Genomic DNA, 57,671 nt, shown 5'->3' with positions numbered 1-57,671 from the left:
CAGCGCGAGCTGTCTCAGCAGCTAGGCCGTAGCCCCAATGCCAACGAGATTGGTGAGGCGTTGGAGCTAGAGCCTAAGCAAATTCGCGAGTTTTTGGTGCTGGCGCGGCAGCCGATTTCGCTGGATGTGCGCATTGGCGACAACCAGGATACTGAGCTGCAAGAGTTGCTAGAAGACGACGGTATTTCGCCCGAAACCTTCACTGCTCAGGAGTCGCTGAAACAGGACATTCGCAATTTGCTGTCTGAGCTTACCCCTCAGCAGAAAGAGGTGATTACCTTACGCTACGGCCTTGAGGATGGCAACGAGCTGTCGCTGGCCAAGGTGGGCAACCGCATGAATATCAGCCGCGAGCGGGTGCGTCAGCTAGAGCAACAGGCTCTTAAACACCTGCGCCGCCGCAAATCTACCATGCATGGTTACATCGCCAGCTAGGTGATTGCGCCAACTACTTACCGCCCCTTGTTTAGGACAGGCTTTCCTAAGCAAGGGGCGGTTTTTGCTCTATGCAATTTGGCTATTCACGGTAGAACCAAGCTACGCCACATGCACCCATAGGTAGTGCCCAATGGGGAGTGCGATCCGCCATTTTTGAGGGGTTGGGTGGTCGTAGGCAGCGGCAGCAGCTCTGTTAAAACTCACCAGTGACGCGCTTCTCAAACTCTTGCCGCACGTCCTCAGCAATTTCTAACGCCTTAGGATAAGTGTCAGCGTGAGACTCCTTGAGCCAGGCGAGCAGGCGGCTGAACTGAGCGTTGCGCAATTCTAAATCGGCCTGAAAAATAGAAGCGGTAGCCATGTGCTGAGCATAGCTAGGGGGATGACCCTGCTTAACAAACTGGGCCGTTAGAGCCACAAGGGCTTCCTTGCGAACATCGGGCTGGCTAGAGGCCATTGGAAAGTCCATGTGCAATCTCTCCCTGGGTACAGAAGCCCGCGGCCGTTAGTCAAGCCTGTGACCCGAGCAATGGGCTTAGGATGCCCATCCTTCAGCTACTACCCCGATGTGCAAGAAAATGTAACTTGGCGGCCCAGCACTTAAGGCAGCGGCTATGCCACTGTTTTAGCGACGTTTAGAGAGGACTGAGCTCCGAAGAATCACAGCCAATCGCTAATCGTCTCCAATTCGATAGGATTTGCGTTAGACCCTAGTGATGGTTATTTTTTGAAGTCCTGGCTTCTTGACGACCTCAGAAGTTACACAACTTTACAAAGATGCCGCGGTTCGTTGACGGAGTTGAAGCAAATCAGAAGTTTCTTAAGCCAGACTAGATCTGACCTTTAGCATGCGAAGAGACATGGCTGATGGTTTTTTAGCCCTGGTAGTTAATTCACGTTCCAGGTGCACATCCTCATTAGGCTGAGGTTTGCATCTTTCGCAACATCTCCTTAGGAGAGTAGCCATGAAACAAATTCCCGCCCCCTTTTGGACGCTGGTTCTCGGTATCGTTGTCACCCTGGTCAGTCTTTGGGTGGGGCAAAACCACAATCTACTGCCGGAGCAGGCATCTGAGCAGGCCCCTTTGGTAGATGACCTGTTTAACGTCATGATGACTATTGGTACGGCCCTGTTCATTGTGGTGCAGGGGGCGATCGTCTATTCGCTAATTCGCTTTCGCCAGCCCAAGGGCGATGAGACTGATGGTCTGCCCATCGAGGGCAACCTTCCCCTAGAGGCATTTTGGACCGCCATTCCTGCTGTGATTGTTGTGGGTTTGGGCCTATATAGCGTTGTGGTCTTTCAAGAGATGGGCGGTTTTTCGCCCGGTGGTCACCATGGACACGGGGCTATGGTAGCTATGGCTCCACAGCAGTCGGTGATCGATATTGCCCCACTAGTTGCTCAAGCGGCGGCGGCTGACGAAGACATTTTCTCTAAAACCCAGGTCTATGGCTTTGGTGCTAGCCCCTTGGTGCAGATGAATCAGCCCGATGTGACGGTGAACGTCACAGGTATGCAATTCGCCTGGATTTTTCGCTACCCCGATACGGGCATTACCGACGGAGAACTGCATATTCCCGTAGGCAAAGATGTGCAGCTCAAAATTGAAGCCCAGGATGTAATTCACTCTTTTTGGGTGCCTCAGTTTCGCCTGAAGCAGGACGCCCTGCCCGGTGAACCTGGTGAACTGCGTTTTGTGGCAACCCGTGAGGGCACCTATCCAGTGGTCTGTGCTGAACTGTGTGGGTCTTACCACGGCGCGATGCGGACCCAAGTGATCGTGCACTCCCCCAAAGATTACGCCGACTGGGTAGCTAGTCGTGTAGCTGAAGCGACGCCCACCACCACTGTGGCTCAACCCGCTGAGACTGCTACCGATGCCGAATATTTGGCGGGAATCGCCCCAGATTTGGCAAAATCCCCAGTCCAGATCGCCCAGATGACCTCGATGAGCCACTAAATTCATCTCTGCTGAACGTCTCTCTGGGAGATTGCTTCCCCAAATTTTCCACAGTTTTTATAGCCGTTTAGACAACCCCAATTCATGGCTCAAGCAGATATTTCGATCAAGCCCACGGAGCTTCAGGGTGGCCACGGCCATCCGGATAAGTGGAAGTGGTACGACTACTTCACCTTTAACGTCGATCACAAGGTAATTGGTATTCAGTACCTGGTGACGTCGTTTTTGTTCTACCTAGTGGGCGGCTTTATGGCGGTGCTGATGCGCACTGAGCTGGCCACACCCAACTCTGACTTTCTGAGCCCCGAGCTTTACAACGCCTTTTTGACCAACCACGGCACAATCATGATCTTTTTGTGGATTGTGCCGGCGGCGATCGGGGGGTTTGGCAACTTCCTGATTCCGTTGATGATTGGAGCACGGGACATGGCATTCCCTAAGCTCAATGCCATAGCCTTTTGGCTTAACCCACCTGCAGGTGCGGTACTGGCCGCCAGCTTTTTCCTGGGCGGTGGTGCCCAGTCGGGGTGGACCTCGTATCCGCCTTTGAGCGAGATTACCGCCAACCTGCCCCAGACCCTGTGGTGCGTGGCCTTAATTATGGTGGGTACTTCCTCCATTTTGGGATCGGTGAACTTCTTGGTCACGATCTGGAAGATGCGGGTGCCCAGCATGGCCTGGGATCAGATGCCGCTGTTTTGCTGGGCCATGGTAGCCACCTCAGTTTTGGCACTGTTTGCCACCCCGGTACTGGCTGCAGCTATGGTGCTGCTGCTGTTTGACATTAACTTCGGCACCTCGTTCTTTAAGCCTGATGCGGGCGGCAACGTCGTGGTGTATCAGCACCTGTTTTGGTTTTATTCGCACCCGGCGGTGTACCTGATGATTTTGCCGATTTTCGGCATTATGTCGGAGGTGATCCCGGTGCATGCTCGCAAGCCGATTTTTGGTTACAAGGCGATCGCCTATTCGTCCCTCACCATCTGCCTAGTGGGGCTATTTGTGTGGGTGCACCACATGTTCACCAGCGGCACTGCCCCCTGGATGCGGATTTTCTTTACCATCTCGACGCTGATTGTGGCGGTGCCTACGGGGATCAAAATCTTTAGCTGGGTAGCGACTCTGTGGGGCGGCAAAATTCGCTATACAACCGCCATGCTGTTTGCGGTAGGGCTGCTGTCGATGTTTGTGTTTGGCGGCCTCAGCGGCGTCACCCTAGGCGCAGCTCCCTTCGACATTCACGTGCACGATACCTACTACGTAGTAGGCCACTTCCACTACGTGCTGTACGGCGGCTCAGTGTTTGGCATCTACTCAGGGATCTACCACTGGTTCCCCAAAATCACCGGGCGCATGCTGAATGAGCCCTTGGGCAAGGTGCACTTTGTGCTGACCTTCATCGGCACTATTCTCACTTTTACCCCAATGCACAACCTGGGGATGCAGGGAATGCCCCGCCGGGTAGCCATGTATGACCCGCAGTTTGCTCACTTAAACCAGCTAGTGACGGTAGGAGCCTACATTCTGGCGGTGTCGGTAATTCCCTTTTACTTCAACGTGATTTGGAGCTGGATGAAAGGTAAGGAAGCTGGCCCTAACCCCTGGAATGCGATGACGATGGAGTGGACCACCGATTCGCCGCCGATCATTGAGAACTGGGAGGTATTGCCGGTGCTCACCCACGGCCCCTACGCCTACGGTATGGAGAGATCTGACGAGGTGGGACCAGCGGGCGAGCCGCTGCCCGCGTCGCGATCCTAGGGAGGTTGTAGCCCAGCGTTGACCTCGGATTTGGGAGATCTAACTTTGGTAAGTTTTCTCACAGCGATCGCCCCAGTACCCTGCCAGTCATAGGCGATCGGGTTAGGCTTTATGACAAGTCAAGCGGGGGCAATCGCTTTGAGACCGCCGCACTCCACCTCCTTCTCTCCTCATTTCCCCATCTTCCCCACCCATCCTCTGCCCTTTACTCCCGGATAACCCTATGCAAGGCTCAATTGACTCTACCCCCGTGGTCACTGGCCATGAGGTGGCGGCCCACGAAGAGCACCAGGATTTGCGAGTGCTGGGCCTGATTACCTTCTTGGCCTCAGAATTTTTGATGTTTGCCGGCTTCTTTGCCGTCTTTCTCGTCTTTCGCGGCAGCCACGTGCAGTGGCCACCAGAAGAGACCGAGGTTGAGCTGCTGCTACCGGCGGTGAACACCTTGATTCTGGTGTCGAGCAGCTGGGTGATTAATCTAGGCACCAAGGCGATTAAGAAGAATGACCTAGCGGGCATGCGCAAGTGGTTTGGCATTACCGCTGCCATGGGCGCAATCTTTCTGGCTGGTCAGGTGTATGAGTATATGAACCTGGGCTACGGTCTCAAGACCAACCTGTTTAGCAACTGCTTTTATCTGACGACTGGCTTCCACGGAGCCCACGTGTTCATTGGACTGGTGCTAATTTTGGGGGTGCTGTGGCGATCGCGCCGCGCTAACCACTACACCGACATCACCCACACTGGCCCTGAGATGGCCGAGATCTACTGGCACTTTGTGGACGTAGTGTGGATTGTGCTGTTTAGCCTGATCTACCTGCTAACGCTGATTTAGGCCTATTGTCTCTAAGACGAAGAACCCCGGTTTCTCACGAAACCGGGGTTCTTTTTGCGCTACAGCCCTATCGTTCGGGTTGATTTAGTAAGCACTACTTCTCTAGCGCGGTGAAGCGTTCCTTGGGGATCACTCCGTGGATGCCTTTGACGATATCCACGACCTGAGACACCTCAAAGTCGATGTCGGCACTGCCGTAGAGCAGGGCATCAGCTTTGGTCAGACCGTACTTTTCCTCCATGATGCGCAGGTATTCACGCACCGACTTCTTCATCGCTTCGTTCAGGTCGGTGTCGAGGCCCACAGCAATCCAGGCGTCGGCGGTTTCACCCATGGGGGCAGGCAGCTCCATATCTTTGTGGAGCACTAGCTCAAAGGTCGGTAAGAGAGAACATTCGATCGCCGTCAACGCTACCTCTCCATTGCCCTGGGCACAGTGGGGGTCGCCGGAGTAAAACAGCGCGCCAGGCACCTGCACCGGCAGGTAGAGGCTGCTGCCTCGACCCAGGTGCTTGATGTCTACGTTGCCGCCATAAAGACCAGGCGGTACGGAGTTGGCTGCGTCTTCCACTGCCGCTGGTACCACACCCATCAGACCCATAAACGGTTTGAGGGGAATCTCGAGATCGGGTAGCCCGTTGGAGGGCTTAAAGATACCAATTTCTCGCTCGGCGTCGATGGGAATGATTTTGGTGTAAATCGGCGCATCGTTTTCGGGATATTCGCCGGGCAGAGAGCCTTTGCCGTGGCGGTTTGAGATCACGCCGTAGGGTGCCCGATACTCGATGTCGACGGTTCTAATTTCCAACACGTCGCCGGGTTCTGCCCCTTCGACGTAGATCGGCCCAGTAATGACGTGGGGACCTGGCCCAGACTTGGGCACGGTGCCCTTAATAGAGAGCTGATCGGGCAGAATGTCGTCTTCTTTGATGCCACCGCCAGTGAGAAACTCAACGGTGTCGCCCTGGTCAGCCAGAATACCTTCGTGGGAGACGGTTTCCATGCGGATGCGATCGCCCGACTTGACCGTCAAAATCGGCTCGCTGTCAGGTTTGAACAGCTCACCCCAGATCACATTGCCAGGAACCGACTTGACCTCATAGGTCTCATACTGAGCAGCAGCGGGTGAGAACAACGACGACCAGACTGTCGCCACCAGCAGGCAAGCTCCAACTCCACTCACAACCTGTAACAGCCGTTTGGACGCTTTCAGGGAGGGCTGGCGCTTAATTCGCTTAAACAATTTCATCGGCTTAACTGACCATAAACGCCTAATTGACCAGATCTAGTGAACAGGGTTCTAGGCACTGCCGTTGTAATGTTTATTACCTAAATTTAGACAAAAACCACCTTTGGACCGATCTTTAGGTCAAAGCAGAATAAGTAGCCGCTTTTGTGAGGCGCACCTCTGCAAGAACAGAAATTCTGTCGGTCCTTAGCGCTGAGTAGCCATCCGACTGGACCATGAAAAGCCAGATTCAGTACAAAGCACTAGAATTTGGGGTTCAAGACCTCCCGCGAACCCTGTACCCTGCACCTTGTATCTGAAACCCTTCCCACTTCGGATTGTCTGAAGCGCTAAATCCCCAATCGGCCTTTAAGCACCTCGTAGAGCACGCGAGAGAGTTCACGGCGCTGGAGGTTTTGGCGATCGATGGGGGTGCGGCCAAAGGCTTTGTCGTAGACCTCGGGCATGGCTCGCTTAACCAAAAACGAGAGCTGTTCGCGGGTGATCGGGGCATCAGGGGCAAAGCGGTCATGGCCGACCCCGGCGATCATGCCGTGGGCGTAGAGGGTTTCGATAGGCATGTAGGCCCAGTGCTTGCCGGGGAGCACATCTCTAAACGTTGGCCCTGAGGTGGATGGGTCAGGCAGCTTAGTGGGTAGCTTGAGCACGTTGACCAGAGCCGTAGCTACCACCGCCCGGTTGACCGGGGCATGGGGTCTAAAGCTGAGATTCTTCGGGTTTTCGCTGCGGATAATATCCGCCGCCGCCAGCACCTGGATGGCCTCAAAATCGGCGTCATCGTGGCTGACGTCGTTGAACCAGAAGATGGGAATGCCGTTGCGGGCCATGAAGCCCTGAATCTTGCGAATGTGCTGCTCTTCGGTGGCCAACACTCTGGGATCCAACCCTGTCCACACGGCAAACACCGCGAGGAAGCCGCTGGCTTCACCGATCGCCCACTCCATTGGGTGCATGCGATAGGCAGCGTTGGTGATGTGGGTGGTGCCCAGGCTCTTGGCCGATAGCACTAAGCCATCGGTGTCCCTGGGCACTAGGGAGCCTAGGGGCAGGCTAAAGGGCAAGGCCACCACATCTTTGCCCCGAGGGCTGACGTGACCCTTGGCGTCGTTGCCGTGCAGATCCATGTAGTGATACTGACCGATGCCCACAGAATCGTCGAAGCACCGCGCCCGCGCCTGGTCAGGGAAGAAGGTTTCGGCCACATCCTCATGGCGAACGGTGGCCAGGGCGATGCCGCGGCGGGCTTCGCGAATGTAGGGTTCGAGGGCGATGCCGTCGCTGGTCCAGGTGAGGTCGCCCCGGGGTTTGAGGTCGGCGGCCCCGTGGGTTTGCAGATAGTGAACATAGGCCCGTGCCCGCTGCCGCGCCCGCTGGATGTGCAGCTGCCGCTCTTCGCGGCTAACACCCACTAGCCGCCCAGGTCGGTAGTCGTTGCCGCAGCAAAAAGCGCGATCGGGCTCGCTAGAGGTGCCCCAGTTGAGCACGGCAACATCGCCGGGAACGACCTTTTTCTCGTTGGCTTGCGACCTGAGCAGCCTTCGATAGCGAAAGATGCCGAAATCGCTAAAGAAACCCCACTTTTGCCACTGGTCAGGCTTAGCTTTGGTCCAGAAGTTGCTGGTGAATTCTTTGAGGCCAACCCAGCCCTCGGTTTCAAACCCGTCGGGCTTGCCGATAGGCACTCCCTTGCCCCGCGCCGTGTGCTCTACCACCACGTCGAAGGTGATCGACTGCTGGCACTGCGGCCTGGCATCTTCGGGCAGAATCGCCTCGCCAGTCTCATGGCGAGCCTCCTGCCCCACGCGAGAGGGAATGTTGCCGACCTCTAGCAGGTCGCCTAGGTCAGTGGCTTCGACGGTGACTTTGGCACTGACGGTGAAGGTGTGGCCCGCCTGGGTATCGCGGCAGACAACGGCCTGCACGCGCGATCGCCCGTTCACTGTCTGCATCACCACCTGCACCGGCTCCGCAAACGGAATTAGGGTGAGGCGACCGTCGCGTAGATAGGGTAGCAGCGCCTCATTCATTGCCGTCGCGGCCACCACTGGGGTGGTCGCCAGCGGGCTGACCCATCCGCCGCCAGGGTTAGCCACCTTTTGGCCGCCCACCGGTTGCAGCTCGCGCTGGCGATCGCGAAAGGCCCGCTGCGCCTTAGAAATCGCAAATTCTTCGCCATCGACGGTGTAAAGCGTAGCCTTAGCCTGGAGCAGGTCACCGTCGTCGGAGGCGGGCAGCGCCTGGGCGGTAAACTGGCCTCCCACCACTTTGTGGGGCTGCACCAGGCACACGTCTAAGTTCAGTCGCAGGGCGGTCAGTGCCGTGGTGTAAGCCGCCGTCGAGCCACCGACCACGAGAATTGAGCAGGTTAGCGCTGCGCCGCTGGCCGGGCGGGTAAAGGCCCCCTCCGAAAAAACGCCATTTCGCTGGGTGATGGGGTTAGACGCATTGGCCATAGTGAGGGTAAGACTTTAGATTGCAACGATTTTAGGCTAGGCGGCCCGTGGTGCGCTAGAGCTGCCCACGGGCGACACGAAGATTTAGGGCACGGATATTTTTTGGTTAGAGCGTCAGTCAAAAGTAAGAGACCGAAGGATCTCGATCTGTAACTAAATTGCTAAAGCAGATCTACCCGCGGCGCGAGGTCATGCCATCCCTACCAGCTCTATAACAAGACAAGACAGACACTTCACTAATTACTGGTGAGTGCAACTTTTCTCAGGAGACTTTTCATGACTGTTAATGCGATCGCGTCCAAGCTTCAGCGCCTTTTGTGTGTTGGCCTCGCTACTTTGGTGATTGGCTCTAGCCTTTTGTTTGGCTTCAGCACCCCAGCAGCAGCTCTGGGTAACGAAGCCGGAGACATTGTGCAACAGCGGGCTGAGAGTGAACTTGACCGCATTACCAAAGACGGCGACACCGTCAATCAGGTCAAGCTCCGGCTGCAAGAAGGTCTGGGTGGTGTACCCGCTGATGTAGACAAAGGCACCAAGAGCGGCCTCAGCGATCGCGAGATCAACCGGGCCAAGAAGGGTCTTGATCGCGGCCAAAACGCTGTTGAAGATGCTGGCAACGCCGCCAAAGACTCCGCTGAAGGCGTCGTGGACTCCGTCAAAGGCTTCTTCAACCGGTAGAGCGATTGCCTCGGCAAGATTGCTTTTAATTTTTCACTTTCGCTGATTTGCTTGTAGCAGCTTCAACTTTGGAGCTGCTTTTTTGTCATGTTTTGAGGACTTCTCTAAACCCGAAAGTGCTGTCTGGACAGTCTTGACAGTGCCGACGCCCCTGATTTCTGTAGCTCAAACGATTTAGATTTAGACTGGAAACAGCATCTCTGGCCTTTTGCGGCATTTTATGAGCCTGACTGAACAAATGCTCTCTGGCCTAACAGGCCATCCTTTAGCAGGGCTTCAGCGGGCTGACGACCTGTGGTTGCGCTACCGCACCGGCAACCTATCCAGGCCACAGGTTATTCACCAGGCTGAAACGCCGCTGGAATCGGTTGAATGGGATGTCGTGATTTGCGGCGGCACTCTGGGCGTACTCGTGGGGACAGGGCTAGCCCAGCGGGGGTGGCGAGTGGCACTGCTAGAGCGCGGCCAGTTGCAGGGCCGCGAGCAAGAGTGGAATATTTCGCGACGCGAGCTGACCGCCCTAATAGACCTAAGCTTGCTGACAACAGCAGAATTAGAGGAAGTCATCGCCTCAGAATACAACCCGGCCCGCATTCAGTTTGGCGATGGCGAGCCGCTGTGGGTTGAGGACGTGCTCAACGTTGGGGTTGACCCCAAAGGTCTGCTAGAACGGCTCAAGGCCAAGTTTTTAGCCGCTGGGGGCCAGCTGTTTGAGCACACCGCCTTTGACTCTGCCCAGGTGCACCCCAATGGCGTAGAGGTACAAGCCGGCCAGCCGTTTACCACTCGCCTGCTGATTGACGCGATGGGCCATTTTTCGCCCTTGGTGCAGCAGGCACGGAGCACCGCCAAGCCCGATGCGGTGTGTTTGGTGGTGGGCACCTGCGCCCAGGGTTACCCCCAAAATGACACAGGCGATTTGCTTGCATCGTTTACGCCCCTGCGGCACCAGTGCCAATACTTTTGGGAAGCGTTTCCGGCGCGGGACGGGCGCACGACCTACATGTTTACCTACATGGACGCCGACCCCCGCCGCCTGAGCCTGATGGACTTTTTTGAAGAGTACTGGACGCTGCTGCCGGAGTATCAGGGGGTAAGCCTGGAGGAACTGCGGGTGCAGCGGGCGTTGTTTGGCTTCTTTCCTTGTTATAAAGAGAGCCCGCTGCGATATCCGTGGGGGCGAACCTTGGCGGTGGGTGATAGCAGCGGCAGCCAGTCGCCCCTGAGTTTTGGCGGCTTTGGAGCGATGATTCGCCACTTGGAGCGGTTGGTGACGGGCATTGATGAGGCTTTAGGGTGCGATCGCCTCAGCTCCACTGCTCTGGGCGCGCTTCAGCCCTACCAGCCCAACCTATCGGTCACCTGGCTCTTCCAAAAATCGATGAGTGTGGGGGTTGATCAAACCCTCTCTGAGCAGCACATCAACACCATGTTGACGGCGATCTTTGCCGCCATGGCTGAGCTGGGTGAGCCCACCCTCAAACCCTTTTTGCAGGATGTGGTGCAGTTTTCAGCCCTAGCCAAAACCCTGGCGATGACATCCATCAAATATCCAGCGCTGGTGGCCAAGATTATTCCTCAGGTAGGGTTAGGGGCTTTGGTTAGCTGGCTGGGGCACTATAGCAGCCTGGCAGTGTATAGCGCTTTGGAACCCCTGGTCCGTGCCCTGAGTCCAGTAATTGAGTCATTGCCACCGGTGCCGCGATACTATAGCCATCGGTGGCGCGATCGACTGTTCTATGGCAGCGGAAAGGATTACGACGTTTAAATGACCCATTCTGCATTGTCCCGAGAGCGCCTCTACCAAGAATTGCAACGGCCAACAGCTCAGGTGAGCTTGGCCCGAGCGGCGCTGTATATTGCCCAAGAAGACTACCCTCATCTGGTGGTGGATGACTATCTGGCAATGCTCGATCGCATGGCCGAAACCCTGCGCCAGCGATTACCGCAGGATCGTTACCCTCTCAAAATCATTGGCGCGATCAACGACTATCTGTTTAGCGAGCTCAACTTTAGCGGCAACAGCGTTGACTACTACGACCCGCGCAACAGCTTTCTCAACGACGTCCTTGAGCGACGGGTGGGTATTCCAATTACGCTGTCGCTGGTGTATTTAGAACTAGCCGATCGCATTGGCTTCCCGATGGCGGGGGTGAGCATGCCGGGGCATTTCTTGATTCGCCCTACCGTGAACGAAATGGATGTTTTTGTCGATCCATTTAATCGGGGCGAAATTATGTTTGAGCAAGACTGCCGCGAGCGGCTCAAGCAGATGTTTGGTGACCCTACCCAGCTAGAGCCCCAGCACCTGGTCCCGATTACCCCGGCCACCTTTCTGGTGCGCATTCTGACTAACCTGAAGCTGATTTATCTGCAAAATAGAGATGTACCCAAGGCGCTAGATGCCATCAACCGCATCTTGCTGATCGCCCCTGAGGCGGTGGGCGAATGGCGCGATCGCGGCCTGATTCACTATCAGCAGGGGTTGCTCGATCAGGCTCGGCTTGACCTAGAGCGCTACCTTCACCAGCACCCCAACGCCGGCGATGCCTTTGAAATTCGCCGGGTGATTGAGCAAATCGAGCGCGTGCAAGACGAACCATGACCAACACCCTCAAAGCTCCTCAACAAAAGCCTGAATCTTCTACCACTGGGGCGTCGCCCCTGCTGACGTTCTATCGCTCGTCAATCGGCAAAAAGCTGATCACCGGTTTCACTGGGCTGGCGCTAGTCACCTTTGTGCTGGTGCACATGGCTGGCAATCTGCTGCTGTTTGTCGGTCGCGATGCCTACAATGCCTATGCTCTGCTGGTGAGCAACTTTCATGTTGTCTACTACACCTTTGAGCTGGCGCTAGCGGCGATCGTGGTGCTCCACGCCTGGGTTGGCATTGAGATTTTTTGGCGCAGGCGGCAGGCGCGGCCCGAGGGCTATAGCACCTACGAGTCGGCGGGCGGCTCTAGCTACCAAACCCTCAGCTCGCGCACGATGATCATCACCGGCCTGGCGCTGGCGGTGTTTTTGGTCATTCACCTGCGGACGTTTAGGTTTGGCACTTACTACCCCACCGAGTTGGGCGGCGACACTGTGCGCGATCTGGCCCGGCTGGTGGTTGAAAAATTTCAGGAGCTGCCCTACGTGGTGGGCTATACGGTCATTTTGGTGCTGCTGGCCTCTCACCTGCGCCACGGGTTTTGGAGCGCGCTGCAATCGATGGGGCTATTAGATAAAGGGATGCGGCCCTTGGCCTATGGCACGAGTGCGGTGGTGGGCATTGGCATTGCGGCAGGCTTTTTGCTGCTGCCCTGGGCGATCTATTTGGGTCTTGTGAGCTAAGCGTAAACCGCAGACTCGCTTAGCACCAGCGAAATCTCTCCAGCAGAGAATCGCTCGTACTTGCTTTGCGCTGACCCGTACTTGCTTCGCGTTGGCCCGTAATTGCTTGTTACCGGGCTGTGATTCCTTTGCGTTGACCTGTGATTGCTTGTTATTGAGCTGTGATTGCTTTGCGTTGGCCTGCGATTGCTTCGCGTTGACCCGTACTTGCTTCGCGTTGGCCAAGTCAGACCTGTAGACCTCTAGGGTGGCACTGCCCACCTTTCACCTTCTGCTCTCACCAAGGATTTGATGGGGAGGGTTTGGTGGTGAGTGAATCATTAGGGTGGTGGACATTGCCCACCCTACCCACAATAAGCTTCATTACTGTGTCAGGTTGGTTTGTTGCTGTGCCAATTTGCGATTAGAAGTCGGGTGCCTGCTGTCTTCCCAAAACTGGGCTCCAGGCAGCAGGCACACGGCTTCTTGGCGAGAAACTACTCAATCAGCAGGATCTTGGTGAGTATCGCCATCCATTGGTTGGGTTGGTCGGTGGGGATGGGGTCGCTCCAGTCGTTGGGGTCAGCGTAGCCGTAGGCGTGAGCGATCGGGGTCACAGATGCTCTTGGAGATTGCAAACCCAAAAGCTACTGGATAAGCACCCAGTGAAAGGGCTTATCCAGCATAATTGACCGATAAGACCCCCAAATTCAGGAGTTAACCATCAAAAGCGATCGATAACACTCTGAAACAAGGAGCTTATCCAGCAGCTTTGACACTTAATACATAGTTAAACGGCAAGAGCCTCTTAATATTAAAAACTACCAAAAATCCATATGAGTACAGACACTCAAACTGAGTACATCACCGCTTTGATTAATTTACACTGTGGACGCGATCGTAAAGGGCCGGGTGACTCTGACTTCTCGCGCCACATTTTGAGCCATCTTTCTACTTTGCCGAGCAAGCCGCGAATTGCCGATCTCGGATGTGGAAGCGGTGCTGGTGCGTTGCTGCTTGCACAACACTACCAAAGCACGGTCATGGCAGTTGATTCTTCTTCGGTTTTTATCGACGAATTGGCAACGCGTGCAAAACAGCTTGGTCTTGAGCATTTAATCATTCCGATTCAGGGTGATATGGCTCAACTTGATTGGTCAGCGGGTTCAGTTGACCTGCTTTGGTCTGAGGGAGCGATTTATCATATTGGGTTTGAGCAGGGTCTTAAACTGTGGCGACCGCTTCTTACTAACAGCGGTATTGCCGTTATATCTGAGATGAGTTGGTTTATTGATAATGCGCCAGATCCTGTGAGCGCGTATTGGCAAAATGCCTATCCGATGATGGGGGCTGAAGCTGAGAATATCGCTCGGGCAAGTCGGTCTGGCTTTAGCGTACTCTCTACGCATCGGCTGCCGAGTCAGGCTTGGTGGGTCAATTACTATGAACCGCTTCGTGAGCGAATACAGCAGATCAAAATTACCGCAATTACTCAATCCGTTATTCGTGAAACTGAAGAAGAGATGCGACTGTTTGAAAAATTCAGCGACTCTTATGGTTATACGTTCTACGTTCTGCAAGCAGCTTAGAAAAAGGCCGTCCGTCTAACAATTCAAATGCAGGCGGACGGTTGAAAGCCTCTGGTGCTGAGTTCGAGTTTGTCTGCCGCCGCTGATTTGAGTTGTTATACCTCTACTGATCGGTGGTATTAACGTAGTAACACGCCATGGCAACGGACAGTTGGTTTAAGCCGGTGGCAAAGTAAAATCAATTACAGCCGCTACATTTAGCGTTATCTCACATATGGGTGTGCCGCTCGACGTTTTCAGACTCTACCAAATTTTGGGCAATCCGACCCCGCATTACGTGCTGGCAAAAGCTGTGCGTCCGGACTTTCCAAACTGGAATCAAATAGCTGAGGACGCGGCGATCGACGAGGTAGAGCGACGACTCAATACAGTAGTGGAGCAGAAAGTTGGCCCGCTCGCCGCAAGAAATGCAGAGATTATCGCAACTTGGGAAGGGGGACTGCCCGCCGGCGATTGTTTCTATGAGACTGCGTCAGACATCAATGTGCCAATCTGGTTCGCACTCGACGCAGTGCATCCAGGATATTTTGTCTTTGGCATGCATCCTAATGAGGCGACTTTCTGGCAATCTATCGAAGAGCTGTCGCGGGACGGTGAGATTTGTCCGATCACAGATTACATCCGTCCCGCAAAAAACGTGGAAGTCCGCTTTGTTCAGTTATGACTAGCTCCTGTAGCGAGTAGGTTGGGTTTCGCTATCGCCAACCTTAACGAAACCATTGCTAGCGTCGGGTTATTACCTTTGGCAAAGCTGCACAACTTGAACCTCAACCCAACTTACAGAGTTGGTACTTCTCCACTTTTCCAAAATTCCTCAGCCTACAAGCGCTATCTATAGCGATCGCGTCCTCTAGGAATAGTAAACAGCATGGCAGAGACCCGGTCCCTTGGGCGTGAAGGTGTGACGGTGCTGGAGCGACGCTTCCCGCCAACCATAAAGGAAAGCTGGCCTGTAAAGGAAAGTTGACAGATTGCAGACTGCGACAAAGGGGTAGCTATACTGATTTTTCTACCTAATACGCTACTTAGGGCACTTAAGCTGCCAAATTTTCACCCCATCTGCCATAAGGGTATTAAGCAGAAAGTTTCTCTTTAATAACGAGGCGGCTTCTAGAAGCGGAATCGCTTGAGCTCCATCAAATCTGTCGGGTGCATCAATAGAATCTGTCAGGTAACCGATCAAGGAGTCGCCGTTTTGAAAGAATGGAAACGATCTCTGCGTATTAGCCTCAAGCATGCTAGGAGCCTGCTTCATGGCTACCCCTTTTTTTATGCTCATCAACAAGCTCCCCATCAATCAGATCTTTATCCTCATTTATGGTGTGATTCTGTCACTGCTATTCCAGATCGTGGCAGTCCAGAAATTCGGAAGAATCGTGTCTCAAATTTGCAGCTAGCTGCAAGCAAAATTCACCAGCTTCAACTTAACCCTGGGCAAATCTTCAGCTTCTGTAATCGTGTAGGCGACCCAACCCTGAGTAATGGGTTTAAGGCAGGCCCTGTGTTTGTGCGCGGTCAAGTGCAAACGGGGGTTGGTGGCGGATTGTGCTTAATTGCTACTAACCTATTTCATACATTTTTGGTCTCAGGCTGCCAGATTCTAGAGCGACATTGCCATAGCATCGACGCTTACGGAGGCGATCGCTTTTATCAGCTTGGTCAAGATGCTGCAGTCTCCTATGGCTATAAAGATTTGATCGTCCGGAATCACAGTGCTGTAGCACTACAGTTGCGCTTACAAGTACTGCCGGAAGCAGGTCAGGTAATCTCTAGTTTATGGGGTCAATCTCCTTCCCCCTGGAAGGTTAAAGTTGACTCTGTGGTTTTGCAGGAGTTATCGTCTCCAACAACTGACATTTCTGGCTGGGTCGTTGAAACTCGACGCTCTGTGCGCGATCGCACAGACAATTCAAAAGCAAGAACTGGATCGAAAACCATAACTGAAGACCGTTCATGGCGACAGGATTACTGCACCATTAGTGTTTATCAACCCTGTACTGACAGCAGTTTTGAGACTACCGATCAGCTCGATCAGATAGCATGAGCAATGACTCAGAAAGCGGGGCCACTGTTTATAGCAGCTAAAGGAGTAAGGGCATCTAAGCGACGAGCGCAGTGAGTAGTCAGAGGCAGCATTATATTCACTTGGGTTCTGCTTGCAGCGTTTGCAGTTCGTCTTATGCTCCACTTTTCAAACAAATAAGCTCAGGGGATACTCTCATTTGTCAAAATCATGTCCTAATATCAACTTCCAGAAGCTAGAAACCCACTCTCGCGGCACAAACCGAGGCAGCGTAGCCAGAATAGGGTTAATTAGACTGCCAGGAATCACGATCGGCTCTCGTTTCTCAAATGCATTGAGGGCATCTTGTACAACAGTCTTGACCGGCGTATCGATTTTTTCGGCGACGTTAATCAGGGACGACGGAAATCCCGCTTCTTTGAAGAACTTAATGCCAGCTGGTCCTGGACAAACAGCTAGTACATGCACGTCATAGCTGCGATTCTCGGCCCACAATGCTTCGCTAAAGCTGAGAGTAAATGCTTTTGTTGCCGCGTAGATCGAGAAGTAGGGCATAGACTGAAACGCAGCCACTGAGGACATATTAATTATCCCTCCAGTTCGACGCTGTCGCATTCCAGGTAAGAAACGATGGCTCAAATCCACAATTGTTGCAATATTAAGCTGCACCATTTTAAGCTGAAGGTCTCGATCGCTTTCGGTGAAATCACCGTAATCTCCAACTCCAGCATTGTTGACCAATAGGTCGATCGATCGCCCAAGCTGCTGCACAGTTTGAAAGATAGTTTCTGTTGCGTTCGGTGCTGTCAAATCTTGGACGATAATGTCTACTTGAATTTGATGTTGATGCCTGAGAGAATCAGCAAGTTCCTGTAACTTGTCCTGGGAACGAGCGACCAGCACAAGATCGGTTTGGTGCGCTGCTAATTGTTGGGCAAATGCTGCACCAATGCCAGCAGAGGCTCCGGTGATCAAGGCTGTCGTCATACAAGTTTATCTTTCACTCTACTAAAGTAGATTCGGCTAAGTTCATAGTTTCTGCATCATTCCGAAGAGCTATTACTACGATAATTAAGGGAGTAGTAATACAGTAGCTATATCTAACTACTCGGTTGCAGCTAGCAGACAGACACTTTGGTGCAATTCTAAGGTGTGCTCCGTACCGCTGAACTAATCCGTCACTAGGCTGCTGGCAATCAATCGATGAAACGTTGGGCTAGGGCAGCCTAGTAACTTCATCGCTCCAAATTGTGTCTATGGGGCGAGGGCCAAAGACTTGTTTGAAGGGCGATCGCGATTAACCACCCTTACTCCTTACTGGCTAACCTGAAAGACAGTGCGAGCGCAGATCTCTTGTAGATACTGTTTAGGCCGGTTGAAGGAAGAGGTTATTAGCATCCGGTAATTGCGATCGTTAGGCTCACAGTTAGCTACCAGTGAAAAAATCCTGTGGGTTGTCGATTTTGTATTGCGCCATTCGACAACGAGAGCAAGCACACAATCCGTCAAGGAGCAGGAAAATGGGCAACCGGAGTTCTCAAATGGTCCCTACCATCACCGCCTTTGAACAGTCGCCCGATCGTGGCCAGGGACTAGCACGTGACATGCCCGTGCGCTGGGCACTTGAGGAAGTAGGCCAGCCCTATGATGTTCGTCTTGTTTCATTCAGCGCGATGAAAGAAGCTACCCACCGTGCGCTGCATCCTTTTGGGCAAATACCGACCTATGAAGAAGGCGAGCTCGCCTTATTCGAGTCGGGGGCGATCGTGCTCCACATTGCCGAGCGCCATGTGGGTCTTCTGCCACAAGATGCCAATGCTCGGGCGCGCGCCATCACCTGGATGTTTGCAGCGATCGCCACAGTAGAGCCGCCCATCGTGCAGCGCGAAGCCGCGATGTACTTAGAGCGCGACAAGACCTGGTACGAAGAGCGTCTGCCCCTCGTCGAGGATCGCATCCGCAGCCGGTTAGATGACCTTTCCAGGCGGCTTGGCAATGCTGATTGGCTCGACGATGTTTTCAGCGCCGGTGACCTGCTGATGGTGCAGGTGCTGCGCAGACTGGGCGGCTCAGGTATTTTGGAGCAATATCCGACCCTCGCTTCCTACGTCGTTCGTGGCGAAGCGCGACCCGCATTCAAACGTGCTTTTGACGCCCAATTAGCAGTTTTCACTGGGCAAGCAACCGGCTGATGACGGAATGAGCGAAATCGGAGCCAACTTGCCCTACTCGTCTTCAAGAGCAAGGAACAAACCCGGAAAACCAGCGCACGTCCATAGCTAGCTTACGTCTACACTGTATGTCCAACACTTTGGTTGCGTCCCTATCGGGTTGGCCTTTAGCCCTGTTTCAACTGCCGCAACACTATGGAGCCCTCTTCTACGCTGCCGCGATCTTCCCTCAAGATGCCGTAGCGATCGCTGGCGAAACCCGCGACTACAAAGGGCGGTTTTTCTGCCCTCGCTGCGGCTCATCCGTTTTTGCACGCCCCGCAGACAAAATCGAAGTACACCTAGGCTCCCTAGCTGCCCCTGACCAATTGATGCCAACCTACGAAAACTGGATCATTCGTCGTGAGTCATGGTTGCCGCCGCTTCCACTAGCAAAACGGTACGAGCGCGATCGCCACGCCACAAGTCGCGTTGAAGAGTAGGTCATACGATTAGATCCTCATCTCCAGCCACAACGGATGCGATCGCTCTTCAGTGGATTAAGCACTGGGGTCGGTAGCAAACTGAACCCAACAGTGGAAGTTGAGTTCCGCCAGCCCAGACCAATCTACAACTCGTAAACTCTCGCACCAACCCTTGGGAATCTTATAAATCTTGGTAAGTCAACTCTGGGTTTGCCCAACTGGTTTCTGCCAAAAAATCAGCAAAAGTGGTAAGCAGCCCAGGAAATTCCTCTCTTAGAGCAGAAACATCTGCTTGATAACCCTGCTTGCGATACCACTGAATCAAATCGAACAGCGACTTGCGAAACAAAAGCAAAAAAATCCAGAGAGGTACTTCTTTGTAAACCACAGTGCTTCCCTGTGCGTTAGCAAATGCCGCCGTCATTTGTTTGGGGGTCAACACGTCTCCGGCCAGCTCGATGTCTTTGCCGACATACTCAGAGCGGTGCTTCATCACGTATGCGGCCACTCGCCCCATGTCTTTTGTCGTAATTAAATGAAGCGGCCTATCGGGTTGAACTGCAAAAGGAAAAGACCCTTTAAGAATAGACGGGCGAGTGTATTGCTTCCAAAACTCCTCCATAAATAAGCAGGCGCGCAACATAGTTGTAGGCAAATTTGCCTGCTTGAAAATTTGCTCTACTCGATATTTTTGCTCAATGTGAGCAATGCCAGACTTGCGATCGGCGCCTCCCGCAGAGTTATAGACAATATGGCTGACATTGGCTTGCTTAGCAGCTTGGGCAATTCGCTGTGCCCTTGCCACTTCCTGGGGGTCAGGTTTAGCAGAATCTGGAGCAGTTGCGTGACAATAGACGGCTGAAACATCTGCGAAAGCTGCTTTCAATGAAGACTCGTCATCAAGATCGGCTTCAACTAGCTCAACACCGCTGTTGTGTAATTTAGATAGGGAAGGACGCTCAAGGTCGATTTTGCGAGTAATGGCACGAAGGTCGGTTACCTTTTGTTCGAGCAATCCTTTGACAGCATTGCTGCCCGTGCCCCCAGTCACACCAATGAGTAGCACTTTGCCGATCGCTGCTTCTGAGTTACTCATAGTCCTTGCTCCACAACGCGCGGATCAACTGATCTGCCAGCTCTGCCCCAAAAATTTGCGTGGCTACAGCATTGCCTGGATCTCGCTCGGCCACAGTTTTTCGCATCAGTAGATCTCGTTTTGCCAACGCAGCTTGGTGCTCTACGGGGACAGGTTCTGCCTGCTTCACCCAGGTGAGCCAGCGAGAACACATCTCTTGGGCAGTACGTTCAATCAATGCAAGAGAGTCTTGGGTCGTAGGGCAGGTAAAGCAAAGCGGCGTTGGGGACTGCAACTGCCTAATGTATAGCGCCTTGCTTACAAACAAAGACAGATTAGGATTCTCCCGCAACGCCGTGTAAGTGGCATTCAAAGGCTCATAGTATTGTTCTGTATAGCTTAAGTCAGTCCACAAATCGACTCTAGGTATGTAGTCAATGTAGAAGAAGAGGTCGGGCTTTGTGCCAAATTCAAAGGCTAAGTGAGGCACTTGAATCAGTGGACTTAGCCAAAGAGTCAAGCGCGTAGTGCCAAATTTCATTTGAGCGGCATTAAACCACGAATAGACCAGCCAATCTAGCTCTTCTCCAGTAAAAGTCAGAAGCGAGCCTGTCACGTTGCCATCAGGGCTCTGAAAGCTTTGAAGCGGTTGGTTTGGCTGAGGAAAAGCCGCAATTTGTCGGGTTACTTCTCCTTGCAACTCACTCAAAATGCTTTGCAGCTGTGCAAATAAGGTGGCATGGCTTAGGTCAACTTGAGAAGTCATTACTGATTTAATAAGTTAACTGCTTGTCAAATTGTGATTTCACGAGCCAGCATCAAAAGCTAAACTTTCCTGGATTTTAGGCTTGCAGAGGAGGGTGCGATCGCCACTACACAATATTCTGTGACTGCGAGTAAATAATAGGGCGACTAGAGCCTGTGTTCAGTGGGAGTCTAACATATTGTCTAAACAGACCGATCAGAGACGCTTACTCGGAGTTTTGGATGGTTTTGCCACTCAACTTTGTCATTATTGCTAAGCCACATGCAATGTAGAGAGGGTGAAACCGAGTAGGCAACTCGTTTGATGAAACTGTGATTGAGCAGGCTTGGGCAGTGGTTGAACAGATAGCGCGAAGCACAGCGACTGTGTAAATGCAGACAGGTCTAAAATAGACGTATACGCTGCGCCTCATCTTCCCCACATCCCCATGCTTGACCCCCGCATTCCTGCTGGCTCGCTAAATCAGAAATGGAGCGACTTTAAAGACCACTGCCGTCTGGTCAGCCCCAAAAACAAGGCTAAGCACACCATTCTGGTGGTGGGCACCGGGCTAGCGGGGGCTTCGGCGGCGGCCACCTTGGCAGAGCTAGGCTACAACGTCAAAAGCTTCTGCATTCAAGACTCACCTCGGCGCGCCCACAGCATTGCCGCCCAGGGAGGCATCAACGCAACGAAGAATTACCCCAACGATGGCGACAGCGTGTGGCGGCTGTTCTACGACACCATCAAAGGTGGCGATTATCGCTCCCGCGAGGCGAATGTGCATCGCCTCGCCGAGATCAGCAGCGGCATTATCGACCAGTGCGTGGCCCAGGGCGTACCCTTCGCGCGGGAATACGGCGGGCTGCTCGACAACCGATCCTTTGGCGGTGCCCAGGTATCGCGCACCTTCTACGCAAAAGGTCAGACGGGGCAGCAATTACTCCTCGGGGCCTACAGCGCCATGATGCGCATGGTGCAGGCCGGCAAAATCGAGGTGTATGCTCGCCGCGAAATGCTGGAACTGGTGGTGGCTGACGGCAAGGCACGGGGCATTGTGGTGCGCAACCTAGTCACAGGGGAGCTAGAGCGCTACGCCGGGGATGCGGTGCTGCTCTGCACTGGGGGCTACGGCAATGTCTATTACCTCTCGACCAATGCCAAGAACTCTAACGTGACGGCGGCCTGGCGCTGCCATCGGCGGGGGGCCTACTTTGCCAACCCCTGCTACACCCAGATTCACCCCACCTGCATTCCGGTGTCGGGCGATTATCAATCGAAACTTACGCTGATGAGCGAGGGCCTGCGCAACGACGGGCGGGTGTGGGTGCCGCTAAAACCTGGGGATACTCGCCATCCCGACGACATTCCCGACGCGGAGCGCGACTATTACTTAGAAACTCGCTACCCTGCCTTTGGCAACTTAGTGCCTCGGGATGTGGCCTCGCGCAATGCCAAGGCCATGACCGATGAGGGGCGCGGCGTAGGCGATACGGGACTGGCGGTGTACTTAGATTTTCGGGATGCGATCGCTCATCAAGGCCGCGACACCATCGCCGCCCGCTACGGCAACCTGTTCGATATGTACCAGCGCATCTCGGGCGAGAACCCCTACGAAACGCCGATGCGCATCTACCCCGCTGTGCACTACACCATGGGCGGGCTGTGGGTTGACTACCACCTGATGAGCACCATCCCCGGTTTGTTTGTGCTAGGCGAGGCGAATTTTTCTGACCACGGCGCTAACCGATTGGGGGCCAGCGCGCTGATGCAGGGCTTGGCGGATGGCTACTTTGTGATTCCCTACACACTGGGCGACTACATTGCAGGGCAGTCTTTGCCCACTGTAACCACCGACGACGATGCCTTTGGAGAAGCCGAGGCCAGCGCCAAGGCCCGCATTACCAAACTGCTGAGCATTGGCGGCAGCAAGACGGTGATGGAGTTTCACCGCGAGCTGGGTTGCATTGTGTGGGACTACGTGGGCATGGCGCGGAATCGGGAGGGCTTGGAGAGTGCGATCGCCCAGCTTCAAGACCTGCGAGCCGAGTATTGGCAAAACCTCAAAATTCCTGGGGAGGCCAACACCCTAAACAAAAATCTGGAGTTTGCCGGACGCGTCGCTGACTTTATTGACTTAGCAGAGCTCATGGCCCGCGATGCTCTTCAACGGGAAGAATCTTGCGGAGGGCACTTTCGCGAAGAGTACCAAACCCCCGATGGTGAGGCCAAGCGCGACGACGAGCATTTTGCCTTTGTGGCAGCGTGGGAATATGCGGGGGAAGGGCGATCGCCCCAGCTGCACCGCGAAACTCTCGAATTTGAGAATGTGCAGCTCACTCAGCGCAGCTACAAGTAGTTAAACGAAAGCCCCTAAAAGCAATGCTTCCAGGGGTTACCCAGAGTGCCTGGCGTCGGGTGTAGATGGCGAGCGCTCGGCAAGAATGAGCCCAGATCAAAGCGGTACAACCATGACGCTGAGCTTATGAAGCACTTCTTTCAACTTTTTCGCTCTTCTGTTTTCGTTCTTTTGCTGTATTTCTATACCCCTCGCCCACCTGAACCGCCGGGCGAATGCTGCGGTAGCGATCCTGGCGAATCCAGTCCAGCACCGACTGAATTTCAATTGACTGTTCACCCAAGGTATTAAGCACGTGAGAGCCCAGCTCTAGAGCCGCCTCAAACTCGGGCTGCACCACCTCCCTGGCTCCCAGCTGGGTGAGCACGTCGATCTCTTCGTTGTTATGCGATCGCGCAATGATATCCAGCTCGGGTGCTCTCAGCAGTGCCCGTTGCAGCACCAGGCGGGTGGTTGTCGGGTCAGGCAGGGTAATAGCCAGGGCCTTGGCGGTTTCGAGAGAAGTTTTCTCGAGCACCAACTCGCTGTCGGCGTCACCGTACACAAAGGGAATTTGCACCAGGGGCGCGTGGCGGTTGCGCAGGCGCTGAATCGCGGTTTCGCTATTGTCGACCACCAGCACCGAGTAGCCCCGGCTGAGCAGCACATTGACCAACACCTCGCCTACCCGGCCATAGCCCGCCACAATCACATGGTCGTGAATGTCGCCGGGCACCGACAGCAGCTTTGGGTCTTCGGCCTGGTTGAGAAAGTCTTTGAGCACCGGCAGGTTGTGCAGCCAGTCGGCCACCTTGGGGGCTAGGTTAATCCACAGGGGGGTGAGCATGAGAGAAATGGCGATCGTGCCCAGCAGCAAGGAGTAGCGCTCCTCGTTGATCAACCCCAGCTCTAGCCCCATCAGCGCCAGCACAAAGGAAAATTCACCGATTTGGTTGAGCCCAAAGCTGGCCCTTACCGCCGTTTTGAGCGAATAACCAAACCCCAGCACAATTGGCAAAATAATCAGCGCCTTGCCCACCATGATCAGCGCCACCAGCTCTAGAATGCGGCCCAGATCGCTGACGATCAGGTGAGGATCGATCAGCATGCCAATGGAGGCAAAGAACAGGCAGGCAAAGGTGTCGCGCAGGGGCAAGATCTTGCCCAAGGCCTGGTCGGCGTAGTCAATTTCAGAAATCATCAGGCCAGCGACGAAGGCTCCCATGGCGATGGAGAGGCCCAGGAAGGAGGTAATCCAAGCAACGCTCAGGCAAAGGGCGACCACGGTGAGCAAAAACAGCTCGCTGCTCTCGGTGGCAGCAATGTGCTGGATCAACTGGGGCACTACCCAGCGGCCCAAGGCGATCGCCCCTGCCAAAAACAGCCCAAACTTGAGCGCCGCGATCGCCAGCGCTGGCCCCAGAGCGTCGGGCTGGTTAAGCACCGGCAGCACCGCCAGCATCAGCCCCAGGGCAATGTCTTGGGAGATCAGCAAACCCAGCATCACCTGGCCGTGGACGGTAGCAGTTTCACCGCGATCAGTGAGGGTTTTGAGCACTACCGCCGTCGATGACAGCGACAGCACCAGCCCCAAAAAAACGCCCTGGAGGGGCGAATTGGCTGTGCCCGACAGCAGCGATACCGAGCACACCAGCAGCGTGGTCAGCCCCATCTGCAAAAAGCTGCCCTTGAGGGCGATATCCTTCACCCGCTTCAGCTCGGTCAGCGAAAACTCCACACCCAGAGCAAACAGCAAAAAGGCAATGCCCACTTCCGCCAAGGCCTCAATTTGCTCTACATCGGTCTGTAGCCCAAGACCAAAGGGGCCGATGATCAGCCCAGTAACAAGGTAGCCCAGCAGCGCCGGCTGCTTTAGACGATGGGCGATGTAGCCGCCGATAGCAGAGCACCCCAGGGCCAAGGTTAAATCGAGGACAAAGTTCGGTTCAGCGGTCATACAGGATCACGTTAGGGCATTGAGAATGAGAACGTCTTACAAAGCCCCCTGCACGAGTAGACGCAGGGGGCTGAAAACAGCCAAAAACAGCAGCTTGAGCTAACAAGGGCTAGATGTTGCCCTGGCTAACCGCTCAGCAATCGAAAGGAGCGAGATCCCCGACTTCTATTGTCACTAATAAGTGGTGTGCGCGCTATCAACTGGGCTGAGTTAAATTAACCTCTGGATAATATTTCCTGTGCTGCGATCGCGCCGTTGACCCATCCTATCTAGAGCGAGCCCGCCGCTCAGAGCGAGCCGCTCTCGCGATCGCGAAGCCTCAGCTCTTGACGCTGCTTTGCAACGCAGTTACTATGCGTGTGTTGTGCAATTTTGCGCCATCCCCGTTCGATGTTGTCTTTGCAGCTATCCCTCGCTCCTCTCTTCAGCCTGCTCCTAGGGCTGGGACTGCTGCTGCGCCTTGGGCGCAACTAAATTTTGAAATAAAGGCGAAATGCCCTGAATAGCTCGACTCCCCAGGTCAAAGGTTTTTCCTAGACCTAGCTACTGCTGGGAAGTTTGAGCGCTGTTATCCGGCTCGAGCGGGGTGCAGGGTATAGGGTTTACGGTCCGCCTCTACCCCTATACCTTGCACCTTCAACCCTTTCTTACACCTGAAACCCTTCTCTTCACCCTTGTCATAGTCAATGGCTAGGCAAGCTTTTTTACTGCTGAAACTTTAGAGACAAAACCCATGTTGATCAATCCCGCCGAAAAGTATCGCCCCTTTGCGCCGATCGCATTGCCCGATCGCACCTGGCCCAGCCAGGTAATCACCCAACCCCCGATTTGGCTGAGCACTGATCTGCGCGATGGCAACCAGGCGCTTATCGAGCCGATGTCTGTCGAGCAAAAGCTACGGATGTTTGAGCTGCTAGTGGCGATCGGCTTTAAGGAAATCGAGGTAGCGTTTCCGTCGGCTTCGGAGACCGACTTTAACTTTGTACGCCGCCTGATCGAAGAAAACCGCGTGCCGGATGATGTGGAAATTCAGGTGCTCACTCAGGCGCGGGAAGACTTGATTCGTCGCACCTTTGATTCCCTTGAGGGAGCTAAGCGGGCGATCGTCCATGTCTACAATGCTACAGCCCCGGTGTTTCGGCGGGTGGTGTTTCGCAACGACAAAGCGGCAACGATCGCACTAGCGGTAAACGCCGCAACCCTAATCCGCGATTTGGCGGTAGAGCGCCCTGCAACCCAGTGGCGCTTCCAGTATTCGCCGGAGGTGTTTTCCCAAACCGAACTGGAGTTTGCTCGGGATATCTGCAATGCGGTGTTGGAAGTCTGGCAGCCGACGCCCGATCGCAAAGCGATCATCAACCTGCCCGCCACGGTAGAAAGCGCCACCCCCAACGTGTTTGCCGACCAGGTGGAATGGATGCACCGCCATCTCGCCTACCGCGACAGCGTGAACTTAAGCGTGCACAACCACAACGATCGCGGCTGTGCGATCGCCGCCGCTGAGCTAGGCCAAATGGCTGGAGCCGATCGGGTGGAGGGCTGCCTGTTTGGCAATGGCGAGCGCACCGGCAATGTCGATATCGTCACTCTAGCGCTCAACCTCTACACCCAGGGCATTCATCCGGGGCTAGATTTCTCGCGCATTAACGAAGTGGCTCGCATTGTCGAAGACTGCACTCAGCTGCCCATTCACCCCCGCCACCCCTACGTAGGTGACCTGGTATTCACCGCATTTTCAGGCTCTCACCAGGATGCGATTCGCAAAGGCTTTGCGGCCCGTAACCCAGAAGATCTGTGGGACATGCCCTACCTACCCCTCGATCCCGCTGACCTGGGGCGCTCCTATGAGTCGGTGGTGCGGGTAAATAGCCAGTCGGGCAAGGGGGGCATTGCCTTTTTGCTAGAGCGCGACTACAACCTCAGCCTGCCCCGCCGTTTGCAAATTGAGTTTAGCCAGATAGTGCAGCGCGCCATGGATGCCACCGGCAAGGAGATGACCGCACCCATGCTGTGGGATCTCTTTGAGCAGGAGTATCTGCGGGTCAACTTGCCGTTTAAATACGTCAGCCACCACTGGCAGGATGATGAAACACCATCGGCCATTTCCACAACCTTGGAATGTAGTGATGTAAGATTCACCCGGGCGGGACATGGCAATGGGCCCATCGACGCCTTTGTGGATGCCCTAAATCTAGGGATTCGGGTGCACAGCTACGAAGAGCGGGCCATTGGGCACGGCAGTGATGCCGATGCGATCGCGCTAATCGAGATCGCCGCCGACTGGCTAGAGGGCACCATCCACGGGGTAGGCATTCACAGCAGCATTGTCACGGCCTCGCTGTTGGCGGTGTTGAGCGCGGCTAACCGGGGACTGGCGACCTTAACCCCTAGCCAGAGACAAGCGGTTTTGTCCTTGCCGCAAACTGTTTCCTAGACAGCGCTTCTACGGGTGAATGCTGGCTGCCAACGGTCGAGCTGTATTCACCCGTGGATTTCTGCTATCTACTTGTTGCCAACTCTGGCTCAGACTTCACATAGTCTATGGCGAAGGGCGTGAGCTGGGTAACGGCCTGCTCAATGAGTTGGCGATCGCCCTGGCTCCACACCCGGGGAACTTCAAAAACACAAGCTTGCAAAATGCCCCACAGGGTTTGATCCGAGCGCAGGTGGGCATGAATCAAGGCTCGATGGCCAAAGGTTTGGTGCTCAAACTCACGGTTCAACACCTCTGAACCAGCGGTTTCCACATCCTCTACAAAAATGCTGGGCTGCGCTTTGAGGGCAGCCGCAAACATGGGGTCGTCCTTTGCCAAGGCGGGATCTTCCGGTTTCCACGCAGGGTCATAGATTGTAGGTATCGATGGCTGTTTTTTCCAACAGAAGGGCACCCGCCCTAGCTGAGTGTCGGGAGAGCGTAGGTATAAAAAGACGCGATCGCACTGCAACTGCTCTCCTAACTTGGCCAAAATATTATCCATTACTCGGGTTGAATGCTGGCTATGGAGCGGTGCCTCAAACAGTTGATGAATCAGTGTTTCGAGCGTGTCGTCGCGGGTCACATCAGGAATGAAGTTGTTTAGCTTGGGCATAGCTCTCTTTAGAGGTTGCATCAGTACCTTAGAACTGTCTTCTACTGCTTTTCCCCTGTCATGATGAGGTTTTAGTCTCGTTCTTTCGAGAGAAATACTTTGGTTAGGGGATGTGAGCATCTGGAGCATTTAGCGATTTTTAACGCTTGTGAAGATATACCTTTTGAGCGATAAGCTTTCTAAGAGAGTTACCTAACGTGTCACTAGAGGTTCAGCAAGCAGTTCGCTTACTGACTCGCAGTATTGAGTGAATATTAGGTAATTTGTGATGAAAAATATTTTTGGTGCTTTAAAGGAAATGCTCGGCCGCATTTACTGGAAGCAGTTTGCGGTGGCTTGCTCTGCCGTGGTTATTCTGCTAACCGCTAATGGCGTCAAAGCTGAGCAAAATACTGGCAATCGCGCTTATTCTAATGAACTGCCACCCACCCAAGAGGTCGGTCGCCCCCGCACCATGGGTCAGTGGGAAGCTGAGAAAGACTCGCTGGAAGGCCAACCTGGCAAAAGAATCAAGCGCATCGCTGAAGAGTCGGCTGATGCGGTTAAAGATATGGCCGGCATCTACCCCCAAAACGCTAGGACTCTGACGCCTGGAGTAGACAATGGCGAGTTGCCTAACGACGACTAATCGTTAGCCATATTAGTCATCTAGGTTTTAGTTGAGCCATCGTGCTCCGTTGAGGTTTCTTAGCGGAGCACGATGAGTTTGTAAGAGCAAATTTGATACACCTCAGAATTCTGAAACTGAAGCAATTTTTGTTCTTCAGATTTATTTAGAAGTCATGGAGCAAAGATTTGGGAAGTTCGAGAATCCCTATTCTGCGATCGCTAAGAGCGTTTATATTGTTTATTCCTACGATAGTTGAGCAGATGAGGAAAGGCTAGATGCGATCACTATCCTTGCAAAACTAGCTGAATTCCGCTCCTACACTGGTGTTTTTTGTTTGCAGCGGTAGAAAATATCCTTAAAAAATGCTGTGATAGGAAGTTAACTACCACCAAAGAACTCACTCTATCCAATGACCTACCAACAACTATTTCTCTTTAGAGAGGCTCAAACCCACCAAACTCTTTAAAGTCTAGTTAATTGTTGCGGGTTCACTCCCAGATAGGTAGTGACAGGCCTTACCAAGCTGCTGCAAGCTTATCCAAAACTGTTATCTGACGTTTACCTTAGAGGTATCATGAAAGCTGCACAAAGATTTGCATTGATTATCGGCATATTCTACCTAACCATAGGTATTCTGGGCTTCATTCCTGCCCTAGTCTCCCAGTCTGGCGCTATGCCCCCTTCGATTGAGAAGCTAGGCGTCGTTTCTGGATTTGGCTACTTGATGGGTCTATTTCCAATTAATACGCCTCACAATATTATTCACCTTGTCACAGGCTTGTTGGGAATCGTTGCTTCTATTGCGTTAGATAGCTCTCGTCTATTCTCTGGGCAATTGGGTATCTACTACACTACCCTGGCTGTCCTAGGTCTAGTACCGGTTGCCAATACTTTCTTCGGACTTTTTCCACTCTATGGAGCCGACGTTTTTCTACACGGGTTAACGGGCGCACTGGGTATTTATTTCGGCTTTTTTGCTACTCCCTCCCTGCTAAGCCTGTTTAAGAAAGAGCTGAAGGAAGACGCCACTTCTGGCGAAGTTCTATAGCCAACGCTTAATTAGTAGATGAACCGACCTGCTTGAGATTTAGGCTGTTGGAAGATGGTTTAACTTCCACTGCATCTAGCTCAAGCAGGCTGGACTGCAATTAGCCCTTCAAAATCAATTCAGCTCAGGCTGGCCTGCTGCCATCACACCGGCAGTATGACTAGATGCTGAGTAATAGATGAGTTCAAGTGATCGTCATGGAACAAGCTTTCAAAAAAGGAGACAAAGTTTCTTGGAGTACAGCTCAGGGAAAAACGGTGGGTACGATAGTCGAAAAGCTAACATCTCGTACCGAAATTAAGGGTCACACCGTTGCTGCATCTAAGGAAAATCCCCAGTATCTGGTAGAAAGCGAAAAAACCGGTAGCCATGCAGCTCACAAGCCAGAGGCTTTGACAAAAGAAGACTAGTTATCCTCGCTAGAACTACGGAGCACAAAAAACATGCCCGCTCAAGAAATTAACTTTCTTGAGCGGGCATGTTTTTGCCAATGGCTTTAGGGTGATCTCTAAATGATCTGAATAGATCATTTAGTAGAACCGGCAACAAGTAGCCCTAGCGACCGGTAGAGCCGGGCAAAATGGGTTGCTCGACAGCCTGGCGGAAGATTTCGGTCTCATCGTTAAATTCAATCGGCAGTACGGCCACCACGTTTTCGTGGGGACGGGGGATGATCACCCAGGTTTCGAGAATGCCACCGGGGGTTTTTTCAGCGGCTTCTACCCCAGCGGCCATGGCGGCCTTAACTTCGGAGACATCACCACGAATGTTGATGGCGAAGCGGGCACTACCGGCACGGATGTAGCCAATGAGCGTAACGCGCCCCGCTTTTACCATCGCATCTGCGGCGGCAAGCACCGGGGGAAACCCTCTGGTTTCGAGCGACCCGACGGCTTGTGGCATGGTTGTACTCCTGAGAAAGTTTTGCAGGTAAAAAATTCAACCTTCATTGTACGGGGCGGTGGTAGCGATCGCGCCGTGTCGAATTATTAAAGACTGTGGGGGGGTTGTAATAGTAGACCTTATACCCGGAAGGATTCTGAGGCCGAAGTAAACCCAATGGGCAGAATCGCGTCGATGTTGTCGGTGGGGTTAGGGATGATCACGTGAGAAGTGACTTCGGCCAGGTTAGGGCAGGCTTTGGCTGCGATCAGCCCGGCTTCCATAGCGCGCTTGACCTCGGCCACTAGGCCACGAATCACCACAAACTGCCGCCCACTCTCGGAGCGATCTTGCACCGAGACGGTGACGTTGGCCGCTTTGACCATGGCATCGGCGGCGGCCAGCACTGCGGGAAAGGTTTGGGTTTCAATGACGCCGACGGCAATGGCCATAGGGGGTGCTCCTAAAGTTGTGGTTGAGCGCTGCTCGATGCTCAACTATAACTTTATACCTTGATGCCGCTGGGTTCTCCGGCGGTGGCGATGATGCGATCGCACCCCGACTCTGGCTTTGCCCAGTCGCAGTGGCAGTCTTTGGGATCGCCCCAGCACAGGCTGAGATACAGCTCATCTCGTGTGGCGGATAGCTCGGCCCATTCACTGGCGGCAATCAGCTGTTCTACCGCCTCTGGGGTAGTGGGTTGGGGCTGATTGCCAGCCATCCACAGGCGCAAGCCAGCGATGGATTGTCGCCAAAACTCGACTATGGCTGGCTTTGCCCCCACTAGAGCCAACTTGTCGGCAGGAATAGCGATCAGCTGGGGATGCAGTTCGGGCACCCGCAGGCTGCGGCCCTGAAACCGGCAGGTGTACCACATCAGACCCGACACCCCGTGCTCGTGCTGGTAATCGTGAATTTGGGCGCGAAAGTCTTGAATGGCAAATACTTTGCTCAGCTTGTCTGCTCCGATCGCCTTCGAAAGCACCGGATTGTCAATGCGATCGGCGGAAGACAGCACCACCCGCTCGCCCTTCCAGGTGGCGCGAAGTTCCTGATCGAGAAAGTCCAGGAGTTGTTCGGTGGTGTAAGCCATAGGGCTATCTTATCAAGCGAGCTGGGGGAGTTTTGTGCCCGACTATAGTTTCCCAAGGCGTTCTGTCAAAAGTGCATAGATACCGTCGGCATTAGCAGTTTCGATGACGGTGGCGTTGGGAGTCAGGTGCCCATTGGCCACGGTGCGCCCTAGGCAAAGGGTGCCTTCGGTTTCAATCGCCAGGTGCATGGGCCGACCGGTAAAGAGCTCGGGGTGCAGCAGATAGGCGATCACACAGGGGTCGTGGAGGGGGGGCGCGGTTAGCCCATGACGTTCAACATCTAGCTGGCCGTAGTAGCGCAGCATGCCCACAGCGGCTTTGCTCACGGGGGTGCCCAGGGCCTCAAGCGCTGCCAGGCGATCGGGAGTGGTTACAACTTGGTGAGTGACATCCAAGCCGATCATGGTCAGGGGCAGACCGGCCTCTACGACTACGTTGGCCGCATGGGGATCGACGTAGATATTGAACTCAGCGGCGGGGGTAATGTTGCCGTTTCCCAAAGCTCCACCCATCATCACCACCTGGTCAATGCCTTGGGCAATCTCGGGGCACTGGATCAGTGCTACCGCTAGATTGGTGAGCGGGCCGAGGGTAGCTAGGGTAATGGGCGTCGAGGTCGTGGTGAATTGTTCAATCAGAAACGCGACGGCATGTTGAGATTGCAGCGGCAGAGTGGGTTCGAGTAGATCGGCCCCCTGCAAACCCGTTGCGCCGTGGATGTCTTCGGCGGTGGTGAGCGATCGCAATAGTGGCCTAGGACACCCCGCATACACCGGCACGTCAGTACGTTGAGCCAGGTGGCAGATGCGGCGAGCGTTGGCCTGGGTGAGCGCCAGCGGCACGTTGCCCGCCACAGTAGTGATACCCAACAGCTCGAACTCAGCAGGGCTAGCGAAAGCGAGAAGGAGGGCGATCGCATCATCAACCCCAGGGTCGCAGTCAATAATGATGGGTCGGGGCGGCATAGACAGGTTCCAAGCGGGGTTCTACAGGGGTGGCACAGCGTAGCCAGCAGAGGCCGCGGGTGCTGTCCTAAAATACGCTGTGTAGGTACTGCATCAATTCCCCCGCTAAGGAGGTTGCCCCCTTGTCTGCTGCGCTGCGTCTCACGATCATGGTATCTGGGCTGAGTCTGCTACTGGTCGCCGGTTGTGCGGGCAGTCCCCTAGAACAGTCTCTAGAGGCCGATCCGCAACTACAAGATCGGCCCGTATTCAACGGCGAAGAGCCCGAGACCCCTGCTGAAGCAGAGGCCGAACCCGATCCGGCCGAGACAGCCGCCGAGATCCCTACTTCCACTGAGGCCGAACCCACCGAACCAAAACCCTCACCTGAGGACAGCGCCGCGACCCTAGCCGAAGTGCCCGAAGACCTACGCCCCTATGTGCAAAACTGGCTAGACCTTGGCATTGTCGAGTCAGCACGGTCAACAGCCGGTGGCACCCCCGTAGAGCTCGAATTTGCCCCTAACCAGACTATTACGCGGGGTGAGTTCGCTCACTGGCTACTCACTGCTAACAACAGATTTTATAAAGATGTACCAGCCAAGCGCATGCGCGCCGCCGCCGCTGGCACTGCCCCCGCTTTTCAAGATGTGCCTGCTTCGCACCCCTACTTTGCCGCCATTCAAGGGTTAGCCGAAGCGGGAATTATTCCCAGTGCCAAGACCGGCAATGCCACAGCTGTCACCTTTCGGCCCGATGCGCCCCTTACCCGCGAAACCCTCGTGCTGTGGAAGGTGCCTCTAGATTCTCGTGCGCCGTTGCCAACTGCGGCGGCCGACACGGTTGCTACCACCTGGGGCTTTCAGGATGCCGCTAAGATTGAGCCGTTGGCGATGCGAGCGGTGTTGGCCGACCACCAAAACGGCGATTTCGCCAATATTCGCCGTGCTTTTGGCTATACCACCCTTTTTCAGCCCCAAAAGGGCGTTACCCAGGCTGAGGCCGCTGCTGCCCTGTGGCGATTTGGCAACCAAACCGAAGGTATTTCTGCCGAAGACCTGCTAAAACAATCTTCCACTGAGTCAAGTTCCCCAGAACCGGCCAATTCTACAAACTCGCCTTAATTTCCTAAATCATTTACCTGTTGAAGCAAGGGTTCTCATCCACCCTTTCTCCTTTCTCGGAAAGGCTACGCAGTTGCAAGGTCAGGATAATTTCAACTACTCACCACTCCCTAAACAACGCCGAACAGCGAAAGCCCCATCCCCATAAACGCCAGCACCCCTGCCACAATCATGATGGCGGCGGGCATGGCTTTGCGAGTCTGCATCCAGCGGCGAACGAAGATAAATACTAGGGCTACCGTGACTCCCATAGCCATCCCGGCCCCGCCAGCAGAACCAGCCTGCCATAGCCAAGCTCCGGTCAGCAGCAGAACGGCGCTCACCAAACCAGTAACCAAGGACACATGACTGCGGGCTTGGGCATAGCCCGTCAGACCGCCGATCGCAGAAAGGGCAGCATAGGCGATCGCACAGAGAACTCCGGTGGGCATGGCAGCTTGCACAGTAAGAACACTTCCAGGCTAGCTAGGTTTTTGCTGCCGCACAACCCTAGCAGGCAGGTGTATTGAGGGAGGCGATCGCCACAATTGTGGCCAGGTTTTAAGCAACTAGCCATGTATTAAGCAACACATCTCTCTTGTACTGGTTAACACTTCGAGCTCTATCCAGAAACCAACTCCTTGCGTCCTAGCCTCAGTTTTGCTACCTCTCTAGAAATAGAGATTGGAAATAAGCAGCCTTCGTAAAAAGCATTACAAGAAAATCATGAAGAGGTGAATTTTTTCATGATTCCTGCAAAATGACTGTGATGGTTTTCCCACCATAAAGTGCTTTAATTTACTAAAAGCTCTATAAAATAGACTTCTTAGACCTTCCCGAAGTCGCTCAAGACATCACCAAAGACATTTACTCTTTCTCAGAGATGCTCTACTTCGAGAAAAGTTGGCGGTTAATTCCCTACGTAGTCATATTTTTCGCAGAGCTCAGCACTTATTCTTAGGCATAATTGGTTCATGAGTTTTAGCCCAGGTCATGCATCAAGACCCAGTATTTCTATCATCATCCCTGTGTATAACGGTGGTGAAAGCTTCCGCCGCTGCCTCGATAGCCTGAGACAATCGAGTTGGCAGCCTGACGAGGTGATTGTGGTTGCCGACGGCGACACCGACGGTTCATGGGAAGTGGCCAAAGCGTTTGGGGCTAAGGTATTTCGCTACGACTCGGCAGGTGGACCAGCCCGCGCCCGCAACCGAGGGGCATCGATGGCCCAGGGAGACATTCTGTTTTTTATCGATGCCGATGTCACCGTTGGTCAAGACACCATTCTCAACGTCGAAATTGCCTTTCAAAAAGACGTTAACCTAGCGGCGCTGATTGGCTCCTACGATGACCAGCCAGGGGCCTCTAACTTCCTGTCGCAGTACAAAAACCTGCTTCACCACTACACCCACCAGGTATCGTCCGAAAAGGCTTCAACCTTTTGGGGGGCCTGCGGAGCCGTTCGCACCGAGGCATTTCACGCCGTGGGCGGGTTTGACGAGCGCTACGTCAGACCCTGTGTCGAAGACATTGAACTGGGTTACCGGCTGCGGCGGGCAGGCTACACCATTCGCCTGTGCAAGCACATTCAGGTCAAGCACCTGAAATGTTGGAAGCCCGTTTCACTGCTGCGGGCCGAAATTTTCTACCGCGCCCTGCCTTGGGCAGAGCTAATTCTTAGCCAGGGTCAGCCGATGAATGACCTCAATCTAGACCGCACTAGCCGACTGAGTGTGGTGCTCAGCTTTGCGGCGCTAGGGTGCCTGCTGGGCGGAGTGATTGAGCCCTTTTTGTGGATTGTTGCGATCGCTATTATGCTTGGGCTGCTGGTCATCAATCAGCGGGTTTATCGCTTCTTTTGGCATAAGCGCGGGCCGCTCTTTGCCTTGCGGGCAATCCCTTGGCACTGGTTCTATTTTCTCTACGGCGGTGCCGCCTTCGCCTACAGTTTCGCAACCTATCGGTTTCGGCAATTTTCTACCCTCGCCGACTAGCCAGCCATCTCTTCTAATTTTATTCAATGTAGGCCCTCCAATTTTGTTGGTGGGCCTCCTGCTTTCACTAGGGGCGACCGCGCCATACTCTAGAGCAAGTCAAAGTCGAGCCGCTGGGGTTTTATTGAAGTTGCTAACCTAACCATGGGCTCGCTACGTGCTCTCTGGCGGTAGCCTCTTGGTCCCTCAAATCCATTCGCTATCCTGGCATCGACGCTTAATCCCGTGACACCGATCCTCAACCTCTAGATCAGCCCGACACGCTTGGGCAGAACGTCAGAAGAGCCTAGAGGCCGATGCCTAACCAGCGTGTTTAAACCGGCGTGTAGCGAGCCTAGAGAATTGCTAGGGCAGACTATCTGACCCGACTCCTGGCAGTAGTTGCACCTAGGTCACTTAACTGTGCACCAAGTGCTTGCTGAGGGCGATCGCACTCTTTGCACTGACCTCTAAATCTCTCTGTCATTGCCCACAGTGAGCTTGCCTAGCCCTAAAACAAATCCCCAGAAACGTTGTTCTAACCTTCCTGGGGATATAAAGAGCTAGCTCAAGCTGGCCTAGAGAACACCCAGGTTCGCCAGGCCCAAAATTACCCCGGTTCCAATCAGATGGCCAAAGCTGGCGCTGGCCAGCACTGCCGGCAGGCCAAGGTTGCCAAACAGCGCACCGCCGGGCATTGCCGGCGGTGCGCTAGGGTATTTAATCCTGAGTCTGCCAATGACAAGGGCCAAAATATTACAGAGAATCATCACGACGGCCACCTTAGGGCTCCAGTCGGGCGTATGCGGAACCGCAGCTAAAATTGGTAGGAATGCCAATGTACCAGCCTCCATAAATGCAGTGGAACGGCAAATCAATTGCCTAGGCCCACTTTTTCATGGAGCCAGGAAGTTCTGTCAGCAGCTGTTGCAAGACTTTACAATTTATAGGACAGGTGCTTAGGTTGAGCCGGGAGAATTGCTGAAAGTCACTGCGCTAACTTTTGCTTTCCCTAATGCCCTGGTCGCAGGCCTCACCCCAGGTCTGTTGGACCGTCTGCTAACCCGCGAGGTAAACACAATTTTATGGAACGAGGACTTCTGTGGCTGCCCCTGCTGGCGGTGTTTATCGGCTTGGCCTGGGCGGGCTGGCACGAGTTTCAAAAGGTGCAGGCCTACGAAGCTTGGGCTACTGGGTTCGATCGCAGCAAATACGACATTCGCTCGATGCTAGGGCAGCGGGGTGATGAGCTCACCTGGGGCCGCCCCACCCGCCAGGGGCCTGTTGACCTGACCACGCTGTCACTTCAGCAGGTGACTACCCTCCAGCTCGAAATCAATGGAGAAATGGTGCCCATCGACCAGACTAGCTTCACAGGTAAATCAGTAGAGCTAACTTTGGCCACTGCCAGCGGCGAAACCTACCGAATTCCCTTTACCGACGGCGATTTAGCTCGCCGTTGGGAAAAAGCGTTGCATCAATCACTTCAGGCGCTAAAATCGGCATCAGCTTAACGGCAGCTGGGCATTAGCGGGGGTCTGAGCCCTTTCTAACCCTTGAGCTGTCTGCGGCAGATCCGATCGCCGGGCTTCCTAGCTCCCACCCCCGATGCCATGACCCGTGTTTCCTCCCTGTCTCGTGATGAACTCAAGACCCGGCGAAAAAGTCTCCGCCGGCGGCGGCGTGTTTCGATCAGCCAGGCACTCTGGCGATTTTGGGCGCTTTCGGGGCTGACAGCCGCCATTTTTTGGGGGGCTACGCGTCCGGTATGGCTGATTAACAGTCCCGCTCAAATTAATGTGACGGGCAACGAACTGCTCAGCGACGAAATGGTGCAAAGCCTGATGCCGCTGACCTACCCTCAGCCTTTGATGAAGGTGGAGCCAGAGGTGCTGGCTCGACAACTGCGCGATCGCGCCCCCATTACTACCGCAGAAGTCACCCGTCAGATCTTACCACCGCGCCTCAACGTCAAGGTGCAGGAGCGGGTGCCCGTAGCGGTGGTGCTGCCCGTAGGCAAAGCCGACGGTAGCGACACTCAATATCTCCAAGCCGGGTTTCTCGACGCCCACGGAGCTTGGATGCCCCTAGCCAGCTTTGGTTTGGGCAGCGCCTCACCGCAGCTGCCCACTCTCCAACTGCGAGGCATTCAGCCCCACTACCAACGCTACTGGCCGCAGATCTATGAAACCATCGTTGGCAGCCCGGTAGCTATTACCGAAATTGACTGGCACGATCCCAACAACCTAGTGCTTGAGACGGCGCTGGGCACGGTCTACCTAGGCCCTTATAGCCCAGAGCTAGAGCAGCAGCTGGCCACCCTCGACAAAATGCGCAATCTGCCCGGCCAGCTGTCCGAGTCTGAGGTAGCCCGCATCGACCTCAGCAATCCCGACGCTCCCTCGATCGCCGTAGTCGACACCGCCGATCCAAAGGCAAGCTCAGCGCAGACAGACTCTGACGCTAGTCCATAAACCGCTGAGGATACCTAGTTTCCTAAAACGCTACTGCATTTGAATAGATATGCATCCTGCATCCAAATAGATATGCATCCTGCGTCTGAATAGAGATATATAAAGGATGACGCTATTGACGCAAAGGGGCTCATTTTTCTGATTTCAATGGTTAAATCAAGTAGTTTAAGACTTGCCAAGGCAGTTTGGTTTTTTCCAATGAAGTACTCTATAGTTGTCTAGCATCAGCCAGGGTTTAGATCTTTAGGGCTTAGATGTTATCTTCGGTTATCTAGTACGGGTAATTACTATATTGTCTACGGCCTTCAACTCTATGACCCCCGACAACCCCCACGGCAATGGTGCTGGCCACAGCAACGCTGACTACGAGTCTTACTCGACTCATCAGGCTGAGACTGCAACCTCTGACCTGGTTCCGGCGGCCGATGCTGTGACCGCCTTCGCTGGCCCGTCTAACCCGTTTAGCCACGGCGAGCTTAACTCCAGTCAACCCCACAATGCCAGAGCTATGCCCGGAGAAACGTACACCAAAAACACGGCTTTGCCCAGCAGCGTCGCCCGCATCAAGGTAATTGGGGTCGGCGGTGGCGGCTGTAACGCCGTCAATCGCATGATTAGCAGCGGCCTGTCGGGGATTGAATTTTGGTCCATTAACACCGATGCCCAGGCCCTCGACAACACCACCCAGACCAACAGCCTGCACATCGGTCAAAAGTTGACCCGTGGGCTCGGCGCTGGGGGTAACCCCGCCATTGGCCAAAAGGCGGCCGAAGAATCTCGGGAAGAAATTTCCGCAGCCCTAGAAGAGTCTGACCTGGTGTTTATCACCGCCGGCATGGGGGGCGGCACGGGCACAGGGGCGGCGCCCATTGTGGCCGAGGTAGCCAAGGAAGCCGGAGCGCTGACCGTTGGCGTGGTCACTCGCCCTTTTACTTTTGAGGGACGCCGTCGCATGAACCAGGCCGATGAGGGCATTGCTGCCCTTCAAGGTCGGGTTGACACGCTGATTATTATTCCTAATGACAAGCTGCTATCCGTCATCTCTGAGCAGACCCCGGTGCAGGAAGCCTTTCGCACTGCCGACGACATTCTGCGCCAGGGCGTGCAGGGTATCTCTGACATTATTACGATCCCCGGTTTAGTCAATGTTGACTTTGCTGATGTGCGGGCCATTATGGCCGACGCGGGCACGGCCCTGATGGGCATTGGCATGGGTTCAGGTAAGTCACGGGCGCGGGAAGCCGCGATCGCGGCGATCTCTTCTCCCCTGCTAGAGTCGTCCATCGATGGGGCCTCCGGAGCCGTATTCAACATCACTGGAGGGTCCGATCTAACCCTCCACGAAGTCAACGCCGCCGCCGAGATTATCTACGAAGGGGTCGATCCCAACGCCAACATCATCTTTGGTGCGGTCATCGACGAGCGCATGCAGGGCGAAGTCTGCATCACGGTGATTGCCACCGGCTTTAACACCCGTGCCGGAGCCCAGCCCGAGATTGAGGTAGCCCGCGTTACGCCTTTTAAGCGCACCCTGGCCACACCGCCGCCCGCCACGCCACCCGCCAACAGTGGTGGCGGCGGTTTGGGGGCCGGACTAGATATCCCCGAGTTTCTGCAGCGGCGGCGGCCTAACGGCAACCGCTAGCCATGACGATGACGCCTACCTGGCCTGCGGCTCTAACCGTTGCCGGTTCTGACAGCGGCGGTGGGGCTGGCATTCAGGCCGACCTGCGCACCTTTGCCTTTCACCTAGTCCACGGCACCAGTGCCCTGACCTGTGTGACTGCCCAAAACACTGTGGGAGTCATGCGGGTTGACGCTTTGCCGCCCGAAGCTGTGGTAGCCCAGATTGAAGCAGTGACCAGTGACATCGCCGTGCAGGCAGTCAAAACCGGCATGCTGCTCAACCAGGAGATTATTCAGGCAGTTGCGCTGGCGTTAAAAGCGTTGCCCAACACAACTCCGGTAGTTTTGGATCCGGTAATGGTGTCACGCACGGGCGCGCAATTAATTGACGACGATGCGATCGCTACCCTGACCCGCCACCTAATACCCCAAGCCCGCGTTCTGACCCCAAACCGCTATGAGGCCCAGTTGCTCAGTGGTTTAGCCATCACTACCCTGGCCGATATGGAGGCAGCAGCCCGCCAGATCTACCAGCTTGGCCCCCAGGCCGTTTTGGTAAAAGGAGGTGGCATGATGGATGCTCTACGCAGTACCGATGTCTGGTTTGACGGCAGCGAGATGGTGGTTTTAGAGGCCGAGGTCGTAGAAACAAAACATACCCACGGCACCGGCTGCACGCTATCAGCGGCGATCGCCGCCAACCTGGCCCTGGGCAAAGACCCACTGACCGCCGTTAAAGACGCCAAAAACTACGTCACCAACGCCCTCAAGCACGCCCTCGCGATCGGTAAAGGGCAAGGTCCTGTTGGTCACTTCTTTCCTCTGATATCTCAGTAGATGAGGCTTAGTAGTCTGCTAAGTCAACAGCGGCAGATTAGTGAGGGTTTAGGGTTCATGGTCTTCGGTTTAAGGCAGACCATAAACCGTACACCTTAAACCCTAGAGCTTGCTAACACCTAACTTAGTCAGGTGTTAGCCCAAACCCCGCCTTACTGACCTACTGATCTTGCGGTTGCGGCCAAACCGATTCCCAGTCAGAGCATTGACGTTCTTCTTCAGGGCCAAAGGGGTGCATAGCGCACACCAGCGTATTGCCGCCGTAGGACTGGCCGCAGAAATTACGACAGCCTACGCAGACCGGATAGTTTTGCAGCAGGGGTTCCACAGTACTGTTGAAGGGGCCAGAGACCTCTTCAAACCACTGGTCAATACCTGATAGCCCGGCTAACAGTGGCCCCAAAATTTCATTGAGCTCGTCAGCTACATCATCAATTTCAGCGTTGACCGTAACTCGAAACGGCTCTACTACATGGTTGAACTCGACTACAATGCGATCGATTTCGGGGTCAATGGCTTCTTGCACCTGCTCAGCCCATTGATCCGTCGTCTGCACTAGAGCGTCAGAAGCACTAGCTATCTGTTCGACTAGGTTATCAAGCCAACGCTCTGTATCCTCAGAGACCTGCTGGGTAAAGTCCTGCACAGCATTGCCAAAGGCATCAAACAATTGCTTAGACCAGTCATCCATAGGGCTAGTTGCTCGACTTTTGTTTCAAGGTTTCTAATTCTTGGCGCAGAGTAGCCACCTGCTCACGCAAGGCAGCAGTTTGGGCGTCGGTGGGGTTAGACAGAGGGGCGTCGTCATCCAAGATTTCAATGGGCCGGGGCTGCGGTAGGTTTTCGGTAGGGGAGGTTGCCCCATCTTGGGCGCGGTTGACCATCTCATTTACCAAGCGCTGGGCTTCCTCAGCCGTGATCTCGCCCCGCGCCACCAGTTCATTGACGATGCCCTGGGTCTGCTCGCGCAAATCTTTAAGGGTGTCGCCCGCTTTCTCACCGGCGTAGGAAGCGACCCCAACCCCTAGATAAAACGCCTTTTTCACCAAATCTCCAAAACCGGCCATAGTTGGCAGCCTCCCCATTGCTCTGTATACACTGCCAGCTTAGAGAAGACGCTGGCCCAATGACCAGGGGCAATGGCACGCTGTCTAAGGCGGAAAACCCCACCCCCTAGCCCTAGGCTAAGCAAAAGTAGCAAAAATGAGGATAGTCAGAAATCTTACGTTACTCTAGCGGCTTAAATGGTGTAGCGAAGTCCTACTTAAGCGCCAAACTAAAAGACCCGGAGTCCACGCCTGTCACAAGCATCCCGTAATGCTGCTACCTTCCGGTCCTGACATGATTTGGGCGTTGCGACCGCATGGGTCCGAGTCGTCTTTATTATAACACTTGCCTTCATGACCAACCAACGACTCCAGCAACAAATCGCCTTTGTGGTCGAAATCGACCGGCTCAAGCAGGTTTTGCGCCAAACCCAATTGATGGATGCCTCCCGCCGTGAGAACAGCGCCGAGCATTCCTGGCACCTGGCGATGATGGCCCTGGTGCTGGCAGAATATGCCCCCGCTGAGGTGGATATACAGCGGGCAATTCACCAGGTGCTAATTCATGACCTGGTGGAAATCGATGCAGGCGACACCTTCTGCTATGACGCGGTGGGGCATGACGGCAAGGCTGAGCGCGAGCAGCAGGCGGCCGATCGCATCTTTGGCCTGCTGCCAGGGGCGATCGCTCAAGACCTCCGCCAAATCTGGGACGAGTTCGAAGCCCAAGCCACCCCCACCGCCCGCTTTGCCGCCTCGCTGGATCGCATTCAACCCCTGCTGCACAACTGGCAAACCCAGGGCGGCACCTGGAAGCAGCACGGCATCAGCCGCTCCCAGGTGATGCAGCGCATGGCCCCAGTGGAAAAAGGTGCTCCAGAACTGTGGCCCTTTGTACTGGAGGTGATTGAGGAGTCCGTAGCGAAGGGGTATTTGACAGCTTGAAAGATGCTAGATGCAGAACGGATTTATCTACCCTACCGATGATTAGTTAAGGCAGTAACGAGCTTGTCGCCGAGATTGGCGCAGTCGCCGTGGGTGGCTTCATTGTTCACTGCATGCGATCGATGGTGCGGTATTGAATCGCCTCGGCGATGTGGTGGGTTTGCAGATCCTCAGCGCCATCCAAATCAGCGATGGTGCGGCCGACTTTGAGGATGCGATCCATGGCGCGGGCTGACAGCCCTAGCTGGCGTACAGCTCCTTCTAGCAGTGTTTTACTGGTATTATCCAGCGGGCACCAGTGCTTTAGGTGGCGGCTCTGCATATCGGCGTTGCATTGCAGACCAGGCTCGGTTTTGAAGCGATCGTGGGCGCGCTGGCGGGCAGCCAGTACGCGATCGCGTACTGGTTCCGACGCTTCCCCTGGCTGGTGCTGGGTCATCTCTTCGGGCTTGATGCGGCTGACCACCACCTGCAAATCGATCCGATCCATTAGGGGACCTGAGAGGCGCGACCAGTAGTTTTCGCGGCTGCGGGGGCTACAGGTACAGGGTTGCACCGAGTCACCGTAGAAGCCACAGGGGCAGGGATTGGTGCTGGCGATCAGGGTGAACTGAGCCGGGAAAACGACAGATTGGCGGGTGCGAGTAATGGTGACGTAGCCGTCTTCGAGGGGTTGGCGCAGATATTCCAGCACATCGCGCTTAAATTCCGTCAGCTCATCGAGAAAAAGGATCCCTCGGTGAGCCAGAGAGATTTCTCCCGGCTTGGGGTAGCTGCCACCGCCAACCAGGGATGGTCCGGAGGCAGAATGGTGGGGACTGCGAAAGGGGCGCGTATTCACCAGAGTCCCTTTCTCCTTTAATAGTCCAGCAACGGAGTGAATCTGGGTGACATCTAGGGCTTCTTCAAATTGCAGCGGTGGCAGAATGGAGGGTAGACGACGAGCCAGCATGGTTTTGCCACTGCCAGGAGGTCCGACGAAGATAAGATTATGGCCGCCTGCAGCGGCGATCTCCAGAGCACGGCGAGCTTGAGCCTGACCTTTCACATCTCGCAAATTCAGCGCGTTTGCAGTTGAGTTCATTGCTAGTTTGGTATCGACCACCACGGGGTTGTGGCCTGAGGGGTTGTTAAGGAAATCTGCAACTTCCGATAGGTGATTAAAGCTGTAGACCGTCAGCCCTGGCACTACGGCGGCCTCGCGCCCGTTGTCGGCGGGCACTACCAGGCAGCGAATACCAAGTTTTTGCGCTGCTGCTGCGATCGGCAGTACTCCGGCCACCGCCCGCAGGCTGCCATCGAGGGAGACTTCTCCCAAAAACAGCAGGTCGTTGAGGGCATCGGTGTTCACCTGTTCTGAGGCGGCGAGAATGCCAACGCTGATGGGCAGGTCAAAAATAGGGCCTTCTTTGCGAAGGTCGGCGGGGGTGAGGTTGATCACCACCTTGCGCATGGGAAAGGGAAAGCCAGCATTTTTAAGGGCGGCCTTGACCCGCTCGCGGGACTCTTGGACAGCGGTATCGGGCAGGCCTACAACAACTACACCAGGCAAGCCGCCCGAGATATCGACTTCGACCCCAACCTTGAGGGCATCGATGCCCACTAGCGCCGCGCTCCAGACCCTTGCCAACATGTTGTGTTATCCCCTGAGAGAGCCCTGATACTAGGGTTTAGGGTGCCCAGAGGGTGGGGTGCGATCGGCAGGCAAGAAGTGTCAACTGCAATTTGGCTGATTGCGCTCCCGTTGCTCAAGCCAGGTCTAACGGACTTCTGCCGCCTCTGCCGCCCCGACTTAATACATGGGTATATTGTGCTCAACAACCGACTAATTCCCTGCTTCAAGATCAACGACGTGTGGCTATTAGGCATTTATCGACAGAGGCACGGAGTATTGTAGCAACGTGCCCACTACGAATACCACGGGAATCTGTGAATTATTTTACCGCCCTCTTCTCGAAGAGTTCTACCAGGTGGCGTTTCGCAAAAAGGTCTATCAAATCGTCAGCGAAACAGCAGTTACCGGGTTAGCAGGAGAACGGCATCTTCTCTCCCAAAGGATTTCTACTCAATACCATCAAACTTAGACCTCCTTAAGGCTGAAGGATTGGCAACTGATGAATCTTTAACAAATTGAGGGCTATGCAACCTGTCTGTGTGTAGGTAATTACTCATTTATTAATTACTAAGGAATCATGTTGTTTTGTGATATACGGAGGAAAAAGAGGGCCGCATTCTTCTAAATAAAGCAAAATGAGCAGCAAAGGAATACATCATGAATGACGACAATTTGGCGTTGGTGAATAGAGATATGATTTTGCAGAACTTTGAACGAGTCCTCAGTATTTGCAGAATTCAGCTCATACCCTGAGTTAGCAACGCCTTAGTGCAGGCTTTGCGAGCTTCTCGTCCAGGTCAAACGCTTCCCTCTTGGCTGCCAATGTAAAGCCGCACCCCTCGAACATATGGCAGGAGTCACCACTTGACAATAGATAAAAATCTATAAAAAGAATAAGCTCAGCAAATAATCTAAGTTGTCGTTATTTTTACGTATTTTTCACGAGAATCTTTTCGTGCTTTACGCCTCTCTCATAAGGAGGATATTATACTGAAGCGAGTCATGTTAGTAAATTTGCCTATCGCTTGTCTTTAGGTAGACACGAAAAGAGCTGTCATTGTGCATTGGGCACGAATTAGGCGTTTTTGGTTTGCTGTGTACAAGTAATTGTATGGTATTTCAAATTCAGCGGTTTCTGTCGCTCTCACAGCATCTATGGCTAATTCTGTTAGTAGGTTCTAATTAGCAATCAATGTTCGATGACTTGCAATTATTTTTGTGCATTTACTGAAATTAGTTAGTCATCTTGATTCATAACTAATGGATTAATTCATGCCTAATGGATACAGTCTTTGGGTGCTTGGAGCTTAGTCAATAAATGATCTTAACGGGTCCTGGATCTAACAATCAGGAAAAATCGCAGCTGAACAGCCATCCTTCTCCGGTTGCAGAGGCTTGGGCACTACGCGAGAGATTACATCGGTCTAATTATCACAATCCCCAATATGATTGTGTTCATGAGTGGTTTGAAGCTCAGGTTGAGGCTACACCGCACGCGATCGCAGTATCTTTCCTAGAACAATCCCTCACTTGCCAGGACCTCAACGAACGGGCCAACCAACTTGCTCATTTTCTTCTGGCGCAAGGCCTGCAGCCTCAGGAATTAGTGGCAATTTCGATGGAGCGTTGCCTGGAACTGATAGTTAGCATTTGGGGTGTGTTGAAAGCCGGAGGTGCTTATGTACCGATTGATCCAACCTACCCGCAACAACGGCAGCAGTACATGCTGCAAAATTCCCAAGCCAATTTTTTATTGACACAAAAACACCTGATCCATGGGTTGCCAGACCATTCGGCTCAGGTGATCTCTGTAGACACCGATTGGGAAACCGCGATCGCACCCTACCCTAGGCACAATCCGGGACAACCTGTTCTCCCCGAACATCCCGCTTATGTGATTTACACCTCTGGTTCCACGGGGGCTCCCAAAGGGGTGAAGATCACCCATCGCGGCGTTATCAACCACAGTGTGGCAATAACCCAAGCATTTGAATTGGACAGCCGCGATCGCGTGTTGCAATTCTCCAGCATTAGCTTTGACATCATTGTTGAAGAGCTATTCCCTACGCTGCTTAATGGAGCCACGCTGGTTTTGCGGACAGCCGAAATTTCTACATCTATTCGCCAGTTCCTAGAGTTTGTCGCAGCTCGTGACATTACGATCCTTAATTTGCCCACTGCCTTCTGGCACGAATTAGTGAGTGGGCTAGCTCTTCTACAACTCTCGATACCTGCATCGGTGCGCTTGGTCGTCGTCGGTGGAGAAAAAGCCTCCCGGTTGGCCTACGCAGAATGGGTTCGCTTAGTAGGCCACTACCCCCGCTGGTTGAATACGTATGGTCCAACCGAAACCACAGTTACAGCGACCCTCTACGATCCTATCCAGTCTCAGTACCATCCTGATCAGGGCGAAATTCCTATTGGCAAACCAATTGCCAACGTCGAAGTCTACGTGCTCAATCCAGATTTAGAGTCAGTCCCCTTTGGCGAAGTAGGAGAACTACACATTGGAGGCCCTGGGGTAGCCATTGGGTATCATCAACTTCCCTCTCGAACTGCCGAAAAATTCATCCCCAATCCATTTACTGACGACCCTCAGTCTCGGCTCTACAAAACTGGGGATAGCGTGCGCTACTTACGCGACGGCAACCTGGAATTTATTGGGCGGGTCGATTTTCAGGTGAAATTGCGGGGCTTCCGGATTGAACCGGGTGAAATCGAAACGGGTCTGGAGCAGTATCCCTCAGTGCGGCAAGCGATCGTCCTGGCCCGCGAAGATGTGCCTGGAGAAAAACATCTCGTGGGCTACTTAATCGCTCAACCCAATCACACACTCAACCTGAGCGACATTCGTACCTTTTTGTGCCAAAAACTTCCTGAATATATGGTGCCAGCGGCTTTTGTGGAAATGGATACTTTTCCTTTGTCGCCGAATGGCAAAGTCGATCGCACCAACTTTCCTCCCCCTGATACACGCAACCAGGGTGAGACTAAACCCGTCGTTGCTCCTTCTAATTCCACTGAAAGCAAGTTATTGGAGATCTGGGAAACTATTCTAGGCATCACCAATGTCAGCATTACGGACAACTTTTTTGAATTGGGCGGCCATTCTTTATTGATTGCCCGATTGTGCCAGCATATCGAATATCATTTCAATCGATCGCTTCCACCCGCTGCAATTTTTCAGGCCCCAACAGTGGAACAACTAGCGAAATTCTTGCAGCATGATCAGGTGCCTGCCATGAATTCTTCCATGATTGTTATCCAAGCCGGAAATCCTGAAACAACATCGCCTTTATTTTGCATTCATGTGTTAGGGGAAAATGGTATTTTCCTCCGTCCACTGGTTAGTTACTTAGATCCTGCGCAACCCGTTTACGGCTTATCTGCTCAAATGCTTGAGCGCAAAAATGCACCCCCGAATCAAATCAAGGATCTTGCAGCATTTTATGTACAAGAGATGCGGATAGTCCAACCGGTAGGCCCATATTTCATAGCCGGAGTCTCATTCGGTGGGGAGATTGTTTTTGAAATTGCTCAACAACTGGTAAGACAAGGAGAAACCGTAGGGTTACTAGCCTTGTTGGACACCTTTGGCCCAGAAGATATCGGTGCAAAACTCGGAAGAGCATCATCCCACTTTGCTAATCTCTTCGACCAAGGCTTGCCCTACCTGCTGAATAAAGTGAAGCGCCGATGGAATGATATTTGGCAAAGTTTGTTGTATCGCTATAACAAGTTAAGTTTGAAGCTAGGCCAGAATTTGTCCTATGAACAGCAGTTCCTGATGGTTCTAGAAGAGAATAAGGCGGCATCTAAGAAGTATATTTACGAGACGTACCCTGGTAAGCTCACTCTCTTTCGGGCAACGGAAGAAATCTACTATTCCCAAGCTTACTTGGATGAAGGGTTAGGTTGGCGAGATTTTGCAGGCGGAGGGTTAGAGGTTCATGATGTACCTGGAGATCATGTGAATATGTTGCATGAACCCCACGTACAGGTATTAGCCCAAGAATTTGCTAATTGTTTAAGCAAAGCTCAGGCAAGTCAGCGCATTTCCTGAATCCAGTGAACAGCTTTCTTTCTTATAGCCAACCTAAATGGAGCATCAACAATAGCTAGGGTACATCCCACTTTTTCGAAGAGTATAAGTACTCAGGGGTTAGCTTAGTGCATCAGCGCTAAGCTAACAGCGTCCGTAAGCCGACAAACGTGCTCAGATCCAAGCCGATGTCGAACAGATCGTCGAACTGTTGTGCGAAGAGACGAACCCTGCGCATGTCAACACTCTCGAAGGGATAGAAGTCATCGCTCGAGCCTATCTACTGGAGTTGGTAGGCCTGACATTGGACATTTTTTATCCGTAGCAGCAACAGCGGCACGATGCGTGGGCGAGAGCGGCACATCTAAAGCATCGTCGGACCGTTAAATCTGAGTGAGCAACAGAGTCACCGACTGCGGTCAAGGCCTAAAGTCACTGGAGTCCTCTGGATAATGTGGGTAAGGTTCAACAGCAGCTTGTTGTCGTTGAAGCCTGCTTATCAGGGGATTGTGGACAGAGCAGTCAGCTATTCAGACCGGGATGCACCCCTTAAGATAGCTGGAACACTATCCTGGACACTCTGGTAGGTTTGGTTAGTGGTCCTCTGGGCAACCTAGCGTTAAGGTATTCAGCGCTGGATCGCATATCCCATGGCCCCTACTGCAGACATTATCATCATTGGCGCTGGCATTTCAGGGCTGGCTGCCGGGTGCTATGCCCAGATGAACGGCTACCGTAGCCAAATTTTTGAAGCCCACGATAAACCCGGGGGGTTGTGCACAGCGTGGCAGCGGCAGGGCTACACCTTCGACGCTGGCATTCACTACATCTTTGGCACTGGAGAGAGGCAGCCCTTCTACGAGCTGTGGCAAGAGCTGGGGGCGTTGCAGGGGGTAGAGTTTACCAACCAGACCGAATTCATGCAGATTCATGGCCCCCAGGGGGAGGTGCTGCGGGTGCACAGCCAGCCCGACGAGCTGCAAGCGCACTTGCTGGCTCTAGCTCCGGAGGATGCCAAGCTCATCGAAGGATTTTGTAAGGGGGTACGCACCTTCAAGGGCTTTGACCTGTCGATGTTGCAGCAAAAGCCCAAGTCGATGATGACAGCGGCGGATTGGGCGCGGTTAGGCAAGCAGGTGCTGCCGTTTATGGGAGTGCTGGGCAAGTGGAGTCAGCTCTCGCTGCGAGATCTGGCGGGGCAGGCGAAAAATCCGTTTCTGCGATCAGCGATGCCCCACATGTTTGCCTGGCCCGATGTGCCAGTGATGGTAGGCATGTCGCTGCTGGCTTACTTGGATAACGGCAATGCCGGCTCGCCAGTAGGGGGGGCGATCGCGTTTGCCCGCGCCATTGAGCAGCGCTATCTAGAACTGGGCGGTGAAATTCACTATTCATCCCCAGTGGAGCGCGTGCTGGTAGAGAATGACCAAGCCGTAGGGATGCGCCTGATTAGCGGCGAAGAGCACCGAGCAGCTCGGGTGATCTCTGCCTGCGACGGTCGCCGCACCATCTTCGACCTGCTCAAGGGCGAGTACGTCAATCGCCGCATCGAAAAACTCTACGACAGGCATCTGCCGCTGCACTCCCAGTTTCAAGTGTCGCTGGGAGTGAATATGGATTTTTCCCAGCGGCCCCATTGGGTGACGCATTTGCTGGAGGAGCCGATCGCGATCGCCAATCAGCCCCATGCCGAAATTGGTGTCAAACACTATTGCTTTGATCCATCCCTGGCCCCTGCCGGCAAATCAGTCGTGAGCCTTATGGTGACCACCCACTACAGCGATTGGCAAGGGAGCCATGTAGCCTATCCAAACCAAGCGGCGGAGATGCTAATTGAGCGCATGGAGGAGTTTTACACAGGCTTGGGGGCAGCTGTGGAAAACATGGAGGTAACCACCCCCCTCAGCTACGAAAAACTCACCGGCAATTGGCAGGGTGCCAGCTGCGGCTGGCTGCTGACCAAAGACACCCTGCCGCTGATGATCAAAGGCGTGCCCAAGCGCCTCCCTGGTCTAGACAACTTCTACATGGTGAGCCAGTGGACCGAGCCAGGTGGCAGTTTGCCCATCGTGGCGCTATCGGGCCGCAACATGATCTACGAAATCTGCCGCGAAGATGGACGCACATTTGAAGCCACCGTGCCGGGGTAGTGAAGGATTATCTTTGGCCAAAGATAATGAATTGCGATCGCACATCAAGCTTCGTTGCAGTCCTTTGCCCACCCCAGAACCCAGCAGGACAATGGAATGAAGAGGCCTGGTTGCCAAGAACCATCCCTTCATGTGCGATCGCACTGGGAGAATCACGCCATGCTGTTTCTCACTCCGAGCTACCACGACCTGTTGTATCTGACGACCGAACTTGGTGCATTAGGTCTAGTGCTACTGCTCTACTGGCTAACCTTTCGCCTTAGACCCCATCAGCCCGGCCCTAGACCGCGATCGCCTCACGCCTGATTCGCTTCAGTCATCGGGAGCACACCCATGTATCGCAAAATTTTGGTGGCCCTAGACAACAGCCCCGCCAGCGACGCCCTCTTTACTCAAGCCCTTGAGCTAGCCCAAGCCACTGATGGAGCCCTCTTACTGGTACACAGCCTGTCAAACCAGGAGGAAAGCAGTCCCTTGCCCATGTCACCCCGACTCGACAACATCTACTGGGCACCCGGTACCGAGCTCGATCTAGAGGCGTGGCGGCAAGCTTGGGTGCGCTACGAACACGAGAGCTTCGACCGTCTGCGTCACCACGCCGCCATAGCCAATACAGCAGGAGTCCCCGCCGAGTTTCGACAGCTGATTGGCAACCCCGCAACCGTCATCTGCAAAGCCGCCCAAGAGTGGGGAGCCGACCTCATTCTCATCGGCAACCGAGGCCGCACAGGCCTGGCCGAGCTGGTCTTAGGGAGCGTTAGCAACCACGTCATGCACCGTGCTACCTGCTCTGTGCTGGTGATGAAGACCAATGTCCTCAGCTCCACCGAAGCCCCTGCTACCGCTGAAGTTGCGTAATTCAAACTTCCCTCTGCGAGGCGACAGGTTTTTGCTCGTGCAAGAACCACAGACTGACTCAAGGGCATCAATTTGATCTCAGCGCCACAAAGATCCTCTTATGGGAAGAACTCCCTAAGAGGAACCGAGTTCTTTGGGCATACAAACATACGCGCTTGTGAGAAATGGCTGGTCTCCTATTACAAAAGGAACCGAGTAAAATCATCTCGCCAAAAAGCGAATACGGATCCGATTTAGCGAATAACTTATCTGTTAATAGCAACACAGAACAGTCAGCAAAAGGGCAAAGATTACCCCGTAGTAAGCGGATAGGATCCTAATTAAGCCGAATATGGATCCGATCTAGCGAATAATCTATCGATCAACAATAGGGCAAAACAATCATCAAAAGGACAAAGATTATTCCGCAATAAGCGAATGGGATCCCAAGAAAACAGAAGCTTGAAAAAGACGTAACAAATTGTGATCATTTCCTCAAAGTTTTCTGGGGAAAACGGCGTAAAAACCCTGGGAAATCTCTTCCTTTAAAGGGGATAACTTCTCTCTTTGGAAAAACATTAATGCTGTCGCTTTTGGGGGTGTGGAAATCTCAAACTTTTCTCCACCCCTTTTCCCCAAGGGAGTTAGTAGTGCAGCCTATACTCATTAAACAGTTCAGCGGTTATCCCCAGTTTTCACAGGCTCTACTATTACTACTATCTTTTAAATTTTTCTTATCCCGGAAGGCCGAGCTTGTTTAACAGGGCCAGCCCTGATGAGGTAAAAAAAGGGTGATAGGATGAGCACCAATTGAAAAGTAACTTCTTTCAAAAACGTTAGAAAGCCTCTGAAGTAAGGGATCCAGCTCTCCAAGATCCTCCAAAAGAGTGGTTCTGTACAGCAATCCATAACAAAAGGAAATTGGCCTATCTGGCGACACAAAGGCTCCCTCTGTGGAATAAATCCTTAGAGGAACTGAGTTCTTTTGGCGTACAAACATACGCATTTTTGAGAAATGGCCAATTCTCTTTTACACAAGAAACTGAGTAAAACCGTTCCGGCAAAAAGCGAATACGGATCCAATCTGGCGAATAATCTATCTGTTAACGGCAAGACAAAACAGCCATCAAAAGGGCAAAGATTATCCTCACAGAGATGAATGGGATCCTAAGAAAACTAAAAAACTATCCGATTAAGGAACTGAGTAAAATCATCTCGGCAAGAAGCAAGTATGGATCCAATTCAGCAAACAAATTATCTATCAACGGTAAGACAAATAAGAGGTGAATATGGATCCCATCTAGCAAATCATCTATCTGTTAACAGCAAGACAGGAAAGTCATCAAAAAGACAAAAATGACCTCGCAATCAACGAATGGGATCCTAAGAAAGCCGAATTCGAAGGAGGCCTAGAAAACTGCAATTTTTTCTTAAGTCCTTCTAAGGAAACACGCTGGGAAAACTCTTCCTTCAAGGGAATAACTTCTCTCTTGGGAAGACACTGAGGTCACCGCTTCCACAATTGTGGAAACTTTGGCCTTTTCTCCACCTTTTTCCCAAATGGTGTTAGCAGTGCAGCCCATAACAGTTAGACAGTTCAGCGGTTATCCCCAATTTCCACAGGCTCTACTGCTACTACTGTCTTCTAGGTTTTCTTCTTCTGGAAAGCAGAGCTTGTCTGACAGGTCAGAACTGATGGGGCAAAAAAGAGTGACGGGATGAGCACTCAATTGAGAAGTAACTGCTTTCGAGAACGCTATAAAGCTCTCGAAGTGGGGGATCCAGCTCTTCAAGATCCTATAGAAAGAGTAGTTCTACCCAGCAATCCATAACAAAGGTGAGATACTGCTAGTACGGAATTAGTCATTCTCACAGATAGATATTCTGTGCTGGCTTTCCTAATCGGTTGCGTTTCCTTCTCTCCGTTGCTATGAAGTTTATCTGCCCCCAGAACGAGCTGAGTGCCCAACTGTCTTCAGTTAGCCGTGCTGTGTCGTCGCGCCCCAACCGGCCAGTGCTGGCCAATATATTGGTCAAGGCCGATATTGAGAACCAGTCAGTAACCTTGGTGGGCTTTGACGAAGTGTTGGGCATTGAAAGCCGCTTTAGCGCCCAAGTAGAGGAACCCGGCACGCTGACGCTGCCCTCTAAGCTTTGGGGCGATATCGTTTCTCGCCTAGCCAACGAAGACATTACCCTAGAGTCTGAGGGCGACAGCACTACCGTGACGCTGACCTCTTCCTCTGGTCGCTACGAGGTGCGGGGCTTGAGTGCCGAAGACTATCCCGCGCTGCCCACAGTGGAAGATGGCGAATCGATCACTCTCTCTGCCGATGCGCTGCTCAGTGGGCTGCGCGGCTCGCTCTTTGCTACCAGCGGTGACGAAACCAAGCAGGTGCTTACCGGCGTGCACCTGCTTTCTGAAACCGATGCCCTAGAGTTTGCCGCCACCGATGGCCACCGCCTATCCGTAGTGCAAACCACGGACGAATCGGCCACGGATACCCCCTCAATGGATGTCACCGTGCCGGCCAAGGCCCTGCGCGAGCTAGAGCGCATGATTCAGGGCTATACCTCTAATGAGCCGGTGGCCTTGCGGCTCGATGAAACCCAGGTGTTGTTTGACCTAGGTCACCAGCGCCTCACCACTCGCCTGCTCGAGGGGCAGTACCCCAACTACCGGCAGCTGCTGCCGAAGCAGTTTGCCCGCCAGGTGACGGTCGATCGCAGATTACTGATGGCCAGCCTGGAACGTATTGCTGTGCTGGCTAGCCAGAAGAACGACATCATCAAAATTACCCTCAACCCCGGCAATCAGAGTATTGCCCTCTCGGTGGAAGCTCAGGAGGTAGGTAGCGGACACGAAGAACTGCCAGCCCAGGTGAGCGGCGATGAGCTCGATATTGCCTTTAACGTGCGCTACCTGCTGGATGGGCTAAAGGCGTTTGACACCACCGAGGTGCAAATGCAGTGCAATGCGGCAACTAGCCCAGCGGTGTTTGTGCCCCTGGGGGAAACTAAGATTACCTACCTGGTCATGCCTGTGCAGATTCGGGGATAGGTTGCCGGAGTCAATGGAGGTTCAGATTTCAGCGAGTGAACTGATAACTAGCGCGATCGCGGAGCTTATCTCAAACGAATTGGCGCTTGAGAGCAAAATTTGGGGTGGCGCAAGGAGTTCAGTAACCTACTGGCTGCGTTGAGTCTTTGTTTGCCACCCTGGAGTTTCTGAAAATTAACTATTAGCTGGTTGGTAGCATTGCCAGGTTAAGCTACACGAGCATTCCGCCTTGTGGTCAACCGCCAGCGTCGTCGCTCATCGGGTAATCCGTTGAAGGAACCGGATGCCGTCGAGGATCTCGACCACCCGTGCCTCGGCAAGAGTACCGATATAAGGACCGAGCTGGGTTTTTTGCAGCGACGTGATTTTGCCCGCCTCGACAAAGCTTCGCTTTGGGAGGCTGGCCTCGCCAGCTTCGAGGGCCACGTTGCCGGGAAGGCTGATGCGCTTGTGGTTAGTGGTCAAGGCGCAGGCAACGACGGTGGGGAGGTGGCTGTGGTTGAACAGATCGTCTTGCAGGATGACATAGGGGTGAGGAATGTGGGAATCCAGCGTGACCCAGTAAATATCGCCGCGGTTGATCAACATAGCTGTTCCTCTTCAAGTGCATCAGGCCCTTCGGGCGACTTCGGATGGCCATGCCTCAATCCCAGCTCCAGGAGACCCAAATCCTCCGGGGCCAACCAATTCCGATATGTAGACTATTTAAAAAATGGCTTTACTGGGAGAGGCACAATCCATCTATATCTAAGGCGTTTACGCTCATTTGCTACTGTGCTTAGCAATTAGATGGTTGAGGTCGTGCTGCATTTTATGGTGAACCTGCCGGTAGCAGGCATCGACGTAAGTGCGATCGCGCGCCGCCTCTACCCCATAGCGCTCAAAACAGATCGGTGCGCCGACATGGGTAGCGATAGGCCGAGGCAAGGGAATATTTGGCAGCGGCCCAAAGGCAATGCCCCAGGGCAGCCCCAGGTACACAGGAAATACTTCAGGATCTATGCCCAGCAGCCAGGGCATGCCCAACTCGTGGAGACGTTCTACGAGGGGATAGATGTCGGCCAGCACTAGCAGCGTTTCGTGGGCACCCCAAGAGACCACAGGCACAATGGGAATCTGGCGCTGAATAGCAATTTTGACAAACCCCTTACGATCGCCCAGCTGAACCTGATCGCGCTGATAGAAAGGACGAAAAACATCTTGCGCCCCGCCGGGATACACCAAAATGCTAGCACCGCGATCGAGGGCGGCTAAGGCTGTTTTGGGGTGGGCGGCGATCGCCCCAGCCCGTTCGGCCAGACTAGCCACGAGCGGGCAGGCTTGCCACACCTTGGGATGCATCAGCCCGTAGACGAGGCGATCGGCACCAAAGCGCCGCACCCAGTCGTAGATCATCATAAACATGTCGGGTGCTGACAATCCGCCATTGTGAGAGCCCACCAGCATGATCTGGCCTGCAGGAATCTGCTCCCACCCTTGGGTCTGCACACGAAAGTAATGCTCGTACAGCCAAGCCCAGACCGGTTGAAAGTTCTCAATAAATTTAGGATCGCGACGATCTAATGCCCAACCTGGGTTTTGCATCGGCTCAGGGCCGTAATTCCTCATTTATCGGTATTTCCTGACCGTACTAGGCGAATGCATTGTATTACTAAACGCCATTCAGAACTAATACGGAGCTTCAATGGCTTCAAACACCATGTCCTTGAAGTCAAACAACACAGTTTCGTTGGTCAATCCAGCTTTGCAGACCTGGGCGGCATAAAGCTTGCCCCCAGCCGCCCAGACGAGCCGTTGATGGTCCATCTCGGCCCACTCCCAGGTGGGGCAGGCCATGGCTGTGGTTGCGTCAGGGCCAATGAGTTCGTGCTCATCCCAATAGCAGCCCTTGCCCACTGGAGCGCCCACCTCTGCATGGGCAATTTTGCGCAGCGTCCAGCCTTGGCCGATTGGCTTCTCGAAAATGTCTTTGTCCTGCCACTGTCTAACCTTGATGCGATCGACCCAAGTCCAGCCATCCCGCAGCAGACGAGGGTAATAGACGCTCAAACACTCGCCACCGCACCCGCCCTCGGGTTGGTACTGGGTATCGCGTTGTAGAGATGGTGGGCAATGCGATTCTGTGTGGGCGTAGCAGCCGTTTAACCAGTATTTCGTCTTCCCAGTCCATAGGCCGCCCCCATGCCAGCAATCACCCTTCGGGAAAAATGCGATCGCCTTCAGGTAAGGCACTCGCGAAATTGCCGTCCACGAGCCCCGCGACTCCGACTGCCATTGACCGTTCATGGCGAAGTAGATGACGTGCTTACCGTCAGGTGAGATATCGCTGCGGCGCTCATAGATGCGGCCGCTGAGCCATTGACCGAGATGAAAGGTGTCGCGATCGCGATCCCAAAGCAGAGTCGCAACCCGCTTCGATGGCCCCCTGCGAATTACGAGGCCAACGGATGCTTGGCTAGCCAGCAGAATGTGAATACGTGGGGGAAAATGCGCCATGGTCTAACCGGGCTAAGGTCGAGGTAGCCAAAAGCTCACACTTAGAGCGGTGTATCGCCTACCTCTGTTCACTGCCCTTAAAGGTTCCCAATAGCGGCAGTAACTTTTGCTTTAGCAACTTTACTAAAGCTGGATCCATGTACCCATACTTATCGGGAATGTCTAGGCAAATCACCCGTTTCTGTTTGAGCCAAGGCTGAAACTTCTTTGAGAGCTGGCTGCGGTGAGACTGCTCCATGACAAAAATAATGTCTGCCCACTGCACAGCTTCGCTCGTTAACGGCATGTCTGCCTCTGGATTCAACCCAGCTGAATCCACCTCTAACCCGTCATACTCTGCAAATACGGCTTCAGCAGTCGGGCTGCGCAGTCGGTTGCGACTGCAAACAAACAACAATTTCATGGATAGCGATTTACCTGAATCAAGGAATTGCCTTTCTAACAGTAGTTGGGATGGCTCTCTCTGTGTTGGCTACATTTCACCAACAAAAAACGCCCCAGAAATCTGGGGCGTTTCATACCTTCATTCGACCTGTTCACAGGATGGGCAAGGCGTTAACCCCGCCCGAGTTTCACAATCTAGCCGTTGATTACAGGAGCCTGCAACGCAACGGGGGTAGCCTCACCGGCAGTAGCGAGGTCGAGGGGGAAGTTGTGAGCATTGCGCTCGTGCATCACTTCCATACCCAGGTTCGCCCGGTTGATGACGTCAGCCCAGGTGCCAATCACGCGACCCTGAGAATC

The 57,671-nt window shown here is 53.7% G+C and carries 51 protein-coding genes and 1 other RNA gene (1 of these 52 running past the window's edge); 30 read left to right on the top strand and 22 right to left on the bottom strand.

Going from position 1 to position 57,671, the window contains the following annotated elements:
* A protein-coding gene (locus NC979_RS18750) for an RNA polymerase sigma factor, RpoD/SigA family (RefSeq protein WP_190516409.1) crosses the window boundary here: on the top strand, positions 1–435 show its end. 549 nt of this gene lie to the left of the window's left edge; 435 of the gene's 984 nt are visible here — the last part of the coding sequence; the start codon falls outside the window, past its left edge; its stop codon occupies positions 433–435.
* 196 nt (positions 436–631) lie between these two features.
* Here NC979_RS18750 and NC979_RS18745 read toward each other — a convergent pair whose 3' ends face one another.
* Complete coding sequence (locus NC979_RS18745) at positions 632–907, bottom strand: hypothetical protein (RefSeq protein ID WP_190516405.1); 276 nt, start codon at positions 905–907, stop codon at positions 632–634.
* A gap of 496 nt (positions 908–1,403) precedes the next feature.
* Here NC979_RS18745 and NC979_RS18740 point away from each other — a divergent pair, with 496 nt between their 5' ends.
* The 3 genes from NC979_RS18740 (at position 1,404) to NC979_RS18730 (ending at position 4,998) form a co-directional block, all read left to right on the top strand.
* The gene (locus tag NC979_RS18740) at positions 1,404–2,402 is read left to right on the top strand and encodes a cytochrome c oxidase subunit II (RefSeq protein ID WP_190516403.1); all 999 of its coding nucleotides are present in this window, start codon (positions 1,404–1,406) and stop codon (positions 2,400–2,402) included.
* An 84-nt stretch (positions 2,403–2,486) separates the two neighbouring features.
* A complete protein-coding gene (gene ctaD / locus NC979_RS18735; RefSeq protein WP_190516400.1) occupies positions 2,487–4,163 on the top strand; it encodes a cytochrome c oxidase subunit I in 1,677 nt (558 codons plus the stop codon).
* A gap of 223 nt (positions 4,164–4,386) precedes the next feature.
* Positions 4,387–4,998, top strand: a complete 612-nt coding sequence (locus NC979_RS18730) for a cytochrome c oxidase subunit 3 (RefSeq protein WP_190516398.1) — start codon at positions 4,387–4,389, stop codon at positions 4,996–4,998.
* A gap of 94 nt (positions 4,999–5,092) precedes the next feature.
* Here NC979_RS18730 and NC979_RS18725 read toward each other — a convergent pair whose 3' ends face one another.
* Together NC979_RS18725 and NC979_RS18720 are read right to left on the bottom strand one after the other, a co-directional pair.
* On the bottom strand, positions 5,093–6,247 hold the full coding sequence (locus NC979_RS18725; RefSeq protein WP_190516395.1) for an acetamidase/formamidase family protein: 1,155 nt from the start codon (positions 6,245–6,247) through the stop codon (positions 5,093–5,095).
* Positions 6,248–6,576: 329 nt separating this feature from the next.
* Positions 6,577–8,700 (bottom strand): FAD-dependent oxidoreductase, encoded by a 2,124-nt coding sequence (locus tag NC979_RS18720; protein WP_190516393.1) that lies wholly within the window; start codon positions 8,698–8,700, stop codon positions 6,577–6,579.
* A gap of 276 nt (positions 8,701–8,976) precedes the next feature.
* Here NC979_RS18720 and NC979_RS18715 point away from each other — a divergent pair, with 276 nt between their 5' ends.
* The 7 genes from NC979_RS18715 to NC979_RS18685 all read left to right on the top strand — a co-directional run bounded on the left by NC979_RS18715 (position 8,977) and on the right by NC979_RS18685 (position 16,326).
* Complete coding sequence (locus NC979_RS18715; RefSeq protein ID WP_190516391.1) at positions 8,977–9,378, top strand: hypothetical protein; 402 nt, start codon at positions 8,977–8,979, stop codon at positions 9,376–9,378.
* A 220-nt stretch (positions 9,379–9,598) separates the two neighbouring features.
* Complete coding sequence (locus NC979_RS18710) at positions 9,599–11,146, top strand: NAD(P)/FAD-dependent oxidoreductase (protein WP_190516389.1); 1,548 nt, start codon at positions 9,599–9,601, stop codon at positions 11,144–11,146.
* Positions 11,147–11,983 (top strand): SirB1 family protein, encoded by an 837-nt coding sequence (locus tag NC979_RS18705; protein WP_190516386.1) that lies wholly within the window; start codon positions 11,147–11,149, stop codon positions 11,981–11,983. It abuts the gene before it with no gap.
* Positions 11,980–12,714 carry a succinate dehydrogenase cytochrome b subunit gene (locus NC979_RS18700; protein ID WP_190516384.1) on the top strand — a complete coding sequence of 245 codons (735 nt, stop codon included), beginning with the start codon at positions 11,980–11,982 and terminating at the stop codon, positions 12,712–12,714. The genes NC979_RS18705 and NC979_RS18700 overlap by 4 nt, the downstream gene beginning before the upstream one ends.
* A gap of 815 nt (positions 12,715–13,529) precedes the next feature.
* Entirely contained in the window at positions 13,530–14,282 is a 753-nt protein-coding gene (locus tag NC979_RS18695) for an SAM-dependent methyltransferase (RefSeq protein WP_190516381.1), read from the top strand.
* A 214-nt stretch (positions 14,283–14,496) separates the two neighbouring features.
* Positions 14,497–14,946: a hypothetical protein gene (locus tag NC979_RS18690; RefSeq protein ID WP_190516379.1), complete on the top strand. Its 450-nt coding sequence runs from the start codon at positions 14,497–14,499 to the stop codon at positions 14,944–14,946.
* A 531-nt stretch (positions 14,947–15,477) separates the two neighbouring features.
* Positions 15,478–16,326 (top strand): VanW family protein, encoded by an 849-nt coding sequence (locus tag NC979_RS18685; RefSeq protein WP_199308714.1) that lies wholly within the window; start codon positions 15,478–15,480, stop codon positions 16,324–16,326.
* A 174-nt stretch (positions 16,327–16,500) separates the two neighbouring features.
* Here NC979_RS18685 and NC979_RS18680 read toward each other — a convergent pair whose 3' ends face one another.
* Positions 16,501–17,292: an SDR family NAD(P)-dependent oxidoreductase gene (locus NC979_RS18680; RefSeq protein ID WP_190516377.1), complete on the bottom strand. Its 792-nt coding sequence runs from the start codon at positions 17,290–17,292 to the stop codon at positions 16,501–16,503.
* A 533-nt stretch (positions 17,293–17,825) separates the two neighbouring features.
* Here NC979_RS18680 and NC979_RS18675 point away from each other — a divergent pair.
* On the top strand, positions 17,826–18,497 hold the full coding sequence (locus NC979_RS18675) for a glutathione S-transferase family protein (protein ID WP_431191086.1): 672 nt from the start codon (positions 17,826–17,828) through the stop codon (positions 18,495–18,497).
* 107 nt (positions 18,498–18,604) lie between these two features.
* Positions 18,605–18,958: a GFA family protein gene (locus NC979_RS18670; protein WP_242023909.1), complete on the top strand. Its 354-nt coding sequence runs from the start codon at positions 18,605–18,607 to the stop codon at positions 18,956–18,958.
* A 163-nt stretch (positions 18,959–19,121) separates the two neighbouring features.
* Here NC979_RS18670 and NC979_RS18665 read toward each other — a convergent pair whose 3' ends face one another.
* Together NC979_RS18665 and NC979_RS18660 are read right to left on the bottom strand one after the other, a co-directional pair.
* Positions 19,122–20,036, bottom strand: coding sequence for an NmrA family NAD(P)-binding protein (locus tag NC979_RS18665; protein ID WP_190516372.1), 915 nt, complete (start codon positions 20,034–20,036; stop codon positions 19,122–19,124).
* Complete coding sequence (locus NC979_RS18660) at positions 20,029–20,781, bottom strand: red chlorophyll catabolite reductase (RefSeq protein WP_190516370.1); 753 nt, start codon at positions 20,779–20,781, stop codon at positions 20,029–20,031. Before NC979_RS18660 ends, NC979_RS18665 begins: the two co-directional genes overlap by 8 nt.
* Before the next feature lie 427 nt (positions 20,782–21,208).
* Between NC979_RS18660 and NC979_RS18655 the strand changes: the two genes are divergently transcribed.
* Positions 21,209–23,119: a fumarate reductase/succinate dehydrogenase flavoprotein subunit gene (locus NC979_RS18655; RefSeq protein WP_190516369.1), complete on the top strand. Its 1,911-nt coding sequence runs from the start codon at positions 21,209–21,211 to the stop codon at positions 23,117–23,119.
* Positions 23,120–23,243: 124 nt separating this feature from the next.
* Here NC979_RS18655 and NC979_RS18650 read toward each other — a convergent pair whose 3' ends face one another.
* A complete protein-coding gene (locus NC979_RS18650) occupies positions 23,244–25,055 on the bottom strand; it encodes a cation:proton antiporter (RefSeq protein WP_242023908.1) in 1,812 nt (603 codons plus the stop codon).
* Positions 25,056–25,788: 733 nt separating this feature from the next.
* On the opposite strand from NC979_RS18650, the gene leuA reads away from it, so the two are divergent.
* On the top strand, positions 25,789–27,489 hold the full coding sequence (gene leuA, locus NC979_RS18645) for a 2-isopropylmalate synthase (RefSeq protein WP_190516367.1): 1,701 nt from the start codon (positions 25,789–25,791) through the stop codon (positions 27,487–27,489).
* A 64-nt stretch (positions 27,490–27,553) separates the two neighbouring features.
* Here leuA and NC979_RS18640 read toward each other — a convergent pair whose 3' ends face one another.
* Positions 27,554–28,144, bottom strand: a complete 591-nt coding sequence (locus NC979_RS18640) for a GAF domain-containing protein (RefSeq protein ID WP_190516365.1) — start codon at positions 28,142–28,144, stop codon at positions 27,554–27,556.
* A gap of 268 nt (positions 28,145–28,412) precedes the next feature.
* Between NC979_RS18640 and NC979_RS18635 the strand changes: the two genes are divergently transcribed.
* The 3 genes from NC979_RS18635 (at position 28,413) to NC979_RS18625 (ending at position 30,212) form a co-directional block, all read left to right on the top strand.
* Entirely contained in the window at positions 28,413–28,772 is a 360-nt protein-coding gene (locus tag NC979_RS18635) for a hypothetical protein (RefSeq protein WP_190516363.1), read from the top strand.
* 487 nt (positions 28,773–29,259) lie between these two features.
* Positions 29,260–29,802, top strand: a complete 543-nt coding sequence (locus NC979_RS18630) for a DUF4383 domain-containing protein (protein WP_348253801.1) — start codon at positions 29,260–29,262, stop codon at positions 29,800–29,802.
* Between the two features lie 197 nt (positions 29,803–29,999).
* On the top strand, positions 30,000–30,212 hold the full coding sequence (locus NC979_RS18625) for a hypervirulence associated TUDOR domain-containing protein (RefSeq protein WP_190516358.1): 213 nt from the start codon (positions 30,000–30,002) through the stop codon (positions 30,210–30,212).
* A gap of 145 nt (positions 30,213–30,357) precedes the next feature.
* On the opposite strand, the gene NC979_RS18620 is transcribed toward NC979_RS18625, so the two are convergent.
* The 4 genes from NC979_RS18620 to NC979_RS18605 form a co-directional block, all read right to left on the bottom strand.
* Complete coding sequence (locus NC979_RS18620) at positions 30,358–30,705, bottom strand: carbon dioxide-concentrating mechanism protein CcmK (protein WP_190516356.1); 348 nt, start codon at positions 30,703–30,705, stop codon at positions 30,358–30,360.
* Positions 30,706–30,824: 119 nt separating this feature from the next.
* The gene (locus NC979_RS18615) at positions 30,825–31,136 is read right to left on the bottom strand and encodes a BMC domain-containing protein (protein ID WP_190516354.1); all 312 of its coding nucleotides are present in this window, start codon (positions 31,134–31,136) and stop codon (positions 30,825–30,827) included.
* Between the two features lie 53 nt (positions 31,137–31,189).
* Positions 31,190–31,777: a hypothetical protein gene (locus tag NC979_RS18610; protein ID WP_190516352.1), complete on the bottom strand. Its 588-nt coding sequence runs from the start codon at positions 31,775–31,777 to the stop codon at positions 31,190–31,192.
* Positions 31,778–31,819: 42 nt separating this feature from the next.
* Positions 31,820–32,743 carry a nucleoside hydrolase gene (locus tag NC979_RS18605; RefSeq protein ID WP_190516349.1) on the bottom strand — a complete coding sequence of 308 codons (924 nt, stop codon included), beginning with the start codon at positions 32,741–32,743 and terminating at the stop codon, positions 31,820–31,822.
* Positions 32,744–32,865: 122 nt separating this feature from the next.
* Here NC979_RS18605 and NC979_RS18600 point away from each other — a divergent pair, with 122 nt between their 5' ends.
* Positions 32,866–33,846, top strand: a complete 981-nt coding sequence (locus NC979_RS18600; protein WP_242023907.1) for an S-layer homology domain-containing protein — start codon at positions 32,866–32,868, stop codon at positions 33,844–33,846.
* Between the two features lie 110 nt (positions 33,847–33,956).
* On the opposite strand, the gene NC979_RS18595 is transcribed toward NC979_RS18600, so the two are convergent.
* Positions 33,957–34,277 (bottom strand): TMEM14 family protein, encoded by a 321-nt coding sequence (locus tag NC979_RS18595; RefSeq protein WP_190516347.1) that lies wholly within the window; start codon positions 34,275–34,277, stop codon positions 33,957–33,959.
* Positions 34,278–34,799: 522 nt separating this feature from the next.
* Here NC979_RS18595 and NC979_RS18590 point away from each other — a divergent pair.
* The gene (locus NC979_RS18590) at positions 34,800–35,819 is read left to right on the top strand and encodes a glycosyltransferase family 2 protein (RefSeq protein WP_190516344.1); all 1,020 of its coding nucleotides are present in this window, start codon (positions 34,800–34,802) and stop codon (positions 35,817–35,819) included.
* A gap of 557 nt (positions 35,820–36,376) precedes the next feature.
* Here the strand turns inward: NC979_RS18590 and psaK are convergent.
* Complete coding sequence (gene psaK, locus NC979_RS18585; protein ID WP_190516342.1) at positions 36,377–36,652, bottom strand: photosystem I reaction center subunit PsaK; 276 nt, start codon at positions 36,650–36,652, stop codon at positions 36,377–36,379.
* Between the two features lie 231 nt (positions 36,653–36,883).
* On the opposite strand from psaK, the gene NC979_RS18580 reads away from it, so the two are divergent.
* The 4 genes from NC979_RS18580 to thiD all read left to right on the top strand — a co-directional run bounded on the left by NC979_RS18580 (position 36,884) and on the right by thiD (position 40,735).
* Positions 36,884–37,312, top strand: coding sequence for a hypothetical protein (locus tag NC979_RS18580; RefSeq protein ID WP_190516340.1), 429 nt, complete (start codon positions 36,884–36,886; stop codon positions 37,310–37,312).
* 99 nt (positions 37,313–37,411) lie between these two features.
* On the top strand, positions 37,412–38,272 hold the full coding sequence (locus tag NC979_RS18575; protein WP_190516338.1) for an FtsQ-type POTRA domain-containing protein: 861 nt from the start codon (positions 37,412–37,414) through the stop codon (positions 38,270–38,272).
* Between the two features lie 313 nt (positions 38,273–38,585).
* Positions 38,586–39,917 (top strand): cell division protein FtsZ, encoded by a 1,332-nt coding sequence (gene ftsZ, locus NC979_RS18570; protein ID WP_278002559.1) that lies wholly within the window; start codon positions 38,586–38,588, stop codon positions 39,915–39,917.
* 2 nt (positions 39,918–39,919) lie between these two features.
* The gene (gene thiD, locus NC979_RS18565; protein ID WP_190516335.1) at positions 39,920–40,735 is read left to right on the top strand and encodes a bifunctional hydroxymethylpyrimidine kinase/phosphomethylpyrimidine kinase; all 816 of its coding nucleotides are present in this window, start codon (positions 39,920–39,922) and stop codon (positions 40,733–40,735) included.
* Between the two features lie 160 nt (positions 40,736–40,895).
* Here the strand turns inward: thiD and NC979_RS18560 are convergent, their stop codons facing one another.
* The 3 genes from NC979_RS18560 to ffs all read right to left on the bottom strand — a co-directional run bounded on the left by NC979_RS18560 (position 40,896) and on the right by ffs (position 42,111).
* Positions 40,896–41,426, bottom strand: coding sequence for a hypothetical protein (locus tag NC979_RS18560; protein WP_190516333.1), 531 nt, complete (start codon positions 41,424–41,426; stop codon positions 40,896–40,898).
* A gap of 4 nt (positions 41,427–41,430) precedes the next feature.
* The gene (locus tag NC979_RS18555; RefSeq protein ID WP_190516331.1) at positions 41,431–41,802 is read right to left on the bottom strand and encodes a phasin family protein; all 372 of its coding nucleotides are present in this window, start codon (positions 41,800–41,802) and stop codon (positions 41,431–41,433) included.
* 212 nt (positions 41,803–42,014) lie between these two features.
* Positions 42,015–42,111, bottom strand: an RNA gene (gene ffs, locus NC979_RS18550) — signal recognition particle sRNA small type.
* A 24-nt stretch (positions 42,112–42,135) separates the two neighbouring features.
* Between ffs and NC979_RS18545 the strand changes: the two genes are divergently transcribed.
* Entirely contained in the window at positions 42,136–42,726 is a 591-nt protein-coding gene (locus NC979_RS18545; RefSeq protein WP_190516330.1) for an HD domain-containing protein, read from the top strand.
* Positions 42,727–42,832: 106 nt separating this feature from the next.
* Here the strand turns inward: NC979_RS18545 and NC979_RS18540 are convergent, their stop codons facing one another.
* The gene (locus NC979_RS18540) at positions 42,833–44,359 is read right to left on the bottom strand and encodes a YifB family Mg chelatase-like AAA ATPase (RefSeq protein WP_190516328.1); all 1,527 of its coding nucleotides are present in this window, start codon (positions 44,357–44,359) and stop codon (positions 42,833–42,835) included.
* 1,300 nt (positions 44,360–45,659) lie between these two features.
* Here NC979_RS18540 and NC979_RS18535 point away from each other — a divergent pair.
* From NC979_RS18535 to dnaN, 5 genes are all read left to right on the top strand, one after another.
* Positions 45,660–48,404 carry a non-ribosomal peptide synthetase gene (locus NC979_RS18535; RefSeq protein ID WP_190516326.1) on the top strand — a complete coding sequence of 915 codons (2,745 nt, stop codon included), beginning with the start codon at positions 45,660–45,662 and terminating at the stop codon, positions 48,402–48,404.
* Between the two features lie 629 nt (positions 48,405–49,033).
* A complete protein-coding gene (locus NC979_RS18530; RefSeq protein ID WP_190516324.1) occupies positions 49,034–50,533 on the top strand; it encodes a phytoene desaturase family protein in 1,500 nt (499 codons plus the stop codon).
* A gap of 96 nt (positions 50,534–50,629) precedes the next feature.
* Entirely contained in the window at positions 50,630–50,839 is a 210-nt protein-coding gene (locus tag NC979_RS18525; protein WP_190516322.1) for a hypothetical protein, read from the top strand.
* 27 nt (positions 50,840–50,866) lie between these two features.
* Entirely contained in the window at positions 50,867–51,391 is a 525-nt protein-coding gene (locus NC979_RS18520; protein ID WP_190516320.1) for a universal stress protein, read from the top strand.
* Positions 51,392–53,300: 1,909 nt separating this feature from the next.
* Entirely contained in the window at positions 53,301–54,431 is a 1,131-nt protein-coding gene (gene dnaN / locus NC979_RS18515; RefSeq protein WP_190516317.1) for a DNA polymerase III subunit beta, read from the top strand.
* 255 nt (positions 54,432–54,686) lie between these two features.
* On the opposite strand, the gene NC979_RS18510 is transcribed toward dnaN, so the two are convergent.
* The 4 genes from NC979_RS18510 to NC979_RS18495 form a co-directional block, all read right to left on the bottom strand.
* On the bottom strand, positions 54,687–55,019 hold the full coding sequence (locus tag NC979_RS18510; RefSeq protein ID WP_190516315.1) for a type II toxin-antitoxin system PemK/MazF family toxin: 333 nt from the start codon (positions 55,017–55,019) through the stop codon (positions 54,687–54,689).
* Between the two features lie 174 nt (positions 55,020–55,193).
* Positions 55,194–56,015 (bottom strand): lysophospholipid acyltransferase family protein, encoded by an 822-nt coding sequence (locus NC979_RS18505; RefSeq protein ID WP_242023906.1) that lies wholly within the window; start codon positions 56,013–56,015, stop codon positions 55,194–55,196.
* Between the two features lie 84 nt (positions 56,016–56,099).
* Entirely contained in the window at positions 56,100–56,927 is an 828-nt protein-coding gene (locus NC979_RS18500) for a hypothetical protein (protein ID WP_190516310.1), read from the bottom strand.
* A 58-nt stretch (positions 56,928–56,985) separates the two neighbouring features.
* The gene (locus NC979_RS18495) at positions 56,986–57,330 is read right to left on the bottom strand and encodes a low molecular weight protein tyrosine phosphatase family protein (protein WP_190516308.1); all 345 of its coding nucleotides are present in this window, start codon (positions 57,328–57,330) and stop codon (positions 56,986–56,988) included.
* Between the last annotated feature and the right edge of the window lie 341 nt (positions 57,331–57,671).

The organism is Leptolyngbya subtilissima AS-A7 (assembly GCF_039962255.1).
Lineage (GTDB): Bacteria > Cyanobacteriota > Cyanobacteriia > Phormidesmidales > Phormidesmidaceae > Nodosilinea.
This window is presented reverse-complemented; position numbering and strand designations above follow the sequence as displayed.

Coding starts and splice junctions, on each gene's coding strand:
- NC979_RS18745 (WP_190516405.1), bottom strand. CDS start 907: ATGGACTTTCCAATGGCCTCTAGCCAGCCCGATGTTCGCAAGGAAGCC.
- NC979_RS18740 (WP_190516403.1), top strand. CDS start 1,404: ATGAAACAAATTCCCGCCCCCTTTTGGACGCTGGTTCTCGGTATCGTT.
- ctaD (WP_190516400.1), top strand. CDS start 2,487: ATGGCTCAAGCAGATATTTCGATCAAGCCCACGGAGCTTCAGGGTGGC.
- NC979_RS18730 (WP_190516398.1), top strand. CDS start 4,387: ATGCAAGGCTCAATTGACTCTACCCCCGTGGTCACTGGCCATGAGGTG.
- NC979_RS18725 (WP_190516395.1), bottom strand. CDS start 6,247: ATGAAATTGTTTAAGCGAATTAAGCGCCAGCCCTCCCTGAAAGCGTCC.
- NC979_RS18720 (WP_190516393.1), bottom strand. CDS start 8,700: ATGGCCAATGCGTCTAACCCCATCACCCAGCGAAATGGCGTTTTTTCG.
- NC979_RS18715 (WP_190516391.1), top strand. CDS start 8,977: ATGACTGTTAATGCGATCGCGTCCAAGCTTCAGCGCCTTTTGTGTGTT.
- NC979_RS18710 (WP_190516389.1), top strand. CDS start 9,599: ATGAGCCTGACTGAACAAATGCTCTCTGGCCTAACAGGCCATCCTTTA.
- NC979_RS18705 (WP_190516386.1), top strand. CDS start 11,147: ATGACCCATTCTGCATTGTCCCGAGAGCGCCTCTACCAAGAATTGCAA.
- NC979_RS18700 (WP_190516384.1), top strand. CDS start 11,980: ATGACCAACACCCTCAAAGCTCCTCAACAAAAGCCTGAATCTTCTACC.
- NC979_RS18695 (WP_190516381.1), top strand. CDS start 13,530: ATGAGTACAGACACTCAAACTGAGTACATCACCGCTTTGATTAATTTA.
- NC979_RS18690 (WP_190516379.1), top strand. CDS start 14,497: ATGGGTGTGCCGCTCGACGTTTTCAGACTCTACCAAATTTTGGGCAAT.
- NC979_RS18680 (WP_190516377.1), bottom strand. CDS start 17,292: ATGACGACAGCCTTGATCACCGGAGCCTCTGCTGGCATTGGTGCAGCA.
- NC979_RS18675 (WP_431191086.1), top strand. CDS start 17,826: ATGGGCAACCGGAGTTCTCAAATGGTCCCTACCATCACCGCCTTTGAA.
- NC979_RS18670 (WP_242023909.1), top strand. CDS start 18,605: ATGTCCAACACTTTGGTTGCGTCCCTATCGGGTTGGCCTTTAGCCCTG.
- NC979_RS18665 (WP_190516372.1), bottom strand. CDS start 20,036: ATGAGTAACTCAGAAGCAGCGATCGGCAAAGTGCTACTCATTGGTGTG.
- NC979_RS18660 (WP_190516370.1), bottom strand. CDS start 20,781: ATGACTTCTCAAGTTGACCTAAGCCATGCCACCTTATTTGCACAGCTG.
- NC979_RS18655 (WP_190516369.1), top strand. CDS start 21,209: ATGCTTGACCCCCGCATTCCTGCTGGCTCGCTAAATCAGAAATGGAGC.
- NC979_RS18650 (WP_242023908.1), bottom strand. CDS start 25,055: ATGACCGCTGAACCGAACTTTGTCCTCGATTTAACCTTGGCCCTGGGG.
- leuA (WP_190516367.1), top strand. CDS start 25,789: ATGTTGATCAATCCCGCCGAAAAGTATCGCCCCTTTGCGCCGATCGCA.
- NC979_RS18640 (WP_190516365.1), bottom strand. CDS start 28,144: ATGCCCAAGCTAAACAACTTCATTCCTGATGTGACCCGCGACGACACG.
- NC979_RS18635 (WP_190516363.1), top strand. CDS start 28,413: ATGAAAAATATTTTTGGTGCTTTAAAGGAAATGCTCGGCCGCATTTAC.
- NC979_RS18625 (WP_190516358.1), top strand. CDS start 30,000: ATGGAACAAGCTTTCAAAAAAGGAGACAAAGTTTCTTGGAGTACAGCT.
- NC979_RS18620 (WP_190516356.1), bottom strand. CDS start 30,705: ATGCCACAAGCCGTCGGGTCGCTCGAAACCAGAGGGTTTCCCCCGGTG.
- NC979_RS18615 (WP_190516354.1), bottom strand. CDS start 31,136: ATGGCCATTGCCGTCGGCGTCATTGAAACCCAAACCTTTCCCGCAGTG.
- NC979_RS18610 (WP_190516352.1), bottom strand. CDS start 31,777: ATGGCTTACACCACCGAACAACTCCTGGACTTTCTCGATCAGGAACTT.
- NC979_RS18605 (WP_190516349.1), bottom strand. CDS start 32,743: ATGCCGCCCCGACCCATCATTATTGACTGCGACCCTGGGGTTGATGAT.
- NC979_RS18595 (WP_190516347.1), bottom strand. CDS start 34,277: ATGCCCACCGGAGTTCTCTGTGCGATCGCCTATGCTGCCCTTTCTGCG.
- NC979_RS18590 (WP_190516344.1), top strand. CDS start 34,800: ATGAGTTTTAGCCCAGGTCATGCATCAAGACCCAGTATTTCTATCATC.
- psaK (WP_190516342.1), bottom strand. CDS start 36,652: ATGGAGGCTGGTACATTGGCATTCCTACCAATTTTAGCTGCGGTTCCG.
- NC979_RS18580 (WP_190516340.1), top strand. CDS start 36,884: ATGGAACGAGGACTTCTGTGGCTGCCCCTGCTGGCGGTGTTTATCGGC.
- NC979_RS18575 (WP_190516338.1), top strand. CDS start 37,412: ATGACCCGTGTTTCCTCCCTGTCTCGTGATGAACTCAAGACCCGGCGA.
- ftsZ (WP_278002559.1), top strand. CDS start 38,586: ATGACCCCCGACAACCCCCACGGCAATGGTGCTGGCCACAGCAACGCT.
- thiD (WP_190516335.1), top strand. CDS start 39,920: ATGACGATGACGCCTACCTGGCCTGCGGCTCTAACCGTTGCCGGTTCT.
- NC979_RS18560 (WP_190516333.1), bottom strand. CDS start 41,426: ATGGATGACTGGTCTAAGCAATTGTTTGATGCCTTTGGCAATGCTGTG.
- NC979_RS18555 (WP_190516331.1), bottom strand. CDS start 41,802: ATGGCCGGTTTTGGAGATTTGGTGAAAAAGGCGTTTTATCTAGGGGTT.
- NC979_RS18545 (WP_190516330.1), top strand. CDS start 42,136: ATGACCAACCAACGACTCCAGCAACAAATCGCCTTTGTGGTCGAAATC.
- NC979_RS18540 (WP_190516328.1), bottom strand. CDS start 44,359: ATGTTGGCAAGGGTCTGGAGCGCGGCGCTAGTGGGCATCGATGCCCTC.
- NC979_RS18535 (WP_190516326.1), top strand. CDS start 45,660: ATGATCTTAACGGGTCCTGGATCTAACAATCAGGAAAAATCGCAGCTG.
- NC979_RS18530 (WP_190516324.1), top strand. CDS start 49,034: ATGGCCCCTACTGCAGACATTATCATCATTGGCGCTGGCATTTCAGGG.
- NC979_RS18525 (WP_190516322.1), top strand. CDS start 50,630: ATGAAGAGGCCTGGTTGCCAAGAACCATCCCTTCATGTGCGATCGCAC.
- NC979_RS18520 (WP_190516320.1), top strand. CDS start 50,867: ATGTATCGCAAAATTTTGGTGGCCCTAGACAACAGCCCCGCCAGCGAC.
- dnaN (WP_190516317.1), top strand. CDS start 53,301: ATGAAGTTTATCTGCCCCCAGAACGAGCTGAGTGCCCAACTGTCTTCA.
- NC979_RS18510 (WP_190516315.1), bottom strand. CDS start 55,019: ATGTTGATCAACCGCGGCGATATTTACTGGGTCACGCTGGATTCCCAC.
- NC979_RS18505 (WP_242023906.1), bottom strand. CDS start 56,015: ATGCAAAACCCAGGTTGGGCATTAGATCGTCGCGATCCTAAATTTATT.
- NC979_RS18500 (WP_190516310.1), bottom strand. CDS start 56,927: ATGGCGCATTTTCCCCCACGTATTCACATTCTGCTGGCTAGCCAAGCA.
- NC979_RS18495 (WP_190516308.1), bottom strand. CDS start 57,330: ATGAAATTGTTGTTTGTTTGCAGTCGCAACCGACTGCGCAGCCCGACT.